The organism is Microcoleus sp. N9_A1, assembly GCF_036701795.1.
GTDB lineage: Bacteria > Cyanobacteriota > Cyanobacteriia > Cyanobacteriales > Microcoleaceae > Microcoleus.
Window position 1 is genome coordinate 1 of record NZ_JAUBRI010000042.1, and the last position, 57,671, is coordinate 57,671.

Here is a 57,671-nt window from a genome sequence, read left to right on the forward strand (position 1 = left end):
GGTCCTCAGAACCTGGCTGTTTTACGACGGTTCGCCCTCAATGCCCTCAATCGAGAATCCACAGGTAAAAAACGCAGTTTAGTCCAGAAAACGAGACTGGCTGCGATGAGCGATGATTATATGGTGAAGGTATTAGTTGCAGCGCTCCCTGAACTCTCTAAAAGTAGCAGCCCTACAATCTAGATGGCAACTGCGTTTGAGGTGCGCTTACCCTGGGGAAATAGTAACAGTTTTAACCTGGCCATCTAGTGTTCGATGAATTATGCAATGCACTTCACCGATTATCGGCAATTTGATCGAGTTGTCACCTACTTTGATATTCTGAGGATAACTAATAGATTGTTTTCCATGCTTCGACTTGAAGCTAGGAAAACCGCCACGTTTATCAAAGAAATTTTTATAAGCAGTAGACAGGTTCAATGCGACTATTTGAAGTGATTGAGAATAAGCATTTGTCAACCAAGGATATTCCTTTTTGAGATTTGGGGGTAATCCTTGAATCGCACTTCTACTCAGCCCTTTGCCAGTATCTTTGTAGGTTTGCTGACACAGATTCAAACTATAATTCCAAAACCAACGACAACAGCCGAAAGCACCCGCAAAGTAGGTTTGCTGTTGGGCCGTAGGATAGATTCTGAATTTGTAATTGCTCACCCCCCCCTACGGACAAAAATAAAATCTCTGAAACCCTTTGTAGGCAAGTATTCCAAAGTTTGAACACAATTATTTCATTTTTCCGTTTTGATCGCTGAAACCCTCATTCTCTCGTTGATTTTATTGAAGAAGAAGCTTTTTGCTTAAAATTCACAATCTGAAACTGTCTCGCTTGAGGCAGTTTCAGGGGAGGGGGGTAGTTGAGCAATTACCTGAATTTATAGGCTTGATACATTATTGGCGATCGACATCTCTGATAATATGGTACCAAGGATAGGCCGGAAAATGCCAGGAATTTGCTCGTCTCCTCATGCCTATCCCATCTCCCTCGATAATCAAGATGTCGAGTTTCGTGGGATAGGCGATCGTCGCTTCGCTCGTCTTTCATCCCACCACCAAGCGGAGTACCGCTATGGTGGGGGAATTCCCGCCTGTCTAGTTAAATGGCGAGAGCATCTCAAGTCTGGTAAATTAACCGTCATTTTTGTAGAGGCGCGTTCACGCCCGATCGGCAATATCAGCCAGATATCGGCGCAAAACAGCCCCGACACCTGCATATTATGGTTGATCGACCGGACTAGATAGCAGGAAGGTCATCATCCAGGTTCCAACCCGTAAAGCAGCAAGGCAAGCAACCTACCGCGCGATGATCGTGTTCGGCAAGTGCGGAGGCTGGAAAAACAGCGGCTTTTGATCAAACTCATACAGAACTGTGGCCCCAAAGTGTGTCTGCGGAGGTTAGGCTAGTGAAGAGATGAAAAGAATAGTTACGATCGAGACTTGATTAGTCTACCTTGTAATTTATTACTCAGTTGTCAAGCCCAACAGTTTTGCATTCTCGCGATGAGCGAGACTCTTGGCACTTCCAACAAGTGGGGAACTCGACCGTCAAAGAACTTGGGTTTGATCGCACAAGCCCTTAGTAATACGTAAACACCTTACGGATAAATCGCCGGAACAATCTTGCAAGAAAACCCATATCTAGTATGCAAAACCAATTCACGGTTCACTTCTGGGGCGTTAGAGGTAGCATAGCGTCTCCCGGGGCAGAAACAGTACGTTACGGGGGCAACACGCCCTGTATAGAAATGCGAGTGGGTGACAGTCGCCTAATTTTCGATGGCGGTACTGGATTGCGGGTTTTGGGACAAACTCTCCTGTCCCAGATGCCCGTAAAAGCTCATATGTTTTTTACTCACTCTCACTGGGATCACATTCAAGGATTCCCATTTTTTGTCCCAGCTTTTATTCCTGGGAACTGTTTTCACATCTATGGGGCTATTGCTCCTAATAAGGCTACTATCCAGCAGCGCCTCCACGACCAGATGTTGCACCCCAATTTTCCGGTGCCCCTGCAAATTATGGGGGCAGACCTGAAATTTAACGATATAGAAGTGGGAAAACCGCTGGAACTCGGAGAGATTAAGGTGGAAACTGCTTTGTTGAACCATCCCGGAGAAGCTATAGGCTACCGCGTCAACTGGCGGGGGTATTCGGCTGCTTACGTGACTGATACCGAACATTTTCCTGATCGTTTAGACGAAAATGTGCTGTATTTGGCTCAGGATGCTGAGGTGCTGATCTACGACGCTACTTATACCGATGAGGAGTATTATGCCGAGAAGAGCAGCAAGGTCGGCTGGGGACATTCGACTTGGCAGGAAGCGGTGAAGGTGGCAAAGGCTGCTAATGTCAAAAAGTTGGTGATTTTTCACCACGACCCGCTGCACAATGATGAGTTTTTAGACAGGGTGGGAGAACAAGTGGCTCAAAGGTTCCCGAATAGTTTGATGGCGCGGGAAGGTTTGTCGTTACAATTGCTGCCTCCTGATAACGATTTGTCTGAAGCGTCGGTGCAAGCGCCTCAAGTGCCTGTCTGATGGTTCTGAAATCTTGAGCTCGGAAATCTCAAATTTAAGTTAGGGCTGACCTCAAAGATGGGTACAAGCCCCCGACTGCTGTCGTGGAAAACCAAAAAGTTTAGACTAAAGTTCAATCTCCAAGATTGTATCTGTGGAGTCAATCTAAAATCTAAAATCTAAAATCGACTGGCGATCGCAATCTGGCTAAGTATGTCAAAATTTTAAGCGTGTGGGTAACTTCTTCTTGTACCGCTGCTCTGACTCCAACTTCTGTTGCCTTGGGAAACTTTGATGGTTTGCACCTAGGGCATCGACAAGTCGTGCAGCCAATTTTAAATCGATCGCCTGGGTCAAGTTCTGCGACGGTTTTTGCGTCGGGGCAAAACTTGCGATCAAACGCTGGCACAGATCAAAATTTGCCAAGGGAACATTCGGCGACCTGCGAAAATGACTCAGCAGCACCGCCCAATCTAGCCGACAGCAGGCATAATTTCGATGGTTTAATAGACCCTAGGACAGAGGGCAACAGCCTCTCTGGTCGTGATTCTGATGGGGTCGATCGGCTTTACAGCACTGTGGTGACATTTGATCCGCACCCGCAAGAATTCTTTACGGGTCAACCGAAAAAACTGCTAACACCTCTGGCAGAAAAGGTAGAATTGCTCGCAGCAATGGGCGTCGAGCAACTTGTGCTGCTGCCGTTCGATCAAGAATTGGCGGCTTTGACTGCTTGTGAGTTTGTCGAGGAAATTTTGGTGCGACAACTAAAAGCGAGTCGAATTAGTGTGGGGGTTGATTTTAGGTTTGGACGAGGACGCGTTGGGACGGCTGTGGATTTGCAGTCGATCGCCTCGGGTTACGGTATTGATGTTGCGCTGATACCCCTGCACAATTGCGCTGAGGGCGATCGGATCAGCAGTTCCGCCATCCGCGAAGGTCTGGCATCCGGCGACCTCAGAAAAGCGAATAAGTTACTAGGGAGACCCTACAGTTTAGTCGGGACTGTAGTTGGCGGACAGCGACTGGGAAGGACGATCGGATTTCCGACTGCTAATATCGAACTACCACCGGAAAAATTTTTGCCCTGTTTTGGCGTGTACGCGGTGCGAGTCTCGGTCAAGGATGGAGGCGGAATCATCAAAGATGAAAGTTCTTCCTATAAGTGGGAAAATCCCAAATCTCTAATTCCCGATCGATCATCAAATGTATCATTCATAAATGGGGTGATGAATGTTGGCCGCCGCCCAACGGTAGACGGCCTGCAACTCACTGTAGAAGTTCACCTGTTAGATTGGTCTGGAGATTTGTACGGTCAAACCTTGAGCGCAAGTTTGATAGAATTTTTGCGACCCGAACAAAAATTCGCTTCTTTGGATGCTCTAAAAACTCAAATTCAGGCAGATTGTGATGTTGCTAGAAAGGTGTTAGCTGCTAATGGTTAAAAAATCGCAGTCGAGCGGTTTATTGTGTACATTACTATTTTGCTTGGGCGATTAAAATCGCTACAACACAAACTTTCGTGCCTCTCTAAGAGGCCGGGAATAAAAGAACGAGCAATCAACAATTAGCAATTAGCAATTAAGTAAATCAACCTGATTTAAGTTAAAATGCGGAACGCTAAAAAGCTGGCTGTGTATTTGTTCTTCCTTCTTCCTTCTTCCTTCTTCCTTCTTCCTTCTTCCTTCTACTTAAAAATCAGGGATATGAGAGAACATATTGAGCGGCTCAAACAAAATCTAGGCAAAACTATTGTCGGCAAAGCGGATGCTATTCGCTTGGTGCTAGTAGCCGTGCTTTCCGGCGGTCACGCGCTGCTGGAAGATGTGCCTGGTGTGGGAAAAACGCTGCTGGCGAAGTCTTTGGCGCGATCGATCGATGGGAAGTTTCAGCGGATTCAGTGTACTCCCGATTTGTTACCAACCGATATCACGGGTACTAATATTTGGAATCCTAGCAGCGGCAAGTTTGAATTTTTGCCCGGCCCAGTTTTTGCTAATGTTTTGCTGGCGGATGAAATCAATCGGGCGACACCGCGAACTCAATCAGCTTTGCTGGAAGTGATGGAAGAAAAGCAGGTGACGGTAGATGGAGTTTCTCGGAATGTTCCAGCGCCGTTTTTTGTAATTGCGACTCAAAACCCGATCGAATATCAAGGTACTTTTCCGCTACCGGAAGCGCAGATGGATCGGTTTACCTTGTCTTTGACTTTGGGCTATCCGGCTGCGCTGGAAGAGTTGCAAATGTTGGAACGGCTTTCTGATACTTTTACAGTTGAGGATTTGCAGCCTTGTATTTCTTTGGAAGAGGTGCAGGAATTGCGCCGTTTGTGCGCTGGTGTGAAAGTGGAAGGTTCTTTGAAGCAGTATATTGTTGATTTGGTGCGATCGACTCGCGAGGATGAAGAGATTACTCTGGGCGTGAGTCCCCGTGGTGCGGTAGCTTTGCACCGGGCATCTCAGGCTTTGGCGTTTATTTCGGGGCGGGATTATGTTACCCCAGATGATGTGAAGGAATTAGCACCGCACGTACTTTCTCATCGGTTGATTCCGGCGGGGGGAAGGAGGGCGAAGACGATTGTTGATAAGTTGTTGAGATCTGTTCCTATTCCTTAAAAAGCTTGGAATCGGCGGTTGAAACCGCGTCTACACAAACAAAGTCCGCCTCCGCGGACTAAAGAGAAGACGGCGGTTTTAACCGCCTTTGTCTTCAACCCGCGGAGGCGGGTTTTGTCTTTATCGACGCGGTTTCAACCGCCCGGTCTTCTTATCTTATAATGATTGTTCAATAGATCCTTGAAACAGCGCTACTAATTTTTTTGCTTCTAAATCCACATTGTGTTGTTTCGCTACCCGTTCTGCTCCTGTTTTCCCCATTTCTTCTAGCTTTTCTAAAGGTGCTTCCAATGCCGCGCGCATCGCCACAGCTAATGCTTCTACGGAACCGGGAGGAACTAACCAACCGCAAACACCGGGTTCTACGAGTTCCGGGATACCAGCAACATAAGTGCTAATTACAGGTCGATTGAGAGCGAGGGCTTCCATAATTACGACGGGTAAACCTTCGGCAAAACTCGGCAATACCATTGCGCGGGAAGCTAAAATTTCTTGCTGAACTCGATCGCCACTAGCCCAGCCGGTAATTTCTATATAATTTTGCAGGCCGAGTTGTGCAATCTGCTGTTCAATTTCAGCCCGTAGCGGCCCGTCTCCGACAAATACCAATTTAAACTGCAAACCTTGAACTGCTAGCTTGCTGGCCGCTTCTAGCAGTAGCAAATGACCTTTTTGTTCGCTGAGCCTGCCGACACAAACTAGGCGGGGTGCTGCGGGTATGGGGATGTGGGGGTGAACTAAAAATGCTGCATCGACTCCGCAGTGTATGACGTGGATTTTTGACCAATAAGTGCGATCGCACCACCGAAAAAGCTGACTTTTACCGAAGGAACTAACTGCTGCTACAAAGGTCGATCGTTTAATTTTTTCATCTAAGGAAAGAAGTGTCGCTTTATCAAATTCTTCAGGGCCGTGAACGGTGAAACTGTAAGTCGGCCCGCCAAGGACGCGACACAACATTGCAACAGTTGTGGAATTTGTGCCGAAGTGAGCGTGAACGTGAGTTGTACCGGATTCTGCAAACCAATTTAACAGAATGCAAGCTTCTGCTAAATAAGCTAGATGCAGTATAATTCCGCGTTCAGAGTGCCACCCTATTTTAAATGTTAACTGCAAAGCTTCGAGGAATGCGATCGGTTTTGTGAGAGCAACACGCAGCAAAGCTAACACTAAGCCTTTGACTCCAACTCCTAAGATTACTTTAGTCAATTCTTGCTCTAGCTTGTCTGCGCCGTCAACGAGTTCCGATTCGCAAGAGCGGATCGAAAAACGCGCGACTTTGAGGCCGCAGCTTTCAACGGCGGCCACTTCTCTGCGGACGAAGCTGTGGCTGACTTTGGGATATTGGTTAACTAAATAAGCAATTATCATGAACAGGCTGGAAATGCTATGGTAAAACTTAAGATAATTTTAGCCTCGAATTGATAAAAGTCAAGTTATTTTTAGGTGTTAGATACTCGACTGCTTTAAGAAATCGGGTATCTGGGGATTCTTAGACTAATATCACGAGCCGATAAAACTTCTTAGTATACCCATTAGCTTCGCTACATTATTCAGGAAATATTCATTGGGATCGATTTCAACTACAGAATCAAATAATTTCATAAATTTCCAGTTTGTGCCAGTCGTCACAGCACCATAAACCATTTCATTATTGTTTTGACGTTGATTAATTATTTGTGCTGCTACCATCTCGGCAATACACTGACCTAATCCCGATTGGATGTTATCATTTTTAGCTTCCACGATTAAGATTACGGGTGACTTAATCATCAATTGAGACGGAGACTTACTAATTATAAAATCACAATATCCCATCAGTCCTTGTTGACTATCCACATTGAATTCTCTACCAGAAAACAGACTTATTTTAGATCCAAGTTGCTGTTTTAGTTCAATCAATATTGGTGCAATAATCATTTCCGATCGCGCTTTTTCTGTCGCAATTTCTAAGGCCAAGGGAGTATTGTATTCAAGACACTGTTTTAAGAAACTACTAATAGGAACTTCTGGTACTTCGGCGAAACTATCCAGCTTTTCAATAATACTTAGCCCAAAAACTTGTTCGACCATTTCTAGGGTGAACTGACTATAAGACATTTTATTTATTCCGAATCTTTTGAAATTTATTGAGTTTATTTTAGCATAGGGAAATGACGATCGCGCAGTAGCGTAGCCAAGTCACGTTCTGAATTATCAAGTGTGATCGTATCCTCAAATTTATCCTCAATCGGTTTTTGATTTAGGAGCGGGGACGCCATCACATAAATGTCTGTCTGCATCTGATACTTTCTGATTATTTTCTAAATAGCCACGAACCCATGCACAGCCTCTTTTTTGTAAGTCTTCAATATCCAAATTCCATAAAATAACCGTTCCATCACTTACTGCTAATGCTAATTCTTTTCCGTCAGGACTAAAACTTAGGCTAGTAATAGCTTCTGTCAAATTAAGTGTTTCAACCAAAGTACCATTGTGACTCCAAAGTTTGACTGTCCCATCTTCACTGGCTGAAGCAATCATCTGACCATCTGGACTAAAGCTGACATCAGTAACTTTTTTACTGTGTCCACCAGTTAAGTTAGCAATTAAACTGCCATTATTTTTATAAATTCTCAAAATTCCATCTTCACCAGAGGTGACAATTTCTTTGCCGTCAGGTCTAAAACTGGCTTTATTTCCAAGAAGTTTAGTCAACAATTTACCATTGATTTCCCAGAGCTTTAAAGAAGGGCCTTCGTTATACATTCGAGACCTAGGTGTTACATATGAAGCAATTACTTGACCATCAGGGCTAAAACTTACACTATGAAAAGCACCATCAACATCTTGAATAGTACGTATAAGCTTTCCTTGATAGTCCCAAAGTTCCATACCAAACCAACCAGTCGAAGCTATTATTTGACCTTTAGGGCTAAATTTTATTGTATTATAAGAACTTGTAGAATCTTCAGCATAGGAATTGATTGGCGTACCATTTCGCTTCCAAAGCCTGAAAAATTTACCAAAATTGTCAACAGAAGCAATTATTTGATTGTCAGGACTAAAACTGACACTGTTGACTTTATCACTATGACCAATCAGAGTCTTGAACATTCTACCGTCTCGACTCCAGAGTTTAACGGTTCTGTCTTCACTAGCTGTAGCAATCATTTGTCCATCAGGGCTAAATTCTACGTCTGTCACTGAACTACTATGCCCCTTTAAGCGGGAAATATCAATAGGAGATATCTGCCATACTCTGACAGTACCATCGTCACTGGCAGTAACAAGTTTTTGCCCATCTGGAGTAAAATTTACTTTATTTATTGCACCGCTATGTCCCGTAATTGTAGTTAATAATTTGCCACTTATTTTCCAGATTTTAATAGTATTATCTTTGCTTGCCGTAGCAATTAATTTACCATCTGCACTAAAAGCAACACTTGTTACACCGTCTTTATGTCCTGAAAAATTAGTCACTAATGTACCATTCTTTTTCCATAATCTTACTATACCGTCGTCACCAGCAGAGACAAATGTTTGACTATCTGGGCTAAAAGCTACGCTAAAAACTGTTTTTCTATCGACTGGTGGTTTATTACTATGATTAATTTTTTTAAACAATTTACCATCACGGCTCCAAAGCCTAATTTCACCATCCATATCGGCTGAAGCAATCATCTGATTGTCTGAGCTAAAACTTATATTCATAATATTAGGGTCGCCAGAATCATTGGTATGTTTAAGAACAGCAATTAGTTTACCTTCTAGTGTTTGAAGTCTAATTTCGTCATCGCCACCTCCAGAAGCAATCATCTGACCATCAGGACTAAAGCTGACAGAACCGATCCCGAACTCTGCTAGCGATAGCGGCATCTCATCTTCTTGATATTTCAGAGTTCTCACGATTTTGCCACTACGATCCATCAGTAGAATATTTTGGTGATCGGCAAAAGCAATTAATTGACTATCAGGACTAAAATTAATACTAGAAATTTGACTCCAAATGCTTTTAGTTTCATTCTCAGCAAGATTTCTTGACCATGTACTTATTAATTTCCCATTTTTGTCCCAAATTTTCACAGTACCATCTTTACTAGCCGAAGCAATTAATTGACCATCGGGACTAATGCTTACGTCTTTAACCTCACCAGTATCACTTTCAAAGCGGTTTAGTTCTACAATTCCATAAACTGACTTTTGTAAGGCTGTTATGGCTTCAATTTTAGTATCAGTTTTTGCACCCATACTTCCAAATGGCTCTTTAAGGCGTTTAGCCGCTCTCAAGCTGGCTACCAAACTATCAGCACCAATAAGAGATTTTGAAGATGCACTATCTGCTCTTATCTGAGCATCTGCATTTTCAATCAAAGCCCAACCAGCGAATCCAGCCAGTCCCAAAAATACGGCAGAAACTGTAACAAATAAATTACGATGGTTCTTTTTTCTATTTTTAATACTTTTCTGAACAAATTCCTGACTAGATCCAGACAGCGGTACTAGATCAGAATAACGCTTAATATAATCCTCTGCCGCTGCCAATCTTGTTCCTTGCAAGAGATAAGCTGATTCTCGCTGCTTACCTTTATCTCGCCATTCCTTAGCTGCATCTTCAATTGGCTGTTTAATTATCAACGCTTTTCGATTCTCCTTCAGCCAACCACCTAACAACCCCCAATTCCGAATCAGTGTTTCATGGACGATATTCACCACAGCCACCCTTTTCCGATCTAACTCTTGCTCACTGGTGACAACTAATTTCGCATCAGCCAAACGCTGCAACACTTTATTTACCAATTCTTCAGACTGCTGAGAATTAACTAAATCTTTTAGCCAAACTTGCTGACGAGTATTCGGAGTCTTTTCATCTTCACTCAATCGAGTCAATTCTAGAAAAATCCGCCTAGCCACTTTCTGTTCTTCTGAGGAAAGGGAATCATAAACTGTATCAGCATGGTTTCCCAGTGCCTTTTGTACCCCACCCAGACGGCTATAATCGGAAACTGTCAAAACATTAAACCTACTGTTTTCCCACAATTGAGTCAGCGTGTACTGTAACAAAGCTAAATTACCAGGGGAATCTGATACATCAGCAATCATCTTATTGACTAAATGTCCATCAATTTCCAACTCCACTAACTCAGCAGGTTTGAGGATCACTTCTTGCAACTCTGGGCGGTTCATCCGTTGAACTCTTACCAAATTCTTGTCAATTTTGTCAGCTAATCCAGCATACTCCTGCTCGGCACACTTGTATTGAAAATCATCCCGCATTACCAACACCAAGCAGAGTTTATTTCCTAAATGTTCTACTGCACTCATTAAGTATTCAAAAAACTTTTGTCTCTTTTCTTTATTCGGAGGAGCAAACACTTCTTCAAATTGATCTACTACTAGCACTACTCGTTCACTAGGAAGACGCTCGATAAAATCCACTAAATCATCGGCTGTTTTAACGCTTATCCCCAGCACTTGCTGTAGATTTACGAGCGGATCAGTCCCAGGAGTAAATGGTGGATAAAATGTCCATCTGTCGCTACCTGGTATATTCTTACCCAGATAGAGCTGATACAGTAACCCAGCCCTCACAACAGAAGATTTACCACTTCCAGATTGACCGATTACTGCCAGAAAATTACTAGAGCGAACCTTCTTCAAAAGTTGCTCTGTTAGTTCTGTACGCCCATAAAAATATTTGTGGTCTTGAGCTTCTTGATGTTTTATCGGATTGAAATCAAAATATTCTAACCCCTTGTAGGGACAAATTTTACCCCGAACTCCCCCTTTATATGTGAGGATTATTTGACTACTCATATTCCTGACAACGAAATGCTGGGATACGTTATTTGGTATTGCTTCCAGCCTTGGCTTTAATGTGTAATTAGTAACTCTACCATCATCTTTGTTTGTGGGGTCAAGTGCTTGCAACAAAGCAGGAGTAAGCACTCCTCCGTAAGCCACCTGAAATTCGCGACAAGCAGCAATAAAACAACGATCAAAATCTCGCTGTTGCTCAAATTCTGCTAAATTCTGCTCTATAAGATTGAATAACTCTCCGCTATGACAGCAATCCAACCACACAATCTGCTGCCGCACCGGACTATCTTTTAATATTTGATGTAAGCGTTTCAGTGAAAACAAACCATCTTCACTGTCATGATCAAAAAGAGCATCGCTAGTGACTAAAAATCCTTCAGGTTGTCCATTTTTTTCGCTTCGCCAACCATGACCTGCAAAAAACAACAGCGCCGTTTCTGGAATTATGCCACTTTTTGGCAGAAAAAGCTGGGTAATTGCATCCTCCAACTCTTTTAAATTCAAGTTTTTCTCTGAATTTACTTCCCGGACACCTTCCTTGCAGGGAAGCCGATGCACCTCAAAGCCGCCGAATGTCTCTAAAAGTTGGGCAATCTTCTCCGCATCCTCTGCTGCTGTTAGCTTCCGTTCTTCTGGGTCGAAGAGATATTCATTGATGCCAATTACCAGGGCTTGTCGCTTCGTCATGTTCACCCACTCATGCAGTAGTGTCTTTTCTGACTATACACAAGCAAATTAGTTTCTGCCGGATTTAATGTTTTTTTTGGTGAAGACTACATTACAGCGATTTTGACTTGCTGTATATACTGGTAATATCCACAAAATATTTTTATGACTCCATCCATTGACACCACTTTACTAGCGTTGCTGCTAGCTCTGAGCAACTTAGATGAACCCCTGAGTCAGACTGAACAAGCCGCCCTAAATAAGGCAGGTAAACAGTTAGATGCTAATCCTAAAGCCTGGAATATCATCGAAAAAGGCTTAATGAAGGTGGTTGGGGCGAATGATTCCTTACATCAGCAATATCAAGTGGCGATCGCTTTGCTAGAAGCCGTAGATGGTAAGATACCCGCTGGACTACTACCGACGGAAGCTGAACTAGAACAGGTATTAACGGTTGGGAATAAACTGGAAAAACGTCCTTATAAACCCAAGCCAGTTGAAAATTCCCAAACCAACGAAATTCTCAACATGAGTAGCGAAGTTCTGAAAACTCTTAACCCAGTAGAAACCACTAAAAAATTGCCTTTGGATAAACTCAAAGATTTTGTTAAAAAAAGTTTCAATAAATGATAAATCTCATCTATCCTAACCTATTTCTGTTTCTTTACGACCTGCGGGAAGGATTGGGCGAAGATGCCCAATCCTTAACAGCAAATCAGAAAGATTTTGCGGCTAAGTTACCGACAAATATTCGCTTGTCCCTATTTGGCCATGATTCTGTTTTTGAATCCGAATACCTGGAACTGCTGACAAATAGATTTGAGGGTTTTACTGACAGCGACAAACCATTTGAAGGCTATTATTACCCTGTCCGTTTGAACGATACCTATGGGTTACTTTTGGGTTGTTCTTTTAAGGAAGATAGGACTCCTCACCCAGTCAGTTGTCTTGCCCAATTTCAAGCTAAAATCAAGGAAAAGCTAAATAATCAGCACCCAAATATCGGGCAAACCTGGCTGATTGTGACTGAGATGGACAACCAAAACATTAGTCCAGAAGAAGTTGCTAAAAAATGCTGTCTATCCTTAAATATCGGCTTGCAATGGGAACGAGATTTCCAAGGTAAAGGGTCTTTTCTGGGAGGGAGTATATTTGAGCTTTCGCGGTACGAACTGCGGATAGAGGAGTCAACACAGGACGCTAAACCACGCACTATTCAACAACTACAAGAGAATATCCATCTCATCATTGCCGTAATGCCTAGCAGTGATGCTGCCAAAACAGTTTGGGAAGATTTTAACACTGAACTGCTGCGCTTATTTTGCTATCGGCATAAAGTTTTTTGGGCTTACGCTCAAAGTCGCTATCTGAAACAACAGCTAAAAAAAGATTTCAGAGTTATTAACCAACTCGTAGGAAATATCTACAGTCAGAATCTCAAACAACTCTGCAAAACCGTTGTTGATGCCCACAATATATTACCTAAGTATACCACAGAGTTAAATTATCTAGATGCTCAAATTCGCACTATTGAAATTAATGCCATCAACTATAGTAGACGGATCGGTACTATTGGCGATCGCCTAAATCAAATCCAAACCCAAAATGCACAAAACCCGATCGCTCAAATCCTCCCCATTCTATCCTGGTTCCAATCTGCCACAGCCACCTCAAACCCTACCTGCACTAATCCCACACCTCTGTTATCTCAAATCGCGAACTTGCAACACCCCTGCGATCTAAAATTCCTGGAAAAATTTAGCGAGGAGGTAGAGGAAAAATACAAGTTACAAGTGCAAAAAGACTATGCAAATCTCAGTCCAGGCTTACAATTACTGCAAGACTTAATCAACTCAAGTCGGGCAATTACAGAGATAGAACAAGCTCAGCGCGATCGCACTTTCCAAAACACTGTTGGGATTATTGGTGCTGGACTAGCAGTGGGTTCCATCGTCGCCTCAATCGAAATACCGACTGAGCCAAATGACAACTTCTTAAATCCCCCGCTCGATTTGGCGCTTTCTACTCTACATATTCCATGCGCTTGGTTGCCTTTTGCCATTAAGATTACCTTTAGCTTGAGTGCCGCACTCGCCGCTGGGTTATTTACTGCTATACTAATTTGGTTAGGACAGCTTAGGCGGAAAAACTAACAACAAATCAAACAGCTACCAATTGATTTAGCTGCGATTCACAGTGTTGAAAGATGTAATTAACAGCACCAAAAAGCTTGTCTAGTTCATAAATAGTGTAAGGAGTAATGTTTCTGGTAAAAACATTTCCTTCTAGCTTGCCAAATTGCCAGGTATTGCCATTAGAAACAATACCCAAAATAGTAACTTGAAGTTCATCGTTAAGTCGCTGGGCGGCAATCATTTCTGCTATACACTGCGCCCAGCCTTCTTCAAATTTATCTTGCTTGGCTTCAACTAAAAGCAAATACGGTTTGTCAAACACAACTTTACCCAGAGGAGAACGTTTTGCCAAGATATACTCATGAAAACCTGACAACTTAGTGTCATAGTTTAGAGCTTCATGACTCCACAAAACAAATTTACTGCGATAGCACTTCCAAACTTCTTTTAGCACGGGATAAATCAAATTTTCGCAAACGGCAAATTCTGAGTTATCGACTACTCCTTCCATCATCATGATTTGCAAGTCTTCGCGGAAGTAGTCAGGGACACTGAAAGCTATTTCAATCACAAAATTAGCTTCAGTATAGATTGTCTGAAATTCTTTGATAACTGCACCGATCGTTTTATAATTGCTAAAAGCCATATTTACCTCACTGTGTTTGAGTTAAGTAAGTGGGTACTAACAAATATAACATGGGGAGAGCGCTGGTTTTGCAGCAGTAACTCGCTATTTGGGTAAATTTTGCAACATTTATCCTTTACGTAGCTCTACACCTACCCAAAGTGACAGCAATAAGGTAAAGTAAACGGCACAAGAGTTTGGAACTCTCGAACTGCCACAACTCGGCAAACCCGCCCTTGACTTGCAAAACTCGCCAATACAGGCGACATTAACACCTAACAACTGACCAAAATGCAAACCTACTACTACGTTTTAGCCAGCCAACGCTTTTTGCTAGAAGAAGAAGCCCTTGATGAAGTGTTTAAAGAAAGAACTCGCAACTACCACGAACAAGAAAAACAAATAGATTTTTGGTTGGTCAAACAGCCTGCTTTTCTAGAAGCACCGACAATGAAAGAAGTCAAAGCAAAATGCCCTCAACCAGCCGCCGCTATTGTTTCCACCGATCCTGTTTTCATCACCTGGTTAAAACTGCGATTAGAATATGTACTGACAGGTGAATTTCAAGCACCGTCAGCAACTATTCCAGATGCCCTCGCGTCCCTACAGACAGCATGAACAAACTAGCAGGAATTTCCAGGGCGAAGCCAGGAAAATCAAGGGGGAAATTGTACAAATATTTTGTCTCTATTCCCCTATTTTCTGCTACCTCAATCGCCATTTTGACCTTGACAATTTTATCGAGTTCTGTTAAAGCTCAGTCGAGCTGCGAACCGCCAAATTCCGATGAATATCTACTGTTAATTGTCACAAAAACACCAGAACAGCAAGAAAGAGCAAAACGGTCTTTCCCCGGAAATACTGACAATATAGTTTGTCGGTATATCAACGATACGGTGACGCGAGTTGGTGGCTTTCGCGACTCGCAAATCGCTAGCGATTGGGTTAAATATATCGAAGATGTTGTCGGATTGCAAGCTTACGTAGTTCGATCGCCCGCAGCGGCACTTCCCCAAAATCTGCCAGTCTACAACCCTCAGCCAGCACCCGGTTCAGAACCAATCGCCAATCCTCCAACTGGCAATCTTGCGTTCAATCCCCAAGCCCTCGGCCCCGGTTACGCCGTGTTAGTAGATTACTTCAATCAACCGGAATTAGCCGCCCAAGTCAAGCAAGCATTGGGTACGCAAGTCGGCTTAGCTTCCTACGGCCAGCGTCCCTTTTTATTCGTTGCTTATACAACGGATCAAAACGCTGCTACGGCGGCGGTAAAAGCATTGAGCGATCGAGGTTTTTGGCCGATGTTGGTAGACAGTCGCCGTGTCACTGTAATTACTCCTGCTGTTAGGTAAAAGTAAATAATACGGCGGTTAAAACCGTATTTATTTAAACGATGTTCGAGATAAGACGGCGAATGGAATTCGCGCCTACACAAACGATGTCCGCCTCCGCGGACTGAAGAATATCGCGTAATTTTAACGGTCAATTTTTCAACCCGCGGAGGCGGGTTTTGTTTGCATAGACGCGAATTCCATTCGCCCGGTTTTCCTAATTAACAATTTATGGTTTTTGGGGCGGCTGTGGGCTGCTTCCTAGCTGACTTTCGGCCCGCTTTTTTGCTTCCATTGCCGCTCCGTAATCCGGCTTGTAGCGGATTGCTTTGTCATAGGAGGCGATCGCATCTCCGAATCTTTTCACCGCTACCAGGGCGTTACCGCGGCTGTACCACGCCTCCGAGTAATCTGGCTTGACATAGACGGCTTCGTTGTAAGAGGCGATCGCATCTTCGTACCGCTGCAAATTGTACTGAGCATTGCCTCTATTGTACCAGGCTTGAAATTTTTTCGGATTCAAATCTAAGGCTTTGCTGTAACACTCAATTGCTTGTTCGTACCGACGCAATTCGTGGTACGACCAGCCTAAATTATACCATGCTTGATCGGAATCAGGTTTTAATTTAACCGCTTTTTCGTAAGCTTCTACCGCTTCTTCATGTCTCCGCATTTTCAGCAAAGCGATGCCTTTACTGTACCATGCTTGATAATAATTTGGCTGAAACCGCACGGCTTTTTCGTAGGCCTCCAAAGCTTCTTGATTTTTGTTTAATTCTAGAAAAACATTGCCTAAATTGTACCAAGCATCAGAATTGTCGAATTTGATTTCAACTGCTTTTTGATATGATTCAACGGCGCGATCGTACTGTTTTAAATTTTGGTAAGCTTGTCCCCGATTGTACCAAGCCTGGTACAAATTAGGCTGAAATTGTACCGCTTTTTCGTAGGAGGCGATCGCCTCTTCGTACCGCTGCGAGTCTAACAGAGCATCGCCTCTACCTTCCCACGCTGCGGCGTAGTCGGGCTGGATTTTTAAAGCGTTGTCAAAAGATGCGATCGCCTCTTTTGACTGTTGCAACTTATCCAAAGCATAACCACGTCCCGTCCAAGCCTCCAAATATTCCGGCTTTAATTCTATTGCTTTATCATAGGCTGATTGTGACTCCTTATATTTTTTCAATTCATATAAAGTTTTAGCTTTTTCCTGCCAAACTTCCGCGTAGTCAGGCCGGAGAGTTATTGCTCGATCATAGGCAGCTAGAGCTTCTTCAAATTTGCTTAAATTGTAAAGAGTAATGCCTCGGTTGTGCAGGTCAGTTGCATTCGCTGAATTAAAAGTATTTACACCATAAATTGATGCTATAATAGTTATGCCAATCAAACTGGCGATCGCCAATATTTTAAAATACAATTTTCTTCGCGGTTTAGGCGGCTTATTCACAGCACGAACCGGAGGCAATACCGGAATAGTACCGCTGAAAGAATTTTGCAACTCTTTAATAGCTTGCAGCGTTTCGCCCGCACTCGAATAACGCTGCCGAAAATCGTACTTTACCATCCGATCTAAAATCTTCGCAAATTCAGGACTGACGGATGCTTTATCCTGCCAAATAATTTCCTCTGTATCGGAATTTTTCGGCATTTGGTGGGGATTTATGCCCGTGAGAAACTGAATTGCGATCGCACCTGTGGCATAGATATCGCTGCTGAGTTTCGGATTGCCATGAGATTGTTCGCTGGGCATATAACCGGGAGTACCGATGCTGACGCTCAAACTATTCTTGGGCTGAGGATTAGTAATTTGAGTAGTAATTTCCTTGACTGCACCGAAGTCAATTAACACTAACTTATTATCTCGATTTCGGCGCAGGATATTGCGGGGATTGACATCACGGTGAATTACATTTTGCTGGTGTACAAAATCTAAAATTTCCAGAAGTTCTTGCAATATACAAATAACTTGATCTTCCTTCATCCCTCCGGCATTTCCCGGAGAAGCGGGCGTAATTTCTTGACTTAAATCGTGGCCTTCGATAAATTCTTGAACGAGATAAAACTCTTGATTTTCTTCAAAGTAAGCAAAAAGTTGGGGAATGCGATCGTGATTTCCCAACTTGTACAAAACCTGTGCTTCCGTATCGAACAAACGTCTTGCTATTTGTAGAGTTTCGGGATCGGTTGCTTGAGGTTTAAGCTGCTTGACGACGCAAAGGTGATTACCTGGTAGTTGCTTATCTTCAGCTAAATAAGTTTGAGCAAATCCGCCGCCTCCCAAGTGACGGATAATGCTGTAGCGCGTGCCGAGTGTTATTCCAAGCATGAAATTTACCTGATATTTCCGAGTTTTTCTCCCCTTTCGGAATAAAACAAGGGTTGGGGGAGAGGTTTTGCATTTGATTCAGTTTAACTAATTTGCGATCGGCTTTACAGCAGAAACTCTGTCAAAATACCAGTAGATGCTGCCGACAAGTGGTAAAGTCGTCGGCGAATCATCTTTGCTTTGAAAGTTCAGATGCGTAGGGTGCTTATGGGCGCACTTTACTTTTATTTAACATGGTTTAGGCGCATGGGCTAGAAACCCGGTTTCTACGAGTTTTGCCAAATAACGATAAATATACGAAGAAACCGGGTTTCTGATGTGAGCGCGAGTAAGTCCTATTTTACTTTAAACAGCCTTCAAAATCTCATCATCAACTGAAAAATCTATCTCTGCTTTGTCCCTTCCCGAAACTACATAATCATTCTGAAATGAATCTTTCAATCCCGACACTAAGTCAAACTCCGGTTGCCAGTTAAGCTCGGTAACAGCTTTATTAACTGAGGCAAAAAAGTGCTGCAATCGCATCGGGAAAGCTTTCTTTTTACCGAAGTCAAATTGTTTCGGATCGTAGTGTACAATTTTGATAGCATCGGGCGATTTGCCGATCGCCTGGATGCAGGCGCGGGCTAAACCGTCAAAGGTGACAAATCGATCGCCCGAAACGTTATAAATTTGCCCGATCGCCCTGGAGTTGCCCAAAACCGCCGCCATTGCCACCGCCAAATCCTGACAATGCCCTAACTGCGTGAAGTGCATCCCGTTACCAGGAATCGGAATCGGGCGATCGCGCGCAATGCGATCGAAAAACCAAGCCTCCAAATCGTTATAATTTTGAGGGCCATAAATGTAAGTCGGGCGAATCGAAGTCCAAGGCAAACCGGACTCGGCCAAATAATTTTCCGTGTCGCACTTACCCAAATGTCGGCTTTTGGGATCGGTAGCGTCCCCTTCAATATGAGGCATTTGATCGGATTTCAAATAAACCCCCGCAGAGCTCATGTAAACAAAGTGCTGCACCCGCCCTTTAAATATCTCAGCTAAGGGCTTTGTATCGCTCAGTTCCCGACCATTGTTGTCAAAAACCGCATCAAACTCAACCGCCGATAATTTTTCTTGCAATTGTTCGACATTTGTGCGATCGCCCAAAATCTGTTTCACCCCCGCAACCGGCACAGGCTTATTGCCCCGGTTAAACAACACCACCTCATGCCCTTGTGCTGCTAAAATCTTAGTAAGATAAACCCCAATAAACCGAGTACCGCCCATCATTAAAATTCGCATTATTTTCGATGCTCCTTATAGTTAGTGTAAATATCTTACAATAAAGCGAGTATCTTGCTTTACTAAGTAGGTCATTGCCAAAAAACAATAGTATCTTGTAGGGGCGGGTTTAGCTAAAAATCTATGATACCAGCCAGTTGATCAAGGCAAAACCCGCCCTCCCCATCTAATGTTTATTTGTACCCACCTACTTAACAGTTGAGGACTCATTAAATAGGTAAGGAAAAAAAAACACAGTATCTACAAATTGGGTTAATTATCATAGTTTCTTTGTACTTGTATCAGCGTTTACCTGCGGTTTAAACAATGAAAAATCTTGAAAAGTTAAGCGAAATTGCGCGGGCGGCGGCTTGGGGCGCAGCAGATATCCTACAATCCTATTATCGGCAGGATTCCAATACTCCAAACTTAGACATTCAAGAGAAAAAAGACGGCCCAGTTACTGCGGCAGATGTCGCTGTCAATTCTTACATTCTCGACGAATTGCAGTCGGCTTTAGGGAATGCAGAATTTGGCTATCTCAGTGAAGAAACTTACAAATCTTATTTAGAAAAAAACGGTCAAATTCCCTTACCTGAAAGTTGGGTTTGGATTATTGATCCTTTGGATGGAACGCGAGATTTTATTGATAGGACAGGTGAATTTGCTGTTCACATTGCTTTAGCCTTCGAGGGAAGACCGGTATTGGCAGTTGTAGCTTGGCCCCAACAGCAAAAGATTTATTACGCAATCCGCGATGCGGGTGCTTTTGGGGAAAGTCGGGACGGTTCTGCGGTCAAATTGCAGGTTTCGGCGCGAAATATAGTGGCAGATTTATCTATAGTAACCAGTCGCAGTCACCGAGGCGATCGCCTAAATCAACTATTGCACAAATTTCCCTGCCAAAATCAACTGGCTGTCGGTAGCATCGGCTGCAAAATAGCCACAATTGTCGAACAAAAGGCTGATGTTTATATTGCGCTTTCGGGAAAGTCTGCGCCGAAGGATTGGGATTTGGCGGCGCCGGAATTGATTTTGACGGAGGCGGGCGGCCGATTTACTCGTTTTGACGGTTCTGCTTTGCAATATAACCGGGGAGATGTCAGTCAGTGGGGGGGATTGTTGGCGAGTAACGGTTGCTGTCACGCGGCTTTGTGCGGGGAGGCTGAGAGGATTTTGGCAGGGATAGATGGGAGTTTGAAGTAAGTGCGATCGCCCTTAAATAATTTGGTCGGTTCAGGACGCATCAAAAGCCAAGAAACCGGGTTTTTTCCTGTTTCTGCGGGCTGTAACGCGTCTTCTGGGCAAAAACCCGGTTTCTGACCACCCGTGCGTCAGTCCCGCGCTAAAAGCATACATAAACCCGATCGCACATATGTATCAAAAATCCCGCTCTTAATATCTCAGTCTCATTACACTTGCGATTGAATTGTTTTTGTGTTATTGCATCCACCTCGCGCTAGCTCTTCCGCAATATTACTTAATAAATATCCCCATCTTTATCAAAACTTTAATTAAATAAGTGTTTTTACGGAAAACTTTATATAAAGTATCTTAAAAAACAGTTATGGTTGCTATAACCTTCAGAAAGAGTTTCGGATGCAAGTCGCGAAACAGGGAAATCATTGTCTTTTTTTAACCCCCAGTAGGTGTATTATGCTAAATTTAAATAATCAAGTTTCAGGAAGTGCGATCGCCTTTATCGACACTCAAGTTGAAAATTATCAAAGTTTAGTCGCGGGGGTAACACCGGGTACGGAAGTAGTGGTTTTGGATGGGAACCGGGATGCGATCAACCAAATTACTCAAATTTTAGCTCTTCGTACCAATATTGACAGCATTCACATAGTTTCTCACGGTGCTCCCGGCAGCTTGCAACTCGGCGACGGTAGCTTGAGTTTAGATGATATAGAGTGCGATCGGGATTCTCTACAGCAGTGGTTTTCGCCACGAACCGACTCGATCGGCAAAAATGGACCTAATATCCTCTTGTACGGGTGCTCAGTAGCAGCAGGCGAGACAGGTAAAGCATTTGTCAAACGCTTGAGTGAGTTAACCGGGGCATCGGTTGCAGCTTCCAAAAACCTCACGGGAAGTGTAGCCAAAGGCGGCGACTGGGAACTGGAAGTCAGAACCGGGAAAATAGAAACGCCGCTGGTATTTGCACCAGAAGTATTAGCAGGTTACGAATATGTTTTGAATACTTTTGGTGCGGAGACTAATTTTGGCGCGGGGAATCAACCGCAATTCGTCGGCGTAGGAGACTTCAACGGCGACACCAAGCCTGACTTAGCCGTGGCGAATCGTGCCGATAACAACGTTTCTATCCTACTAGGGACAGGTACAGGCAGCTTTAGTGGTCCCACTAATTTTCCTGTGGGACAAACTGCTGCCTTTGCTGTCACGGTAGCAGACTTTAATGGAGACACCAAGCTTGACCTAGCCGTTGCCAACTGGCTGAGTAATAACGTCTCAATTTTGTTAGGAACAGGGACAGGCAGTTTTGGTACAGCTACCAACTTGGACGTCGGGTCGAGTCCTTGGTCAGTTACGTCCGGCGACTTCAATGGAGATGGCAACATTGACCTAGCCACAGCCAACAGTGACTCAAACGATGTCTCTATTCTGTTAGGGGGAGGTACAGGTATCTTTCCTAGTAGGGCGGACTGGATGATCGACGGGACACGACCCCAGTCTATAGCTGTAGGCGACTTTAACAAAGACGGAAAACTTGACCTAGTTACGGCGAACTTTACCTCAAACAATGTTTCGATCCTATTTGGGACAGGCACGGGGAACTTTGGCATTGCCAGTAGTTTTAGTGTGGGGACAAACCCCTATTCTGTTGCTGTGCAAGATTTTAATGGGGATGGCAACCCTGACATAGCCACGGCCAACGAAGGTTCTAATGATGTATCCGTGCTCTTGGGGAATGGCACAGGTGGCTTTGGGGCTAACACTAACTTTCCTGTGGGGACAGGGCCTCGTTCCGTGACAGTAGGTGACTTTAACGCAGACGGCAAAATTGACTTAGCTACAGCGAACGGTGTTAGCAGCTCGACCCCTGTTGCTAATAACCTCTCGGTTCTGTTGGGGACAGGCACTGGTACTTTTAGCCCTGCCGCCAACTATAGCTTGGGGTCAAATCCCTGGACTGTCACTGCGGCAGACTTGAATGCGGATGGGAATCTTGACCTAGCCACGTCGAACTATTGGACTAACAACGTTTCGATTCTGCTAAATACACCCAATACAGTTAATTTTGGTAGTGCCACTTACAGCGGTACAGAAGGAACAACAGACACAGTAGTTAATATTCCCGTCACCCTCAGCGGCGGCACTCCCTTGGGCGATGTAGTTGTACCAATTGCGATCGACCTCAGCAGCACAGCCACCGAAAATTCAGACTACGCCTTTTCCCCTACCTCGATTACATTCCCCGCAGGCGCAACAGGTGACACACTCACCCAGAATGTTGCAGTTACTATCAAACCTGACAATCTCCCTGAGAACGCCGAAACCGCAATCCTCAACTTGGGCACAATCACCGGTGGCGTTGCCGGTACAGCAAAACAAACAACACTAACTATTGCTGCTAACGGTACTGTTTCTTATGCTGTAGCCACCGATACTGCCAGCATTCCTGAAGGTAATAGCGGCACAACTCCTCTGACTTTTACCGTGACTCGCAGCGGCGGCACGGGTGTAGCAAGTAGCGTAAATTATACAATTGGAGGAACTGCTACAAACGTCAGCGACTACAACAACATCGCTGGCACTTCTGGGGCAACGGGTATTAGTGGCACAATCAATTTTGCGGTAGCGGAAACATCTAAAACTATCACTTTAAATGTGTTAGGCGACGGATTAGTAGAACCCGACGAAACTGTTGCGGTTACGCTGTCGAATCCTGTTGCACCGGGGCCGACACCTACCTTTACTGCTGCAACTGCGACAACTACCATCACAAATGACGATACTGCCGGTTTCAGCATTGCACCTACGAACATCACTGCTACAGAAGGCGGTGCAACTGGCAGTTACAACGTCAAGCTAACTTCGCAACCGACGGCACCCGTTAATATTAGCTTTAATACTGGCAATGCAATTAGCCCGATCGCCACACCGATTACTTTTGACAGCACTAACTGGAATGTCGATCAAACTGTCACTGTTAGTGCGATCGACGACAATTTAGCACAAGGAACCCACAGCGGCACGATCGCTCACACAGTTACCAGTACCGATGCGAGTTATAACGCCAAAGCGATGCCCGATGTGACGGCATCGATTACTGATAACGATAGTCCGGGTGTGTCGATCGTGCAATCGGCAGGCAGTACAAATATTGCTGAAGGCGGTGCAACGGCTACCTACGGCGTGGTTTTGACTACCGCACCTGCTGCCAACGTTACGATTAATTTTGACGCGGGTACTCAAATTAGTGCGATCGCACCTCTGACTTTCACCCCCATTAATTGGAATGTTGCTCAAAATGTGACTGTTAGTGCGATCGAGGACAGCATAGCCGAAGGAACCCACAGCGGCACGATTACTCACACTTCTGTCAGTACCGATACTTTGTATAATGGGCTGACGATTTCTCCTGTGACTGCCACGATTGCTGACAACGATACCGCAGGCGTGACTATTTCAGCGACGAGTACAACTGCTACCGAAGGCGGTGCTAATGGCACGTACAGGGTTAAGTTAAAATCCCAGCCGATCGCACCTGTGACGGTTAGTTTCACTACAGGGGAGCCAATAAATGCGATCGCCCCAATTACTTTTGACAGCACTAACTGGAATGTGGATCAGACTGTCACTGTTAGTGCGATCGACGATAGCATAGCCCAAGGAAGCCGCAGCGGCACGATAGCTCACACTTCTGCCAGCGCCGATACCAAGTATAATGCGCTGACGATTTCTCCTGTGACTGCCACGATTGCTGACAACGATACCGCAGGTGTGAGTATTTCACCAACGAGTACAACTGCTACCGAAGGCGGTGCTACTGGGACGTACAGCCTCACACTAACTTCTGTGCCCACGGCACCTGTGACGGTTAGTTTTGCGAATGGCAGTGAAATTAATGCGATCGCTGATGTTACCTTCGACTCTACTAACTGGAATGTCGCGAAAGTAGTGACTGTAACGGCTACAAACGATGCGGTTGTTGAAGGAAATCATACAGGCAGTATTTCTCATACGGCTGCGAGTGCTGATAGTAAGTATAGTGCGATCGGGATTCCGGGCGTGACAGTGGCGATCGCTGATAACGATGTACCGCCGACGCCAGTAGTTGTCGAGCCGCCTGTCGATCCGGTAGTAGTTGTCGAGCCGCCTGTGCTGCCGCCTGTGCTGCCGCCTGTGCTGCCGCCTGTGCTGCCGCCTGTGCTGCCGCCTGTGCTGCCACCTGTGCTGCCGCCTGTGCTGCCACCTGTGCTGCCGCCTGTGCTGCCACCTGTCGAGCCGCCTGTGCTGCCACCTGTCGAGCCACCTGTCGAGCCACCTGTCGAGCCGCCTGTGCTGCCGCCTGTGCTGCCGCCAGTAGTTGTCGAGCCGCCAGTAGTTGTCGAGCCGCCTGTGCTGCCGCCAGTAGTTGTCGAGCCACCAGTAGTCGTCGAGCCACCAGTCATCGTCAATCCGCAACCGCCAGTCACTACAGGAACAGGCAACCCAAACATATTCCCGATCGGATTACCGAAATCTAACGATCTACCTCAATCTGGCGGAACTGTCGATCTAGTGGCGGGTGGCCCAGGCATCACCGTCTCCCCCACCAACGGATTAATCACCACTAAAACAGGTGGCAAAGCCAAATTTACCCTCGCACTTAATAGCCCGCCCACGGCTCCTGTTACGATCGGTTTGAATGTTTCTCCTCAAAATCCAACAGAAGGTAGTCTCTCCACTCCAGGAGTTACCTTTACACCTAACAACTGGAATATTCCCCAGGAGGTAACGGTAAAAGGAGAGGATGGTACTATCTCTGCTGCTAACCGACCTTACACGATCGTTACCGCCCCTGCGATCAGCACTGACAGCAAATACTCAGGTCTAGATGCCTCTGATGTCAGTCTCACCAATATGCTCGTTTATGCCGACTATCCCTACAATCAATATCCTCAGATTGTCGTTGGGCCAACAAGCGAGTTGACTACAACAGAAGCAGGCGACACTGCTAATTTCAGTGTTGTGTTGACTCAGCAACCTATGGCTGATGTTTTCATCCCAGTCAGCAGTGACAACACGGAAGAAGGAACTGTTTCAGTATCGACGCTGAAGTTCACTCCTGATAATTGGGATATAGCTCAGACTGTCACAATCAAGGGTATTAACGATAATCAATCCGATGGCGATCGTCCCTACAACATTATCCTCGACCCGGCTATAAGCAACGACTTTGCTGACAGTGGTGGCTTTTTTCCAAATTTTGTGTACTCAGGTCTCGATCCTCAAGATGTCAGCGTGACTAATCTCGAACGCAGTTACACTTTCAACAAAATCAAGACGGAAATCTCGAATGATTTCAACGGCGGAGCGATTAGCGCTTGGGGAGACTACAGCGGTGATGGGAAACTGGATTTTATCGCGTCGGGCGCTCCTCAGCTACTTAGCACACTCGGTAGCAGTTTTAGCTTCAAGAGCACTTGGCTGTACCGGAACACAGGCAGTACATTTACTGCTGAAAGTGGCAACACAGGTTTGGAGTTAGCTCCTACGGCATCTTGGGGAGACTACAACAACGACGGCAAGCTCAATTTTGCCTTACAAACAAACCAATTGCAAAGTCAGGCTCAAACGAACGACATACCAAACTATCTGAAAATCTACGACAACACTGGTAGCAACGAGAATGTATTCAACTCGGAACAGAGAAGTTCCGTTGATAGCTCCCAATCGTGGGCAGACTACAACAACGACGGCAAACTCGATCTCCTGAATGCCACCACACAAAGTATCACGAATGAAAATGCAGACGGTACGTATAGCACCCTGGAAAACGCAAGCTTACTGTACCGCAATACTGGGAAGAGCGATATTGTTTTTACGCCAGATATTACTGCCCAACTCCCGGGTGTTCTCAACGGTTCAGCAGCATGGGGAGACCACAACAAGGACGGCAAACTCGACATCCTGCTAACGGGCGATAGTCTTTCCGGCAAAATAACCAAGGTGTTTGGCAATACTGGCAGTGGGTTTAGCGAAGCTTTCGCTTTGCCCGGTGTTTCTAATGGTTCGGCTGCTTGGGGAGACTATGACAATGATGGCGATTTGGATATCTTGCTCGCGGGTAATTCAGATTCTGGCAACATCACTAAAGTTTACCGGAACACAGGCAGTGGCTTTAACGAAGACAATACAGCCGTCTTGCCCGGTGGCAGTTTTGCAGCTTGGGGAGACTACGACAACGACGGCAAATTGGATATTTTGCTCAACAGCGAATTGGAGGACAAGTTCTACAGCAAAGTTTACCGGAACACAGGCAGCGGCTTTAGCGAAGATATCAGTGCTGGACTGACTGGCGCCGGTTTTGGAGCTTGGGGAGACTACGACAGTGACGGCAAATTGGATATTTTGCTGGGCAACCAAGTGTACCGCAGCAATACTGCGATCGCGAACACTCCTCCCACTGCACCCACAGGGCTGTCGGCTGAGCCTTCTGGCCGAAATGTCACTTTCAACTGGAACAAAGCAACTGATGCTCAAACTCCTGCCGATGGTTTAAGCTACAACCTGCGAGTTGGCACGACACCAGGGGGCAGTGACATTCTCGCCCCGATGTCTCTCAATGACGGAACTCGGCAAGTTGTAGGGCTAGGTAATGCCAATCAAAACACCCAGTGGCAGCTCAAAGATTTGTCTCCAGATCAGACATATTACTGGAGCGTACAGGCAATTGATGCTGCTTGGGCAGGTTCAGAGTTTGCCACAGAAGGCAGTTTTACAGTCGCCAACAACCCGCCTGTCCTCAACTACGGCCCCGATACAACCCCGTGGCATTACCAGTACATCCAGTCGAGCAACTCATCAACCTTCGAGTACACCTTCCCAGAAAACACGTTCACTGACCCCGATCCGGGCGACCAACTGACCTACACAGCAACTCTGATGGACGGCAGTCCCCTGCCAAGTTGGCTCACTTTCAACCCAGATACCCGCACACTCAGCGGCACAAGTCCTAAACTGCAGCAGTTAACAATCAAGTTAACAGCAACAGACAGGGCGGGTCTTAGTGTCAGCGACAATGACCTTACACGTCCATTTCAGGGTATGTTGCTGACATTTAGTTGCACCGGCGTAGTTATTGACGGCTACATAAACGGTGCAACTCTCTTCCTAGACGCCAACAAAAATGGCGTCCTTGACACCAACGAACCATCCACCACCACTGACAGCAATGGTGAATTCAATCTCAACATCCCCTTCGAGACATTCGACACCAACAAAAACGGAGAAATCGACCCATCAGAAGGCAATCTAGTAGCCACAGGAGGCACTGACACCGCCACCGGCTTACCCCTAGAAACACCAGTCACCGCACCGCCCGATTCTAGTGTAGTCACCCTCCTAACCACCTTAGTCGCCGACTTAACCGACAAAGGAATTGAACCAGAAGAAGCGCAATCTTTAGTCAAAGCCGCCCTTGGACTCCCCACTGAAGTTGACCTAACTAGCTTAGATCCGATCGCAGCCACCAACCAAAATTTACCAGGCGGAGTCCAAGTCTTATCCGCAATGGTGAAAGTCCAAAACTTCATCACCCAAACCAGCGCTTTGATTGACGGCGCTTCCAGTGCACTCAATACCGATATTGTCAAAGCTGTTGTCAGTTCAATTACCGAGCGAATTCAATCCAGTACAATCTTAAACCTCAGCAACGCAGCAGCCTTAGAACCAATCATTCAGCAAGCTGCCGCAAAAATTCAGCAAATTGACCCCAGTTTCAACAGTCAACAAATCACCCAAATTACATCGCAAGCAGCGACAGTAATGGCAACAGCCAATCAACGCATTGATGCCGCTGTCTCTAACCCAACAGCAACATCAATTCCTGAATCACTTGCCCGCCTCCAACAAGTAGCTTTAGGCCCAACAACTCAAGACTTCAAAGAAGTTGGTACAGGAAATAAACCAATTTCCCTGGTAGTTACTGAGAATACCGGTGCTGCTTTAGATAGCAGAATTCAAGCAGTAGTTTTACCAGTTGGCCTTGCGACTCCTGTTGTCAGTGGCGATGCTGATTTGGGCAGCAATTCCCCGAATGCAATTCTCGGTACAAATGGCGACGATATCCTGATTGGCGACAGCGCGGATAATGTATTGATGGGCATGAGGGGCAATGATTCCCTCGATGGAACTCTGGGAAATGACACTGTTTTCGGTGGCAAAGGTAGCGATACTTTGGTCGGAAGTAGCGGTGATGATGCCTTGTTTGGCAATCGCGGTGCTGACATTTTGAATGGCGATGATGGCAACGATATGCTTTACGGAGGTAAGGGAGATGATTTGCTGACGGGCGGTTTGGGAATGGATAGTTTGATAGGAGGAATGGGAGTAGATAAATTCCTACTCTCTACCAATTCCGGTACTGATACGATCGCAGATTTTGAACTCGGTCAAGACTTGTTAGTATTGGGTAGCGGGCTGGATTTCTCGCAGTTGGCGATTAGTCAAGATAGCGCGGCTACTTTAATTCGGTTTGCACAAACTGGGGAAATTTTAGCTTCTCTCAGTGGAGTTTCTGCTAGCAGTATTAGCGCTGCCAATTTCGGATTGATTTAAGATTGAGTTGGATTCAATCACTTGTTTTAATAGTCTGGCAGATCCCCCCTAACCCCCCTTAAAAAAGGGGGGGACAATAGGGTTCTTCAAGTCCCCCTTCTTAAGGGGGATTTAGGGGGATCGAGACTTAAACACCAATCAGAAATACAGAGTCCTCTCTTCAATCCGCGTCGGCGGATTTGGTCTGACAAGACGCGGTTTCAACCGCCGAGTATCTAACATTTTCACATCAGCATCGCTGATATCGCATTCCCGGCAACTGCGAAACTAATCCCAACAATTCCAGTTGCAAAAGAATACCAGAAACCGTTCCCGCTTGCAATCCCGCTGCTTCCACAATTGTATCAAGAGAATTCGGCCCAGAACCCAGAGCACTTAACACCTTAGCCAATTCCGGCTCCAACGGCGGCCCTTGCTTTTCAACCGTCGGATTTGGGGGAAACAGCGACAACTGCTGCGCGCTATCCAATTTTGGCATAGCTCCGAGCATTTCCAACAACCTGTCTTCGCTTAACAGTCGATCACTATTCGGGAGAATCGGATGAGCACCTTTACTCAGCAACTCCAAACATCCAAAAGAACGCTCATCATCCAATCTGCCCGTCAAAACATACACATCCCGACAAAAATCATTAGCTTGATAAGCAGTAATTAAAGCACCCGATTTGTGCGGAGCTTCTATCACGATTGTAGCGCGACTTAAGCCAGCAATTATCCGATTTCGGCGCGGAAAATTAGTTTTATTCGGTTGAGTACCCGCCGGATATTCGCTAATTACCAATCCCTGCTGCAAAATGCGATCGCACAACCTCTCATTTTGTTTGGGATATACAATATCTACTCCCGTCCCCACTACGGCGAAAGTCCTTCCTCCCGCCTCCAAACAGCCTATATGAGCCTCTGTATCAATGCCCGCCGCCAATCCCGAAACCACAGTAAAACCGCTTTTAGCCAAAGCCGTACTAATTTTGCGAGTCCACCTTCTGCCGTATTCCGAAGGGCTGCGAGTACCAACCATTGCCACCGTCGGCGTAATTCCTTGATTCTCTTTTACATCAACTAAACCACGATAATACAACACTGGTGGCGGATTGTGAATTTCCAATAATAAGCGGGGATAATCTGGATCTGCAGGCGTCCAAAAACAGGGATTTTTTATAAGATGTTTTTCGATAAATTCTTCGGGATTGAGTTTAGTGCGTTCTTGCAAAATGGTTTCAATTATCTGCTTGCCAAACCCTTCGATTCGCATTAAATCTACTGGTTTTGCCGTCCAAGCTTCTGCCAAACTATTGAAATTTTGGTGCAATCTTTGCAACAAAATCGGCCCGATACCGTTAATTTGTGACCATGCTAACCAGTAAGCGCGTTCTTCTAACAACGAGTTGCCCTCAACTTATCTGAGAATGATTTTATCATTGTGGGTTGGGATATAGATTTTTTTTAACGAACCGCGAAGGCGCAAAGAATGCGAAGGGAAGAAGAGAAAGAGTTGAAAAGAATGGCTAAGCTTTCCAATCGACAAAACGGGCATAAATATAAGCAATAATTTCTCCGATTACTGTCCGAAAACCTTCGCTCGATTTCCACCATTCTTGAGGATTGTAATCTTGTGGTTCCGCCGCTATAATCCCGACTTTAATCTCAGGATTCAGCACTTCTTTAAATACAATCCAACTTCTGCGGGCGTGAGGGCCAAAGGAATAAAGATTAATTGAGTTAACTTTTAAACCTGAAGTAGAAAACCAATCTCGAAGTGCGATCGCAGAAGCAGCAGTGCGGTGTTTCACCACACTCGCTGCTGGTACTGCTACTACTTGGTTTTTATCAAATCCTAGCGCAATAAAAGTCGCGGCAGTTAGTGCGGCATAATTTTTATATTCAGCGAGATAGAAGCCTTTACTTAAAGGAACTCCTGTGGTAATTAATTGGCGGTATTCGCCTTTTTTGAATTCGGCGATCGCACTTTCGATCGCATAATCCGGCAACCAGCCTTCGACAACCAATATATCTGCTTTAATCGGCGCATTTACCGCCAAAAACGGATGGATATTTGTGATAATTAAGAGCATTGCAATTATTAATCCCATCATAGCAATTACCCAGACTTCCCTGGTAACTGCCCACATTTCTCGGCGGCGAATTAGACGAATTCTCATTTTAAATCGATCTAGATTTTTTCGGGTATGGAGGCAGATTCGGCGAGACTGGGGAAGAGGGAAATAGTGGAAAACTGAGAGAATTTCCCAATGCCCAATGCCCCATTCCCAATGCCTCATTCCCAAATTATTGGTGTTTCAGATACTCAAAAACGCTTTTATCCCCGATATCCTGCGGCATCGGTTGAAAAAACTTACGCACAGCAAAGATGATAAACAAAACGGCCCAAATAGCCAGCAAAAACTGTTCATTTTCCGCTGACAAAAAGCCAAAAATATGTCCTAAAATTAAGAGAGGAACTCCCGGAGTCAAAAACTTAGTTTCGAGGCGATTAAAGCAGAATGCTTCCTTAAAAAAAATGCCATTTAAGGCGGCAAAAGTAAAGCCAATTCCCCACAACGTGGCGGGATGTTCGTACACTGCTAAAGCTAAAGGTTGGCTGCTTTGTAGGGCGACAAACAATGCTGCTGCGCCGCCGATCGCCCAAAACGCCTGTAGTGTTCGGTGCAGCGCAATCATGTAAATGTGAATAGTTGCCAAGCTGACGCCTAAAGCTATCCAGAAACAAGCAAAAACAGGCGTTACAGCTTGGATTGCCATCGGGTTGTCGCCCTGTTGCAGCACCAGAGTAGTGCCGATCGCAAAACACAGCGCCGCCACGCCCAATCCAGCGCGGTAAATCAACACTCCCGTGCGATCGTTTTGAGTAACCGTAAACTCGCCGAATTGTCCTTGATAGACTGGCGATTCATCAGGCGATTTCAGTAGTTGCATAATAGCTTCCTCCTATCAGACACGAATGTACTTCTGCCAAGATATACTTTATTGATAAACCGATCCAGCGAGACCGAGCGATGCCTAAATTTAACAAGCCTAAACTTAACCAGCCTAAAGTTAACAAGTCTAAAGTTAACAAATCTCAATTGGACGATCGCCCCGATCCAAGCAAATCCCTTCCTTCACAATCCGAACTTCCTCCAGTTCAGCTTGATGAAACCATTGTAGCAGGCAGAAGACCGAAACCGCTAAACGACTTTCAGAGCCTGCTGGAGGAATTATCAGAATTGAGATCGGGGTTCGATCCAGAAATGTTAGCGGAGCTCGACAAAAATCTCCCATTTAAGACCAAGCAATTTGAAACTAAAATGAGCAAAGTTTTGGGCTCGAAAAATATTGATTGCACCCTAAAAAACTCAATCAAATATCTAGAGTACATCAAGCAAAACATTCAACTTCCGTGCCACGTTACCGGCATAGAAGAGTTTGAATGGGAAGAAGAATATACAATGGGTTCTGGCAGTAAAAAAGAATATGCACGACTCAAAAAAACTCAACCTTCTTATACTGATAACTTCACAATTAATCGGTTACAGGATTTTGAGATTCAGGAAGAAGGCATATTTGTGGAAGTGCAGCGCGTCGGCGATCGCCAAAAGTTTATGTTGCCTTTATTCGAGTTAGAATCAGTTGATGTGATCTCCCGAAACAATCAGTTATTAGATGATTATGCCGTGTGGTTTCTCTATTATTAAGGAAGAGTGGAAAAGTGGAAAAGTGGGGGAGGGGAAGAGGGGGAGAAGGGGAGAAGGGGAGAGTGGGGGATAGGAAAAATCTGCCTTCTGCCTTCTGCCTTCTACCTTCTGCCTTCTGCCTTCTACCTTCTGCCTTCTGCCTTCTACCTTCTACCTTCTTAATTAAATTGAAGCCGCAAAGTGCGATCGCGAAACCAAAGCCAAAGCTTCAACCAAACTGCGAACAGCCGCGATCATCGCCACTTCGCTATTAAGTTGGCTGACAGCAGAACCGACGCCAACACCCGCAGCACCCGCTCCAATAGCGAGGGGTGCGGTGACGCTGGAGATACCAGAAGCGCAGAGTACGGGGACGGATACGGCGCGGGAAATTTCAAAGGCTGCTGCCAAAGTAGGCGCTGCTTTTTCAATTAATCCCAATGTGCCGGCGTGAATTGGTTGGGCGCTGGTGCCACCTTCGGTTTGGATGATATTAGCCCCAACTTTGACTAATTCAATTGCTAACTGCACTTGTTTGTCGAGTGTCAGAATGTGGGGAACTGTGACAGAAAGAGTGATGTTCGGAAATAGCGATCGAGTTTCGCGAGTCAACTCCAAAACTTCCTCAGCTTCAAAGCGGCGGCCTAGTGCGTAGAAAGCATCAAAGTTGCCAATTTCAATCAAATCAGCCCCAGCTTCTACCGCAGCCACAAACTTTTGCGGTTCCACAGCCGATACACAAATTGGCAGATTTGTCAACAGTTTTGCCATCAATACCAAATCTCGATCGGCAGCAATATCGACAAAGGAAGCACCGCCGAGATCCGCTGCTTTGACGACAGCCGCAACGTTGGCGGCATCAAAGTTATTTAAACCGCTGATAATTTTCAGGGCGCGACCTTGCTCAAATGCGCGCTGCAATTTAGAATTTACACTCATCGTTAGTTTTCCAACTCAGAAAATTTCTTAGACTCATTTTGACACGGATTAGAACAATTTTTGATTTTTAATTCTTAATTTTTAATTACACCGTTCAAAAAGAATGCAAATGTAGGTCAAGTCCCAACTCATAGGGAAAAAAGCGCGATTCTGGAATAATATTGTGCATATTACAATTCTCTAAGCTCAAGGGCAAAAGTTATGAACGCATTTGATAGCTTAAAGATCGAGGGGTTTCGCCGTTTTTTTTCGGCAGAAGTGGAAATGCGACCCCTGACTGTGATGATTGGTGCTAACGGTGTTGGCAAAAGTTCTTTTTTAGAAATATTCTCACTTTTAGCAGCATCAGCCAACGGTCAGTTACAGTCCAAAATTTCAGAGTTGGGCGGTTTAACTCAGATGGTAACATTAGACCGGGCTGATAGCGTGTCAATCTCTTTATCAATGCCTATAGAGAATCAGGAACCGCTTAACTATTCTCTGAAACTTGCAACCAAAGGTCAATTCTATGAAATTGGTTCAGAAACTCTAATCCAACAGCGCAATCGCCATGCTTCTCAACCTTTTAAGTATATTGAATCTCGCGGTTTAGATGTCAGATATTTCAGTCCAGACGATGAAAAGCTACTACGTCCAAACTGGCAGTACAATCGTTTGGAAAGCTCACTCGCTCAGGTTCCTAAGATGTATCAGGAACCAGAAACATTGAGGCAGCACTTAGCTTCATGTAGCTTTTATAAGGCGGGCGAGTTGAATCTTTCCCCTCAAAGTCCGATCCGTTTACCTCAATCTATGCGGCCTGCAACTTTGCCCGGTGTCAAGGGAGAAGATTTAGTTTCATGCCTCTATTACCTGCGAGAAACAGATCCAAATCGATTTGAAATTATCCAAGATACACTAGCTGCGGCTTTTCCTGATTTTGAAAGGTTGAGTTTTCCGCCAGTAGCAGCCGGAACTTTAGCAATGACTTGGAAGGATAGAAATTTTTCTCATCCTTTTTATATGCACCAACTATCCGAAGGGACGCTCAGGTTTCTCTGGTTAATCACCCTACTGCAAAGCCGAGATTTGACTGCTGTCACGCTGATTGATGAGCCGGAAGTTAGTTTACATCCAGAGTTGTTACAACTGTTAGCGAATGCCATGAGAGAAGCTTCTAAAAGAACTCAACTAATTGTCGCAACTCATTCCGATAGACTTATCCGATTTTTAAAGCCTCACGAGGTGCTAGTTTGTGATGCTGAAGATGGTCTTACAACTCTAACTTGGGCTGACTCTATAGACTTAGAACACTGGTTAGAAGATTATAGCTTGGATCAGCTTTGGGCAATGAACATTTTTGGAGGCAGACCGTGAAAATTGCTATTTTGGTTGAAGGAGCAACGGAAATGGCATTTAAGGCTAAGTTGCAAGAATTTCTTAAGTCACGCCTGGGACAGCAGATGCCAAAATTAAAGCTTATATCTTGTGAAGGTCGCATTCACAAAGAAGCAAAACTCAGGCGCGTTGTGGAAAATTTATTGACTGGTAGAGATGCCTATGATGCTGTAATTGCATTAACAGATGTTTATACGGGTACTAAAGATTTTAAAGATGCAGCGGATGCTAAGGATAAAATGAAACAATGGGTGGGGGACAATCCTAAATTTTATCCCCATGCAGCTTCCCATGACTTTGAAGCTTGGCTGTTACCTTTTTGGTCAAAAATTCAGCAAATATCAGGAGGTAATAGAGCGGTTCCTAGCGGTCTTCCTGAACTGGTCAATCACAATAATCCACCTTCTTATCGGATTAAAGAAATATTTGAACAGGGGAAACGTCGGAGCTACGATAAAGCGCGGGATGCCAAAAGAATATTAGACGGACAAAATCTCATGGATGCTGCGGTAGTCTGTCCTGAATTAAAGGCTTTTTTGAATACTATTTTATCTCTTTGTGGGGGCGAATTGATTCCTTGATCGGTTCCAAAACGATACAAGCGCGCGAGTCTTGTCCTGGAAAAATCAAAATTTTTAATCAAGCTATGGCGGGGTTTCATATCGTTTCCAGTTACATCGGAATAATAAAATCGAGTCAACAGTCAACAGTCAACAATCATGTATGAGTGTATGAGTGCAACCGGAATTGATATCACATCTGGCTTACTATAGTTATCAAAAAAGTGAGGATAGCCCTATGCCCTATGCCCTATGCCCTATGCCCTATGCCCTATCCCGGATAGTACCTCATACCAGAGCACAGAAAGGCTATATATGTATATACTGTGCTGTGCGGGACGATCGCACTTCTCAACAACGCTTTTAAATTTCCGCAGAGATGCTCCACCATCAAGCGTGAAAGCTTTCACTCTCCGTGAGAGCCTCTTACTCGCTAAAAAGATATATAAAACCCTTGGGATGTTTCCACTCGTAAAAAATACTTTTTACCAAATTGGAACGCTCTCAATCAACGGGCAGAAAAATTCAAAAGTAATTCCAAAGACAGATAACAAATTATGTCTGTCGGTAGATAATAAAATATACCAGATGGTGTAATTGCGCGCTGATATTATAGAGAATGCCCGATCGCCCGCTCAGACAGAAAGACATCAAGACAACTAGATAGATGGAACCTTGGCAAACCCCACCAACTAATTTAACCGACATTTCGATCGCAAAGCTTCTGTCGCGCCGCACCCCTCGATCGCCCGATTTGCACGCAGAAAATCGGGCGCTGCAAACCCTTGCCCGAAAACTGGCAACCTCCCCCCGCACCATGCTCCAAACACTCGTGGCGATCGCGCGAGATTTGTGCAGCGCAGGCAGCGTCGGAGTCTGCTTACTATCAGAAAATGCAGATTCAGAACAAACTTTCTATTGGGAAGCCTTGGCTGGTGCTTGGGAAGTCGCAGAACAAACAAATACACCCCAGACATTGCGTTTTTCAGGAGCAGGTCTAGACTTGCAAACTCCCCAGCTTTACCTGCATCCAGAACGATATTTCCCCGACTTGCCGCAGCTAGGAATGCCGATCGCCGAAGCCTTAGTGCTGCCGCTGTACGCCGTAAATCAACCGCTGGGAGCAATCTGGATTGTCTCTCACGATAGCGGCCAGTTCGATGCTGAAGACTTGCGGATCGGGCTGATGCTAGCAGACTTTGCCGTTGCCGCCCTAAAAGTCGATCGCGCGAATCGAACCACAGAAGCCCTGCGAAAAAGCGAAGAACGCTGGCAGCTAGCCTTGCAGGGCAACAACGACGGCATTTGGGATCACAACCTGCAAACAAATTGCTATGTAGTGAGCGATCGCTGTTTAGAGATTTTGGAACGTGGGCCCGAAGAAGTCAAGGACTTCAGCCAATATTTGAGCTACATTCATCCCGATGATGTGGAGAGAATGCAAAGCAATTGGCAGCAGCACTTGCATCGAGAAACCTCACATTACTGCGGAGAGTACCGCATTCGCTGTTCCGACGGGCGCTACAAATGGATTTTAGCCAGAGGGCGAGCAATTTGGGACGAGTCAGGCAATCCCTTGCGGGCCGTGGGTTCCCTCACAGATATCAGCGATCGCAAACAAACTGAAATTGCCTTGAAACAAAGCGAAGAACGTTTGAGCGTCGCCATCGAAGGCTCAGGCATGGCAACCTGGGATTTAGACGTGCGAACAAATCGAATAATTTGGTCGGCGACCCATTTCAGCATTTTGGGCTGCGAACCAGTACCGGACGGCGAAACAACCTTCGCTGTGTGGCAAAACTGCGTGCATCCAGACGACTTAAAGCAAGTCCTGCAGGCAATAGAAACAGCTCGGCAAACGCGATCGCTCTACTCCCCCGAATACCGCATCATCCGGGCCGACACCAAAGAAATCCGCTGGTTGAGAGCGTTCGGGCGCTATCTCTACGACGCCGCAGGGGAAGCAGTGCGGTTTATCGGAGTATTATTTGATGCTACCGATCGCAAACAAGCCGAACTCGATTTGCAAGAAAGCCACAACCGCTTTCAACTAGCGACAAGGGCGATCGACGGCATGGTGTTTGAGTGGGATCTGGCAGCAAACTCAGTTTACCGTTCCGAGGGATTGTTCTCGATCGTCGGTGTCTGCCCAGAGGATGCACCGGCAGAACCAGAGTGGTGGAGAGAACGCATCCATCCCGTCGATTTGGCGCGCCTCCAAGCCGGGCGGGAATCAATCTTAAGTGCTGAGCGCTACGAAATCGAGTACCGAGTCCGGCACGAAGACGGGCGCTGGATCGATGTTTGGGAGCGAGGCTGTTTAATCCCCAATCAACAAGGTGAAGTGACCAAAATAGTCGGCTTCACCAGTGACATTACCAAGCGCAAACAAACAGAAGCAGCACTGCGCGATCGCGAAACCCACCTGCAATTGATTCTCGACAGCGCCAAAGACTACGCCATCTTCACCCTCGACACCGACGGACACTTTACCACTTGGAACGCAGGCGCCGAGAGAATGCTGGGCCATGCCGAAGCTGAAATCGTCGGCGAGCACGGACGAATCATCTTCACCCCAGAAGACTCTGCAGCCAGAAGGCCGGAATTAGAAATGCACTTGGCGCTGACTGAAGGAAAGGGAGAAAACGAGCGCTGGCACATCCGCAAAGACGGCAGCCGCTTTTGGGGCAGCGGGCTGGTGATGCCCCTGCGCGACGCAGCAGGCGACGTGCAAGGTTTCCTGAAAATCATGCAGGACAAAACCGAGCGCCGGCAAATAGAACAAGCACTGCGGCAAAGCGAAAATCGCTACCGCACCCTCGCCGATGGCGTCCCGCAATTAATGTGGATCAACACCGCCGACGGCAGGTTAGATTTTTGCAACCAGCACTGGCTAAGCTACACGGGCCTGATTCCAGAATTGCCTCTGACTGTGCCGGTGCTGGAATTATTTCATCCAGAGGATCTGCCAACAGTTGTCGGCACGCGCAGCAAGGCTATTGCAGCAGGAGAAGCCTACGAATTCGAGTGTCGGGTACGCAGGTTTGACAACACCTACCGCTGGCATTTGGCGCGACTTGTGCCCATCAAAGACGGGGAGGGACAGGTGCTGCAATGGGCCGGGATTGGCATTGATATTGACGATCGCAAACAAGCCGAAGAAAGCTTAGCAGAAAGCGACCGCCGGTTCCGCTTCCTGGCTGAGTCGCTGCCCCACCTGATTTGGAATTTAGACACCGCCGGAGAACTTCGCTTTGCCAATCAAAAATGGTCGGAATATCTGGGAATGTCTTACGAGGAAGCCGCTCAAAACAATTGGGAGTTCGTAGTGCCGCCGTCGGATTTTGCAGAAGCTTTTGCCCGCTGGCAAGAGTGTCAAATTACCGGACAAGTTTATCAAGTTGAGTTCCGCCTGCGGCGGGCTTCCGACCAAATGGAACGCTGGCATTTGTCCCGCGCCGTGCCAATTCGCGACGCACGGGGCGAGATTGTCGAGTGGATCGGCACGAATACCGACATTCACGATCGCAAAAAAGACCAACTCAACGAGCAGTTTCTCTCGGGCCTCCAACTCCGCTTGCCACAAAGCTCCAATCCCGCAGAAATGTTGTGGGAAGCTATGAGCAGTCTGGGAGAATATCTACAGGTCGATCGCTGCATCTGGTACGAAGTTGATACTGCAGCGGGAGTGGCAATTGTCGATCGAGACTGGCACCAGCCTGGTTTGGCCAGTCTCGCCGGCACCTATCAAATCTCAGACTTTAAGACGGCAGAATTGACAGATATCTGTATAGCAAATCAACCACTTGTCATCTCAGATATCGCTAATTACCCGGATACAGCCTCTTTTGCCGATAAATACGATGGTCTTGGCATTCGCGCTTTAATCGATGTTCCCTGCCTTCAGGGAGGGCGCTGGGTGGCTGTTTTGGCGGTGACATCACAGGCAGTGCGGAACTGGCAGATTGATGAAGTTTCGCTGATGCAAGAAGTGGTGGCTCGCCTCTGGACTGTGATCCAGCACGCGCGAGCTCTGCAGGATCTGCACGAAAGCGAGGATCGGTTCCGCGCTCTAGCTGACAACATCGCCCAGTTGACCTGGATGACAGATGACACAGGCTGGATTTTCTGGTACAACCAGCGCTGGTTTGACTACACGGGCACCACCCTAGAGGAAATGCAAGGCTGGGGCTGGCAGCAGGTGCACCACCCGGAACACGTCGATCGGGTTGTCGCAAAATTTAGGCGCTGCATTGAAACAGGCGAACCTTGGGAAGATACTTTCCCCTTGCGCGGCAAAGACGGATCGTACTGCTGGTTTCTCTCCCGCGCCGTGCCGGTGCGCGACGAGAAAGGCAATTTGCTGCGCTGGTTTGGCACCAACACCGACATTACCGATCGCCTGAATGCAGAAGCGGAACGGGAACGCCTGCTAGCCCTCGAAAAGGCTGCCAGGGAGGAAGCAGAACGCGCTAACCGCGTCAAAGACGAATTTTTGGCTGTTTTGTCCCACGAATTGCGGACTCCCTTAAACCCGATTCTGGGCTGGGCAAAGCTGTTGCAATCGAACGTGCTGACACCGCAAAAGCAGCGCTACGCCCTAGAAACGATCGAGCGCAACGCCAAACTGCAAACCCAGCTAATCGAAGATTTGCTCGACGTGTCGGGGATTCTGCAAGGCAAAGTCAACTTGAATATTGTACCTGTGGATTTAGCTGGGGCGATCGCCGCCGCCATTGAAACGGTGCGTTTGTCGGCCCAAGTCAAATCGATTCAAATCAACGCTCAATTTGCACCGAATCTCGGCCGGGTGTTGGGCGATGCTGGCCGACTTCAGCAGGTAGTCTGGAATTTGCTGTCAAATGCCGTCAAGTTCACCCCACCCGGAGGCAAAATCGAAGTCAAGCTCGATCGGGTTGACACGGACGCTCAAATTACTGTAACTGATACGGGCAAAGGCATAGAACCTGATTTTCTGCCCTACGTTTTCGACTATTTCCGGCAAGCTGACAGCACGTACACGCGCAAGTTTGGCGGATTGGGTTTAGGATTGGCGATCGTCCGCCATCTCGTCGAACTCCACGGTGGCACAGTGAAATCCGACAGTGCAGGCGAAGGAAAAGGCGCGACATTTACAGTCAGAATACCCCTGATGCCCGTGCAACCTCAAACAATTCCCGCACCGACACCGCCGGAGAAATCCTTCAATTTCAACGGTATCCGGGTGTTAGCGGTGGATGATGATGCTGATGCGCGAGATTTGGTAGTTTTTTTGTTGGAGGATTGCGGCGCAACCGTGACAGCAGTTTCTAACGCCGCCGATGCCTTGGCGGCTTTAACTGTGTCTGTGCCGGATCTGCTGTTGAGCGATATTGGGATGCCCGACACCGACGGTTATATGTTGCTGCGGCAGGTTCGGGCTCTACCTGCAGATCGAGGGGGACTTGTGCCGGCGATCGCCCTCACGGCTTATGCTGGAGAAATTGACTATCAGCAGGCCCTGGCTGCGGGGTTCCAGCGGCACATTTGTAAGCCTTTAGACCCCGACAAGTTGGTGCAGGCGATTTGGGAGGTACTCGATCGTTCTGGCTAAAATATTTTTTAAGGTTTTTTTGTGTCTAAAAAGTCTTTATTTAATGAACCGCGAAGACGCAAAGAACGCGAAGGAAAAAGGCAAGAAGAAAGGAAGAAGTTAATAATTTCAAGTCCGGTTAGATCTGAGATATTACACCCTTTTCAATCAGCGTTTTATTGACAGGCTAGGAGCAACGGCCTACCAGAAAATTCACTTTTTGTGGAACAGGTCGGAAAGCTTATTCAGGAAAATGGTACAATATCTCAGGTGTAAGCAATTTTATTGTCGTTCGATCGCACATCATCTCAAACAAAAAAACCTCACAGATGGAGGTTTTTGGATGATTATTCGCGATCAGACAGGTTAAAACATCCTGTCCCTGCATAATGCCCACAGCACTAAGACTCAATTCTTAGCGGTAGTCAGTACGCACCGCAGGCTCTCGATCACTGGTTGTAGTTGTATAGCGGACATTTTCTTCGCGTTTACGGGGAATCAAGCCCAACAAACCAGACAAGCCTAGCAATCCCAACCATCCCCAATCAAAATCGCGATCGGTCTCAGCATTGTAGACATCGGAGCGAGGAGTGGTGGTGGTTGTAGTGTTGTTAGTACCGGGAGTAGTACCGCCAGTTGTATCTGTCTGAGCTGAAGCAGGGAGATGAGCTGGTGCTATGGCTAAACCAGCAGCTATAATACCTGCACCGATTGCTTTGGATAAATCAGAACGTTTCATAATTCAAATGCTCTCTGTTGGCAAAAATCTTTAACTATCAAAACTATATCGATTGGCTTTTAAAGTTATATCCACCTCTAGCAGTAAAGATTGTTATGTTCCACGTATAACTAGAGATTGATATCCAATTTTTAGCAGCAAAACAAAATTAAAGATTGCTCGCGGAGGCACTCCGGCACTAGAAATCGCGGGTCTGACACCTCACTCGGTTGTCAGGCACGAGGCACTCTCTACAACTGACCGAAAAACGAGACGCAAGCCCCAGGCTTTAGACACGGGGAAAAGTCGGCAGCGGTTTCAACCGCCTTGCCTTTCCTCATTCAAGTGAGTCATATTCTTAACATATCTATTTATATCAATGATCATTTTGCTGCTACAATAATTCTATGAAACAACGATATAAGTACCGCATATATCCAACTTCTCCGCAAGTTCATAGTCTTGCTAAGTTGTTTGGTTGCTGTCGTGTTGTATGGAACGATTCACTAGCATTGTGTAATTCGGCAGAGAAGTTACCGAGTAACGGAGACTTGCAAAAGACTTTCATTACTCAAGCTAAAAATTCGGAAGAACGGGGATGGCTAGCGGAAGTTTCAAACATCCCTCTTCAGCAATCAATTGCAGATTTAGGAGTAGCTTGGAAGAACTACTTTGATTCATTCAAAGAAAAGCGAAAAGGTCGGAGAGTTAGCAGTCCCAAGTTTAAAAAGCGTAAAAGTAGGCAGTCGGCACGATTCAGAATAGGAGGCTTTTCAATTAAGTATGAGAAAATCTATCTTGCCCAAATTGGGAAGATTAAAGTTGTTTGGTCAAGAGAGTTGCCGTCTTTACCGAGTTCGGTCACGGTAATCAAAGATGCCGCAAATCGATACTTTGTCAGCTTCGTAGTTGAAATTAGCCCAGTAAAGTTGCCTGACAACGGGCAATCGGTTGGCATCGCTCTCGGTATCACCGACTTCGCCACCCTGAGTAGAGGTGAAAAAGTGAAAGCTCCCAAGCCACTCAAGAAGCATCTGAGAAAACTTCACAAGGCACAGCGTAAGCTGGCTAGAAAGAAAAAAGGCAGCAGGCGGAGAGAATTAGCACGTCGGAATGTGGCGAGAATTCACGCCAGAATCTCCGATATTCGTAAGGATTTTCTACACCAATTGAGTACCAGAATTATTCGTGAAAACCAAACGATAGTTCTGGAAGACCTCAAGGTTTCCGGGATGATGAAAAATCGTAAGTTATCCCGTGCTATTTCTGATTTAGGCTGGCGAAGTTTTCGGAGGATGTTAGAAGCTAAGTTAGAAATGTACGGCAGAGATTTTAGAGTTATCAGTCGCTGGGAACCGACCAGTCAACGTTGTTCTTGTTGTGGACAAATTGGCGGTAAAAAAGAACTCTCAGTCCGTGAATGGACTTGCTTGTTTTGCGATGCCGTTCACGACCGAGATGAGAATGCAGCGATTAATATAAAAGTCGCGGGCGGATTGCCTGAGACTCTAAACGGACGTGGAGGACGGAGTAAGACCACATCCAATGCGGAATCGAACAGTGAAGCGTCAACCCACCAGTTCCCTAGACAGCTTTCGTTGTTTGGGTAGATTGGAATCCCCCTGATTCATCAGCGGGGAGGATGTCAAAAAAAAGGTAAACTCAGATATTGCACAGATAACAGTTGGAACTCGATCGACGGAGATCAAAACTTTTGGGTATAGAGCTACGCAGCTACGTATTTCTAGACAACTTGCAGCCGCAGCACGCAGCATACATCGGCACCATCGCCGCCGGATTCTTGCCGCTGCCGGGGGATGCGTCGCTGTGGATAGAAATCTCGCCAGGTATCGAAATTAACCGAATTACCGATGTCGCCCTCAAATCTGCCTCCGTGCGCCCAGGAGTGCAGATAGTTGAACGCTTGTACGGACTTCTGGAAGTACACTCAAGTCAGCAGGGGGAAACTCGGGCCGCAGGCAAAGCAATTCTAGAATTCATCGGAGTCCGCAGAGAAGAAGGTATCAAACCGCGAGTGATTTCCAGTCAAATTATTCGCAACATTGACCCCCACCAAACACAATTAATCAACCGCACCCGCCGCGGACAGTTGCTGTTGGCGGGACAAACGCTTTACGTCTTAGAAGTAGAACCGGCGGCCTATGCAGCGCTGGCGGCTAATGAAGCAGAAAAAGGTGCATCAATTAACATCTTAGAGGTTCAGGCTGTAGGCAGTTTCGGACGGCTTTACCTCGGTGGCGCAGAACGAGATATTATAGCAGGTTCCCAGGCAGCAATTGCGGCGGTGGAAAACGTAACGGGTCGAGAACATCCAGCAATTTTGGGTCGCAAGGAATAGCCGTTAAAGGAGATGCAATTATGGCAAACACACAGCATTTAGCGCTGTTAAAAAAAGGTGCAGTTACTTGGATTGAATGGAGAAGTCTCAACCCAAATATAGAACCGGATCTCAGCGAAGCTAACCTCGCACAAGCAAATCTCAGAGGTGCTTATCTTTGGCGGTCGAACCTTTTTAAAGCAGACTTGTTTAAGGCTAAATTAATTTCGGCAAACCTCGCCGAATCTAATTTTAGTTTAGCAAATCTTGCCGGAGCGCAACTGCTGGAAACTAATTTAATTAAAGCTAATTTAACTGGAACTAACCTCCGAGCGGCTGACCTCAGAGGATCTGATTTGAGCGGTGCTAATTTAATTGGGGCTGACCTCAGCGCTGCTAATCTCCAACAAACCGATTTCGGTGATGCGAATTTAATCGGTGCGGTGATGTTTCGAGCTAATGCGATGGGGGCGAACCTCAATTTTGCTAATCTCAGTCAAGCAAATCTCACTCAAGCTGAATTGATTGAAGCACATTGCTATGCAGCTAATTTCTCTAAAGCTAACCTCGGGGAAGCTCACTTCACTGCAGCATATCTTTTCCGGGCAAATCTCTGTTTTGCACAGTTGAGCGCGGCAGATTTCCGGTGGGCAAACCTGGGCAAAGCTGATTTGAGAGGGGCGAATTTGACCGGGGCAAATCTCAGGGGAGCGAACTTGGCGGGAGCTAATCTGGGCGAAGCTATTTTGAAAGGAACAATCATGCCTGACGGCAGCATTGTTTCATAAATATTGGATAATATTTATTCCTGTAAAATAACCGTGATAGTTAAAAAAAGCCAGTTGCGCGTTTATAGAAAGGATAGCCAAAACATGAAAATTTGGGGCGGGTTCAGACTTTCTATCTAATGCAAATCTGAGATGAGAGTGAACCCGCCTCGGCTCAAAACTCGCAACTGTCGATCGATTAATTTTTGCCAGCGGGCGATACTTGATAAAGTCCTCTAACGGGCCCTGAATCAGTCGGTGAACCTTCCTGCTGTGTTGGAAGTGTAAACTGATCTTGGAGTCCGGCGGGAGTGGCGAAACAGCCACTTGCTTGAGGTGCTAGCTGGCAAGCTGCAGGCAGTGCCATGACTGAGGCATCGAAGGGATTAACTGCATCTGGGACGCGGAGAATCGGGTCGCTGGAAACTTGCCGCTGCATTACTCGTCGGTAGAAGCCGTTGACGCGACTGGCATCCCTCTCAATTTCTTTTTCGGGAAAGGCAACGACGCCGCTGGGGGAACCGATGCCTAAATAGTCGCCCAAGTAACCTTGCAAGCTAACGTTGTGGTAAAAGTCTCCTGAAGCTTCAAAGAATTGTCGGTTGAAGTCGTCGGCAATCGGGTGAAATCGCTCTGTTTGTGCTTGAGCTGGTTTGACGGATGCCAGTGTGGCAGAGGCGACAGCGAGAATCAACGCGCCGCTCAGCCTTTTTAACTTTTGACTCATAATATTTAAGCCTCTAGATTAATTACGGTTCCAATATAAACTGATTATCGGCGGATTATTTGTGTTTTTTACACGGTGTAAGTTATGGATGCTGGTGATTTAAAGGTGTTGCGCGATCGACTTCTAGATTTGTTGTGCGATTTTGCCTATCGCGAAGGCGATTTTGTGCTGTCTTCGGGGCAGAAAAGTTCTTATTACATTAACTGCAAACCTGTGACGCTGCACGCTGAAGGTGCTTTGGCAACGGGACGTTTGTTGTTGTCGATGTTGTCGTCGGATGTGCAAGCTGTGGGCGGTTTGACTTTGGGTGCTGACCCGATTGTAACTGCTGTGAGTGTGGTTTCGGCTTTGGGCGATCGACCTGTACCAGCTTTAATTGTCAGAAAGGAGACGAAGGGACACGGGACAATGGCGTACATTGAGGGGCCACTGTTGCCAGAGGGGACGAATGTGGCTGTTTTGGAGGATGTGGTGACGACGGGTAAGTCGGCGATGCAGGCGGTGGAAAGGTTGCGGGCGGCTGGTTATAAAGTCGATCGTATTTTGTCGCTGATTGACAGAGAGCAAGGTGGAAGGGAATTATATCGCGAGGCGGGATTGGATTTTCAAGCCGTTTTTACCATTAAGGATCTTAAGGAATGGATTAAGCTGAGGCGCATCTAAATTTGACAATCAAATTCGGCGTTGCTTAATCAGGGTATGCAAAAAATCAGTTGAAAATCCCCAAGCTTTGTCGATACAGGTTTCTATGACTGGCATATTTAGCCTTTCATACCGTAAATCAGCAACGCCGATTTTCAGTGCTGCTGACTCTTGTTCTTCCCTCATCTGACTACCAGATTTCTGGACTCTCAACTATTCTTGACCTGAATCCTTACGTTTTGTCCTCTACCAAACAAAAAGTCAGCGCCTGGTGAATTGGGAAGGGTGGGCGGAAACACTCCGCCCACCCTAGCAACTAGCTTTGCGCTACAGGTTCCTTAGCCAAAAACTTCTCTAATTCCGTCAAAGCTATCGGCATCAACCTTAGAGTGGTGTTTTATTGGCTTGGACTATCAACTATAGCAATCCTAAATCATTTGTGATTTTCTTACTCCCTCCCCTTGATAAGGGGAGGGTTGGGGTGGGGTAAAAAGTTTAAGCTGTTCAACATTTAAACTGCATTATTTGTGGTCTATACCCCATACTGTAAGGGGTTCAAGCAAGAAATTTAAATGACTAACAGCTTAGGACTCTTGCAAGGATTGCTATATGCTCGCTCTAATTCTATCAAAATCAGCTCAGGTACTTGGAGCACAATGGAAAATAAAGTTTTCGGTGCTAAACAAGCGCAAGCTTTCAGGTTCAGAATCTCTACCAATCGGCTGATTTTAGCAGAGGGAAATTATAACCTGAGTGAGATATTAACTAGAGAAGACTGTTTTAAGATGTTAGATGACGCGCAAGGAGAAGCAGTAATGATTTTACCTGCATCTATTAAAAGGAAATGGAAACTACTGGCAACAGCCTTTATTTGTCCTCTGACACTAATTGGTGTTGGCATTCAGCAACAACCGCTTCAAGCACAACAAAATCCATCTAAGACTAATGTTGCTGCTTTGCCAGATGGTATTTACCTCTACGGAGATTCGCCACAGCCCAACCAAGTTCTTCAAAACTATATTGTGTTTCAACGCCAGAACGATCGGGTGGTTGGTGCAATCTACGCGCCGCGATCGGACTTTGCGTGCTTCACTGGTAAAATTCAGGGAAATACACTTTCCGGGAAGGCAATCTCAGCCGGAAAAATTCAAACAGTTGAAATCAATACTCAGTTAACAAATCTCCATTCTATTCGCAAAATTAGCTCAAACGATCGGCGCATTCTTTCAAAGTGCCAACAGACAGCGGGATCTAACATATCCAGGTAAATCTTTTACCTAGCTCAAATGGTGCATTAGGCTGGCGGTGCGTTACACGGCGTTAACGCACCCTACAAAGTGAAAATTTCTCGTTACCAGGCTCTACCAGGTAATGAATATCTAGGTAAGTATTAATGTAGTTGAAGCTGTTGGTCTAGAAGTAATCCAGAAGTTTTTATCCTCTGCAAAGCAAGGGCATTTGAAAAATGCAGTTTAATCAGCATCTAGCAGCAAATTTATTGTTCTGCGGTTGAGGAAGTACGATCGCCCGCACCGAATATCCAATCCACACTGACTGTAAAATCAGGAAAGGCGATCGGTGCAACCTCTTGACCAGGGTACAAGTTTAGTATTAAACTATAACCGTTTGCTGTGGGCTGGCGGTAAACTTCCAAGCTGTTTTCCACTAAATTAACCAGCCAAACCTCTTGAATGAGCGATCGGGCATAAATAGGAATTTTGACATCTCTGTCATTATCCACTGTACTGTCAGCTACCTCTACCAAAAGTAACACTTCTGAGGGAACAGGATGTGCTGTCTCGTAATCATCATCGCGAAATTGGAGCAATACCACATCAGGTTGCGGTTCAGTACGTTCGCTTAACTGAACAGGGTTTTGGACATCAACAATAACTCTATCTTCTGGTAAGCGGTGAAAAAGTCGGTTAAGTCGTCTCACAGCAGTTGCGTGACGAGTTCCAATCGCAGCCATTTGAATAATTTCTCCTTCAATGAGTTCGACGCGATCGGCTTCCGAAAGAATCCCTGTTTCACCCATCAAGTGATATTCTTTCACCGTAAATAGCCGTCTTTGAAGTTGAAGGGACATCGCAATTCTCCGTTTCGGAAACTCCTTTTAATATAACCTTAAGTAAGGCGGGCCATCAGCACCATACTTTTGGGCGAGCAGGATGCCCGCCCCACAAGAAACGAAACAGCTTTAGGATTAAGTAAGGTGCGCCATCAGCAGCCTACGAATTAATCCAATTAGCTTTGGGCTACAGGTTCCTTAGCCAAAAACTTCTCTAATTCCGTCAAAGCATCGGCATCAACCTTAGTCTGCATCGGACAGAACTTAGGCCCGCACATTGAACAGAATTCAGCAGTTTTGTAGATATCCGCCGGCAAAGTTTCGTCGTGATATTCCTTTGCCCGTTCTGGATCTAATGACAGCTCAAATTGACGGTTCCAATCGAAATTGTAACGCGCTTTCGAGAGTTCATCATCGCGATCGCGCGCTCCCGGACGGCCCCGTGCAATATCAGCAGCGTGAGCCGCGATTTTGTAAGCAATCAGCCCGTTTCGGACATCCTCAGCATTCGGCAATCCTAAGTGTTCCTTCGGCGTCACGTAACACAGCATTGCAGTACCGTACCAACCAGCCATCGCCGCCCCAATTGCTGAGGTAATGTGGTCGTATCCAGGCGCAATATCTGTCACTAACGGCCCCAAAACATAGAAGGGTGCTTCGGAACATTCCTCCATTTGTTTCTTGACATTAAACTCAATTTGATCCATCGGCACGTGGCCCGGGCCTTCCACCATTACCTGCACGTCATGTTCCCAAGCTTTGCGAGTTAATTGTCCCAAAGTTTTGAGTTCAGCTAATTGAGCTTCATCGGACGCATCGTGAGTGCAACCGGGGCGCAGAGAATCTCCCAAACTAAACGAAACATCGTATTTTTTGAAGATTTCAATGATGTCGTTAAAGTGAGTGTAGAGGGGATTTTGTTTGTGGTGATGCAGCATCCACCGCGCTAAAATGCCACCGCCACGAGAGACAATTCCAGTTAGCCGATTTTTCACCAACGGCAAATGCTCGATCAGAATTCCGGCGTGAATAGTTTGATAATCAACACCTTGTTGAGCGTGTTTGTCAATGATGTGAAGAAAGTCATTTGGGGTCAGACTTTCCATATTACCATGAACGCTTTCTAAAGCTTGGTAAATTGGTACAGTACCGATCGGCACCGGTGAAGCTTTGATAATCGTAGTGCGAATTTCATCCAAATTCCCGCCGCCGGTGGACAAGTCCATCACGGTATCAGCGCCGTATTTCACTGCTAGTTTAAGCTTGTCAACTTCTTCTTCCATATTGGAAGAGTTGGGAGATGCACCGATATTAGCATTGACTTTGCATTTAGAGGCAATGCCGATCGCCATTGGCTCCAAATTCGTGTGATTGATGTTAGCGGGAATAATCATCCGTCCCCGTGCTACTTCGGCGCGGATCAGTTCTGCTGGGAGATTTTCTCGCTTAGCAACAAAGTCCATTTCCTCAGTGATGACACCTTGACGGGCGTAGTGCATTTGAGATACATTACTGTGTCCCTGACGCTTAGCGATCCATTCGGTACGCATATTTAATTTCCTTGATAAACAGCTTCCCTCCGCTGGTATTACCCAGACTCAGGTTCTAAGGGTGTTTTCTCAGCCCGGATATTCGGGCACCCCTAGCTAAGCTGTTGATTGTATCACTGATTTCTGTGCGCGGTGGCAGCAACTAAGGAAATCTTAATATTGAGAGATAGATGAGGGGAGCGATCGCTATATAATATCTAATAACTAAGGCAGAAGCGAGGCTACAAGATGAGTACATTTGAGTCAAACAGCGAAACCTCTCCCCTAAAACATCTAGCGGATGAGGAACAGGAAAACGATATTCAGGATAGCGGGGAAGATGATAGCGCGGAAGATGAGGAGGACATTATTCCCTCCAGATTCTCCCTAGCAGTTGATCGAAGAGATTTTGATGTAGAGGGTCTAGTTAGACGCCTGGAAAGCGAAGACGTATTTATTCCAGACTTCCAGCGTGCTTATGTCTGGAAACCAAAACAAGCATCGCGTTTTATAGAATCACTCTTGCTTGGTCTTCCAGTTCCCGGCATCTTTCTAGCAAGAGAGCGAGATACAAAAAAACTGCTGGTGATTGATGGTCAGCAAAGATTACGTAGCCTTTTATATTTCTACAAAGGCAAGTTTCCTAACAGTCGGCAGTCGTTTGCTCTGAAAGGGGTTCATACAGAATTTGAGAGAGAGACATATAAATCACTGAAAGACCCATACAGACGCCAATTAGATGACTCGCTTGTATCCGCTACAATTGTCGAGCCACTTTCTCAAGGCGAGGACAGTAGTATTTATTATATCTTTGAAAGGCTAAATACCGGAGGTACTATCCTTAAACCGCAGGAAATTCGTGCTTGCATCTATCACGGCGAACTCAATAATTTGCTAAGGCAACTCAATCAAAACCCAGCGTGGCGTGACATATTTGGTCTCCCAGATAAAAACGGGAAAGATCGAGAACTTATTTTGCGATTCCTGGCTTTTTACTTCGAGGGCAACGATTATAAGCCTTCTCTAAAAGAATTTCTAAATCAATACATGAGGCAAAATAGACACCTTGCCCGCCAATCGGAAGAACAAATAATAAACGCATTTATCCCAACGATTGAAGCGATTCATAAAGGTCTTGGTAACAAAGCTTTTAAACCTCAAAAACTATTGATACCTACTTACTTTGAAGCTGTAATGGTGGTTATTGCCCGCAGGTTAGAACAAGGCAAAATCAATAATCTCGAACAACTGGGAGAACGCTATAAATTACTTATAGAAGATGATAGTTTCATTGGAGTAGCTCAAAAAATACGCAATCTTACTAGCGCAGATAATGTTAGGGATAGGTTAGAATTTGCGTCCTATTATTTAGAAGATTTGGAATAGTAAGTGTTGCATAAAAGTAGCGTTAATTATGATTATAGATTCCTGTGTTTCAGCTCTAATTTCTCGCTATAAATAATCCACAAATTCTCTATAAGTGCAAGACAGCATTTGATTGCCCACCTAATAGAACTTGCGCTAATTTGAGCTGTTAAATATATTGTAAGGTAAGATAGCAGTATGTTTACGAGTGGCGCGATCGCCCTAACCCAAGATAAAATCAACGCTAACTTCAAACTCTGGAAAAGCCAGCGGCGCAACTTGTTGACCGCGCCAAAACTTGAGCATTAAACTATAACCGTTCTGGCTTGGTAGGCGGTAAACTTCCAAACAATTTTTAACTAAATCTACCAGCCAAACTTCCTGAATTAGCGATCGAGCATAAATGGATACTTTCACATCTCTGTCATAATCAACCGTACTATCTGAAACCTCCACTAGCAGCAAAACTTCAGACGGTATTGGATGGGCTGTGGCGTAGTAATCAGCGCGAGGTTGCAGCAATACAACATCCGGTTGAGGTTCAGTGCGCTCAGTCAACTGGATAGGGTCTTGGACACCCAGAGTGGCCCGATCTTCTGGAATGAGGCTGAAGCGCCTGGTGAGACGCTTAACAGAACTTGCGTGACGAGTACCAATTGCAGCCATTTTAACAATCTCTCCTTCTATCAATTCCACCCGATCGCCCTCGGAGAGAATACCAACCTCAGTCATCAAATGATATTCTTTTACTGTAAATAACCGTTTTTGAAGCTGAACAGACATATAACTATTCTCCTTGTGTGCAGCTTATCTCAATTTACCATAAAAAAACGCCCCAAACGGAGCGGCAAAAAGAGGAAAAATTTAGATAACAAACCGTAGATAAAAAGCCTTTAAATGCGCGCTATCAACTCGGTTTAAATACTCGTCAATAACTGTAGGGATGGTTCATCGCCAACTATTAATACAGTGAAATTGGATTGTTGTTGCAAAAGTTGCTCTCGATATATAGCAATCCTAAATGATTTGCGTAATTATTGTAGGGGCAATCCCCCCGTGGTTGCCCCGATAGATAGGGGGTAGGCACGGGGGCACTACCCCTACAAATTTATCTGAATGATTTAGGATTGCTATACAGGCGACATATTCTCATTCCTTACCAACTTAAAAGTAGGGTTCGCCTCCAGATTTCCTGACAATTATGAATTTTGAATAACCGGATTTGGACTGAATTTAAGTCTCTTTTTCCCCGGAGTCAATTTTGTCTGTATCGTGCTTTAATTCTGATATAATTGCTCCTCGATCGCGCCAAGCTTCGGCATTTTCGGGCTTGATGGCAATAGCTCGATCGTAAGCTGCCATTGCTTCCTCATACCGCTTTAATTCAGACAAAGCTGTGCCCAAGTGGTGCCAAACATCGTAGGAGTCGGGCTTAATAGCAATCGCTTTCTCATAAGCTGTGATCGCTTCTTCATTACGCTGCAATTTGGCCAAAGATTCGCCTTTACCAAACCAAGCTTCGTAACACTCCGAATTAAGGGTAATTGCTGATTCGTAAGAGGCAATTGCTGCTTCGTGCTGCGACAGTTTGTCGAAAGCTGCGCCTCGGTTGTGCCACACTTCAAAATCCTGCGGTTTAAGGGCGATTGCTTTGTCGTAGGATTCGATCGATTCTTGATATCGCTGCAATTTTCCGAGCACAGCAGCTCTATTGTACCAAACTTCGTATTTCTCGGGCCGGATGCCGATCGCCTGATCGTAAGAATCAATAGCATCACTGTAGCGGAGCAGTCTCCACAGCATATTGCCTCGATTGTACCAAGTTTCATATCTCTTGGGATTGAGTTCAAGAGCGCGATCGTAAGAATCGACTGCTGCTGCGTGCTGCTGTACTTTGGCCAGCATCGCACCTCGGTTGTGCCAAATTTCGCTGTCGGTTGCTTTGATAGCGAGGGCGCGATCGTAACTGGCAATCGCTTCTTCGTAATGCTGCAATTTAGCCAACAAAGCCGCTATACTGTGCCAACAAGCGTATTTTCGGGATTCGCTCGAACTTGCTCGCTCGTAACAGACGATCGCCTCTTCGTACTTCTGCAATTTTGCCAGCAAACTCGCTTTATTATACCATGCTTCGTAGTTATCCGGTTTAATTAATATTGCTTGGTCGTAACAGGCGAGTGCTTCTTCCAGGCGCTGCAATTTTACTAACACATTTCCGCGCCAATACCAAGCCTCATTCAAAAATTTATTCGCTAAAACAGCTTTTTCCAAGCAAACTAATGCTTCATCATAATTGCCTTGAAAATAAAGCCCTTCGGCTTGCTTGATATAATCGTCAGCAATCAAATTTTCGTCGCTAGCGGGTGCAGTTTGCGAATCTTGGGAATTGTTTAAGGCCGATTGAGGTGCGATTTTGAGAGCTTCTTTGGCAACAACTGCGGGAACTTGGGAAATTTCTTTAACAATTTGAGATTTTTTCTCGTCAACTTCTCTCAGCAAAACTTGCAGGTGCAGGATAAATTGAGATTTGAGAGTCTCAATTTGCTCGACAGAAGATTTGGAAAGTTCAGTTTCTCTAGTTAAAAAATCAAGGGATTGTTTAGCTGCACCCATTTGCGCTTCTAATTCATCCCTCAACTTTTGAGTCAGTTGGCTAGAATTTCTGAGCTCGGATTCCAATACACCAATACCCTGCAATCGTTTATTGGCATCAGCAACCAACTGTTTGATGATCAGCCGTCGCATCATCCAAAAAAAGGCAATTGTCACCGGTGGAAATACGGTACCAAGAATCAGCAAAATATTGAGCAGAGTTATGGTACTATTAAAACCATATCCAGATTCAGCACTGCCACTAGATGGGGAGATAAAAGCGAAAACCTCGCGAACTTGAGGATTACTTTCAACCCCGGTTTCGATTAATTTAGCCAGCCAGGTTTCTTGTAAAGATTTTGTTAGTTCATCGCCGGATGCAGCAGGACTATTCGCCTTGGTTTTTGCAGTAGCAGATACATCGGGTTGAGCGGCCGCTACCAGCAAACCTGTCGGCGATTTGACAGCAATTCGCGGGGAAAATTGTTCGTAGGCGATCGTCTCAGGCTCGCTAATTGACTCAGCCCGACGCGATTCAGTATTATTTGGGGAAAATTGTTCGTAGGCGATCGTCTCAGGCTCGCTAATTGACTCAGCCCGACGCGATTCAGTATTATTTGGGGAAAATTGTTCGTAGGCGATCGTCTCAGGCTCGCTAATTGACTCAGCCCGACGCGATTCAGTATTATTTACCGCATCAACAAAGTTGCTAGCCTGCGGTGTCTCAGGAGAAATAGGATGTGCAGCAGGATTGGCGCTAGTATTAGCAGTTAAATTGTGGGATGCGAGGGCAGCCAGAGTCAAGAGAGCTACATTTGAGACGCGCATAAACGTCAACTCATTTAGGAGAAATTGGTGCTTGGTTGTCAGCGATCGGGCGATCGACCTCATACTCTCAGCATTTAGAATAGCTGACATGAGGAATGCTGACTTACTATCTCCAAAATACGCGCTGAGTCTGACTTTTCAGGAAAACTGCCAGTAATTCTGGCTGTTTCAGTTGACAGTTGACAGTTGACAGTTGACAGTTGACAGTTGACCTGGGATAGTTGACCTGGGATAGCTACCTCTACCTGGAAGGAAGAGGATTTGAGTAATGAATAGTTTTCTTTTAATTTCTCCCGCTTATGGGTTCCGGCTTTAAACCAATTCTTTCTGGTAACTTTGATGAAAGAATATATTCTCGCGCCTCATGCGGTTGGATAACTCTCGGAATCATCATTAGGCTGGTAGGGGTGGCTGCACCAATCTGCACAATTAGCCAACTATCCCGGTGAACCGGCCCCAACCGACCCGATTTTTCACTCTAAACCCCAGCTAAAACCGCTTCCGGCTGCTGATGTTGGGCCGGCACTTCCTCTAAATCAGCTCCAAAAATTTCACAGCTATTATTCGGACTTTCAATCAGCTTAATCTTGTGCAACTCTGCGCCCAATTCCCGAACGGGCGATCGCAACAATTGCCCAATCCGCACCGCAATATTCTCCGCCGTCGGCACAACCTTCTCAAAATAAGCAATATCCTTATTTAAAAAAGTGTGATCGAAAGGTTCAACAACATAATCATCAATAGCTTTTTGCAAAGCTCCCAAATCAGCAATCATCCCAGTCCGCGCATCAATTTCCCCTTTAACAGTCACCTCTAAATGATAGTTGTGACCGTGACCGTTAGGACGAGCACATTTACCGTAAATTTCCGAGTTTTCTTCAAAGCTCAAATCGGGACGAGCCAACCGATGGGCGGCGCTAAAATGAGTAGACAGAGTTAAATAAGCTTCCATGCCATTTCCTAAATATTCAGCCCAAAGTTCAGGGTGTTCAAACAATTGAATTTTGCTCACAGGCAAATGAGGGGCTAGCCGCAGCCAAATTTGCCGTGCTATGTTTTCGGTAGTTGGCAGAGTCTGCTCAAATTCCGGCCATGCTTCGTTAAGGTAGGAAAAATCGAGATCCTTGGTAACTTCCCGCTTGATGACGTGCTTGACATCAGACAGGTTGAGTACCATGCCGTACTCGTCGAGTTCTCCTATCATGGAAACGTAAAGGACGTAATTGTGTCCGTGTCCCGGTGCGCGGGCTGTTGGGCCAAAGCGCTCAAAGTTCTCGGCTGCGCTCAACTCCGGTAGCCAATAACGATGACTCGCCGAAAACTGTGCCCGACGATTGATGATGCACTGCATAAAAGTCAATTAGGGTAAGCTTGTTAAGTTCTGTAAAGGACTTACTTCTTAAGGATAAACCAATTTTTGCTGGAATTTTTCGATTACTTGAGGGTGCTGTAAATGAATTTCTACCAATTTTCCCGATATTGGCCACAAGTCCCTGTTCTATCGCACCCCAGGGCCCATTTTACGCCACAACACAGATTTCCGGCAGAAAATACCGCTACAAAACAGTTTTTCGCCATCAGTTACTAACCCATCAGTTACGAGTCTTTGAGAGAGTGGGTGAAGCTGAGCTATTCCGTTCGCGAAGCGTTCCCGTTCCCCGCAGGGGTTCCCGAAGGGTAGGGTAGGGAATCGACTTTTTTGCCACACAGGATACTCCAGAGTTCGAGTTTTTCGCCTAAGCTCTGCAATAGTTAGCCGTTGGCAGTTCAGTTGCGATCAAAACCAATCACCAATTACCCATTACCCAATATTAATGAATTCGATTACTACACGAGCCGATCGCTTTTTTGAACATTTGTGGGGTGCGATGACAACCCCGCTATTTTATATCGGGGACACTCATTTGTCGATTAGTGCGATCGTCAAACTGATAATCTTAGCTATATTTGCCTTGGTTATAGCTAAGATTATCAGTGAAGGAATTAAGCGCAGCCTGCTAGTTCGGATGGGATTGGATCGCGGCAGTCGAGAAGCAATTTCTACGATCATTAGCTATATTTTAGCCACTATTGGTTGTATATTCGTCCTGCAGGGTTCCGGCATCAACCTCACTTCTCTCACCGTCTTAGCTGGCGTAGTCGGCATTGGTTTCGGCTTCGGCTTGCAAAATCTCGCCAGCAACTTTATCAGCGGTCTCACCCTGCTATTTGAGCACCAAATTAGAGTGGGAGACTTTATTGAAATAGACAAGTTATTAGGAACAGTAGAAACAATTTCAATCCGCTCTACAATTATTAAAACAATTGACGGTCTATTTGTAATTATACCAAATATTAAGTTTGTAGAAACTAATATTATTAACTGGAGTTACAGAGACCCCAGATGTCGCCTCCACATCCCCATCGGCGTTGCTTACGGATCTGACCCAGTAATAGTTACGGAAGCGCTGTTAATTGCGGCGCGGATGGAATCGAATGTCTTGTCCCATCCTTCTCCTAAAGTATGGTTTCACGGTTTTGGAGATAACGCTTTAAATTTTGAACTTTTAGTTTGGATTGACCAGCCACAGGAAAGCGATGCTATTAAAAGCGCGGTAAATTTTTTAATAGATTACGAATTGCGCCACCGAAATATCGAAATTCCCTTTCCCCAGCGGGATTTGTGGCTGCGAAACCCGCAAGAGTTAACTCAACTTTTTCACAATAACAAAGACGATAATTCCAACGGGAAAGTTTTTCTGCAGAATGCCAAACATTCAGCAGAGTTAAAATCTAATTCTACCGTTTCTGAACCAAAAAATCCAGCGCCTAAATCGCCTAATAATTGGACGCTGCGAGATTTATTGAGGCGAGTAACTTATTTCGATCAGTGTACGGATTTAGAACTACGGCAGTTAATTGAATACGGCTACCGACAAC

General features: G+C 45.6%; 40 protein-coding genes and 1 riboswitch (1 of these 41 running past the window's edge). Of the genes, 22 read left to right on the top strand and 18 right to left on the bottom strand.

What is annotated here, in order from left to right; genetic code table 11:
- Nucleotides 1-183: hypothetical protein (locus QUA58_RS19190; protein ID WP_445301889.1), on the top strand; the 183-nt coding region annotated here is incomplete at its 5' end.
- Between the two features lie 24 nt (nt 184-207).
- On the opposite strand, the gene QUA58_RS19195 is transcribed toward QUA58_RS19190, so the two are convergent.
- The gene (locus QUA58_RS19195) at nt 208-654 is read right to left on the bottom strand and encodes a helix-turn-helix domain-containing protein (RefSeq protein WP_333395336.1); all 447 of its coding nucleotides are present in this window, start codon (nt 652-654) and stop codon (nt 208-210) included.
- A 285-nt stretch (nt 655-939) separates the two neighbouring features.
- Between QUA58_RS19195 and QUA58_RS19200 the strand changes: the two genes are divergently transcribed.
- The 4 genes from QUA58_RS19200 to QUA58_RS19215 all read left to right on the top strand — a co-directional run bounded on the left by QUA58_RS19200 (nt 940) and on the right by QUA58_RS19215 (nt 5,128).
- Entirely contained in the window at nt 940-1,239 is a 300-nt protein-coding gene (locus QUA58_RS19200; protein WP_333395337.1) for a hypothetical protein, read from the top strand.
- 392 nt (nt 1,240-1,631) lie between these two features.
- Entirely contained in the window at nt 1,632-2,534 is a 903-nt protein-coding gene (locus tag QUA58_RS19205; RefSeq protein WP_333253845.1) for an MBL fold metallo-hydrolase, read from the top strand.
- 209 nt (nt 2,535-2,743) lie between these two features.
- Complete coding sequence (locus QUA58_RS19210) at nt 2,744-3,958, top strand: bifunctional riboflavin kinase/FAD synthetase (RefSeq protein ID WP_333395339.1); 1,215 nt, start codon at nt 2,744-2,746, stop codon at nt 3,956-3,958.
- 261 nt (nt 3,959-4,219) lie between these two features.
- A complete protein-coding gene (locus tag QUA58_RS19215; RefSeq protein WP_265239123.1) occupies nt 4,220-5,128 on the top strand; it encodes an AAA family ATPase in 909 nt (302 codons plus the stop codon).
- A 156-nt stretch (nt 5,129-5,284) separates the two neighbouring features.
- On the opposite strand, the gene QUA58_RS19220 is transcribed toward QUA58_RS19215, so the two are convergent.
- The 3 genes from QUA58_RS19220 to QUA58_RS19230 form a co-directional block, all read right to left on the bottom strand.
- Nucleotides 5,285-6,499 carry a glycosyltransferase gene (locus QUA58_RS19220; protein ID WP_333395341.1) on the bottom strand — a complete coding sequence of 405 codons (1,215 nt, stop codon included), beginning with the start codon at nt 6,497-6,499 and terminating at the stop codon, nt 5,285-5,287.
- 132 nt (nt 6,500-6,631) lie between these two features.
- Nucleotides 6,632-7,228: a hypothetical protein gene (locus QUA58_RS19225; RefSeq protein WP_333395343.1), complete on the bottom strand. Its 597-nt coding sequence runs from the start codon at nt 7,226-7,228 to the stop codon at nt 6,632-6,634.
- Between the two features lie 126 nt (nt 7,229-7,354).
- The gene (locus QUA58_RS19230) at nt 7,355-11,614 is read right to left on the bottom strand and encodes an nSTAND1 domain-containing NTPase (protein WP_333395344.1); all 4,260 of its coding nucleotides are present in this window, start codon (nt 11,612-11,614) and stop codon (nt 7,355-7,357) included.
- Nucleotides 11,615-11,758: 144 nt separating this feature from the next.
- On the opposite strand from QUA58_RS19230, the gene QUA58_RS19235 reads away from it, so the two are divergent.
- A complete protein-coding gene (locus QUA58_RS19235) occupies nt 11,759-12,223 on the top strand; it encodes a hypothetical protein (RefSeq protein ID WP_333395346.1) in 465 nt (154 codons plus the stop codon).
- Nucleotides 12,220-13,746 carry a hypothetical protein gene (locus QUA58_RS19240; protein ID WP_333395348.1) on the top strand — a complete coding sequence of 509 codons (1,527 nt, stop codon included), beginning with the start codon at nt 12,220-12,222 and terminating at the stop codon, nt 13,744-13,746. Before QUA58_RS19235 ends, QUA58_RS19240 begins: the two co-directional genes overlap by 4 nt.
- 7 nt (nt 13,747-13,753) lie before the next feature.
- Here the strand turns inward: QUA58_RS19240 and QUA58_RS19245 are convergent, their stop codons facing one another.
- The gene (locus tag QUA58_RS19245) at nt 13,754-14,374 is read right to left on the bottom strand and encodes a hypothetical protein (RefSeq protein ID WP_333395349.1); all 621 of its coding nucleotides are present in this window, start codon (nt 14,372-14,374) and stop codon (nt 13,754-13,756) included.
- 270 nt (nt 14,375-14,644) lie between these two features.
- Here QUA58_RS19245 and QUA58_RS19250 point away from each other — a divergent pair, with 270 nt between their 5' ends.
- Nucleotides 14,645-14,971 (top strand): MgPME-cyclase complex family protein, encoded by a 327-nt coding sequence (locus QUA58_RS19250; protein ID WP_333253819.1) that lies wholly within the window; start codon nt 14,645-14,647, stop codon nt 14,969-14,971.
- Nucleotides 14,968-15,705 (top strand): hypothetical protein, encoded by a 738-nt coding sequence (locus QUA58_RS19255; RefSeq protein WP_333395351.1) that lies wholly within the window; start codon nt 14,968-14,970, stop codon nt 15,703-15,705. The genes QUA58_RS19250 and QUA58_RS19255 overlap by 4 nt, the downstream gene beginning before the upstream one ends.
- 208 nt (nt 15,706-15,913) lie before the next feature.
- Here QUA58_RS19255 and QUA58_RS19260 read toward each other — a convergent pair whose 3' ends face one another.
- On the bottom strand, nt 15,914-18,007 hold the full coding sequence (locus QUA58_RS19260; RefSeq protein WP_333395353.1) for a tetratricopeptide repeat protein: 2,094 nt from the start codon (nt 18,005-18,007) through the stop codon (nt 15,914-15,916).
- A gap of 345 nt (nt 18,008-18,352) precedes the next feature.
- The gene (locus QUA58_RS19265; RefSeq protein WP_333253813.1) at nt 18,353-19,288 is read right to left on the bottom strand and encodes an NAD-dependent epimerase/dehydratase family protein; all 936 of its coding nucleotides are present in this window, start codon (nt 19,286-19,288) and stop codon (nt 18,353-18,355) included.
- 306 nt (nt 19,289-19,594) lie between these two features.
- Between QUA58_RS19265 and QUA58_RS19270 the strand changes: the two genes are divergently transcribed.
- Both QUA58_RS19270 and QUA58_RS19275 read left to right on the top strand, forming a co-directional pair.
- Nucleotides 19,595-20,473, top strand: a complete 879-nt coding sequence (locus QUA58_RS19270) for an inositol monophosphatase family protein (protein ID WP_333395354.1) — start codon at nt 19,595-19,597, stop codon at nt 20,471-20,473.
- Nucleotides 20,474-20,923: 450 nt separating this feature from the next.
- On the top strand, nt 20,924-29,056 hold the full coding sequence (locus tag QUA58_RS19275; protein ID WP_333395355.1) for an FG-GAP-like repeat-containing protein: 8,133 nt from the start codon (nt 20,924-20,926) through the stop codon (nt 29,054-29,056).
- A gap of 229 nt (nt 29,057-29,285) precedes the next feature.
- Here the strand turns inward: QUA58_RS19275 and dprA are convergent, their stop codons facing one another.
- From dprA to QUA58_RS19290, 3 genes are all read right to left on the bottom strand, one after another.
- Nucleotides 29,286-30,437, bottom strand: coding sequence for a DNA-processing protein DprA (dprA, locus tag QUA58_RS19280; protein ID WP_333253802.1), 1,152 nt, complete (start codon nt 30,435-30,437; stop codon nt 29,286-29,288).
- A 124-nt stretch (nt 30,438-30,561) separates the two neighbouring features.
- Nucleotides 30,562-31,215, bottom strand: coding sequence for a YdcF family protein (locus QUA58_RS19285; RefSeq protein ID WP_333395356.1), 654 nt, complete (start codon nt 31,213-31,215; stop codon nt 30,562-30,564).
- 127 nt (nt 31,216-31,342) lie between these two features.
- Complete coding sequence (locus QUA58_RS19290; RefSeq protein ID WP_333253798.1) at nt 31,343-31,990, bottom strand: DUF2301 domain-containing membrane protein; 648 nt, start codon at nt 31,988-31,990, stop codon at nt 31,343-31,345.
- Nucleotides 31,991-32,070: 80 nt separating this feature from the next.
- Between QUA58_RS19290 and QUA58_RS19295 the strand changes: the two genes are divergently transcribed.
- The gene (locus QUA58_RS19295) at nt 32,071-32,748 is read left to right on the top strand and encodes a calcium-binding protein (protein WP_333253796.1); all 678 of its coding nucleotides are present in this window, start codon (nt 32,071-32,073) and stop codon (nt 32,746-32,748) included.
- A gap of 162 nt (nt 32,749-32,910) precedes the next feature.
- Here QUA58_RS19295 and QUA58_RS19300 read toward each other — a convergent pair whose 3' ends face one another.
- A complete protein-coding gene (locus QUA58_RS19300) occupies nt 32,911-33,666 on the bottom strand; it encodes a DUF561 domain-containing protein (protein ID WP_333253794.1) in 756 nt (251 codons plus the stop codon).
- 201 nt (nt 33,667-33,867) lie between these two features.
- Between QUA58_RS19300 and QUA58_RS19305 the strand changes: the two genes are divergently transcribed.
- From QUA58_RS19305 to QUA58_RS19315, 3 genes are all read left to right on the top strand, one after another.
- Nucleotides 33,868-35,022, top strand: a complete 1,155-nt coding sequence (locus QUA58_RS19305; protein ID WP_333253792.1) for an AAA family ATPase — start codon at nt 33,868-33,870, stop codon at nt 35,020-35,022.
- Entirely contained in the window at nt 35,019-35,624 is a 606-nt protein-coding gene (locus QUA58_RS19310) for a DUF4276 family protein (protein ID WP_333395358.1), read from the top strand. The genes QUA58_RS19305 and QUA58_RS19310 overlap by 4 nt, the downstream gene beginning before the upstream one ends.
- Nucleotides 35,625-36,270: 646 nt before the next feature.
- The gene (locus tag QUA58_RS19315) at nt 36,271-41,196 is read left to right on the top strand and encodes a PAS domain-containing protein (protein WP_333395360.1); all 4,926 of its coding nucleotides are present in this window, start codon (nt 36,271-36,273) and stop codon (nt 41,194-41,196) included.
- Nucleotides 41,197-41,590: 394 nt separating this feature from the next.
- Here QUA58_RS19315 and QUA58_RS19320 read toward each other — a convergent pair whose 3' ends face one another.
- Nucleotides 41,591-41,914 (bottom strand): WGxxGxxG family protein, encoded by a 324-nt coding sequence (locus QUA58_RS19320; RefSeq protein WP_333253787.1) that lies wholly within the window; start codon nt 41,912-41,914, stop codon nt 41,591-41,593.
- Between the two features lie 386 nt (nt 41,915-42,300).
- On the opposite strand from QUA58_RS19320, the gene QUA58_RS19325 reads away from it, so the two are divergent.
- The 3 genes from QUA58_RS19325 to QUA58_RS19335 all read left to right on the top strand — a co-directional run bounded on the left by QUA58_RS19325 (nt 42,301) and on the right by QUA58_RS19335 (nt 45,019).
- The gene (locus tag QUA58_RS19325; RefSeq protein WP_333395363.1) at nt 42,301-43,503 is read left to right on the top strand and encodes an RNA-guided endonuclease TnpB family protein; all 1,203 of its coding nucleotides are present in this window, start codon (nt 42,301-42,303) and stop codon (nt 43,501-43,503) included.
- A gap of 104 nt (nt 43,504-43,607) precedes the next feature.
- Nucleotides 43,608-44,252, top strand: a complete 645-nt coding sequence (locus QUA58_RS19330) for a hypothetical protein (protein ID WP_333253783.1) — start codon at nt 43,608-43,610, stop codon at nt 44,250-44,252.
- 20 nt (nt 44,253-44,272) lie between these two features.
- Nucleotides 44,273-45,019 carry a pentapeptide repeat-containing protein gene (locus tag QUA58_RS19335; RefSeq protein WP_333253781.1) on the top strand — a complete coding sequence of 249 codons (747 nt, stop codon included), beginning with the start codon at nt 44,273-44,275 and terminating at the stop codon, nt 45,017-45,019.
- Nucleotides 45,020-45,197: 178 nt separating this feature from the next.
- Here the strand turns inward: QUA58_RS19335 and QUA58_RS19340 are convergent, their stop codons facing one another.
- On the bottom strand, nt 45,198-45,725 hold the full coding sequence (locus QUA58_RS19340) for a hypothetical protein (RefSeq protein WP_333253778.1): 528 nt from the start codon (nt 45,723-45,725) through the stop codon (nt 45,198-45,200).
- Between the two features lie 84 nt (nt 45,726-45,809).
- Between QUA58_RS19340 and pyrE the strand changes: the two genes are divergently transcribed.
- Both pyrE and QUA58_RS19350 read left to right on the top strand, forming a co-directional pair.
- The gene (gene pyrE / locus QUA58_RS19345; RefSeq protein WP_333395364.1) at nt 45,810-46,388 is read left to right on the top strand and encodes an orotate phosphoribosyltransferase; all 579 of its coding nucleotides are present in this window, start codon (nt 45,810-45,812) and stop codon (nt 46,386-46,388) included.
- A 551-nt stretch (nt 46,389-46,939) separates the two neighbouring features.
- On the top strand, nt 46,940-47,635 hold the full coding sequence (locus tag QUA58_RS19350) for a hypothetical protein (protein ID WP_333395366.1): 696 nt from the start codon (nt 46,940-46,942) through the stop codon (nt 47,633-47,635).
- A gap of 227 nt (nt 47,636-47,862) precedes the next feature.
- Here QUA58_RS19350 and QUA58_RS19355 read toward each other — a convergent pair whose 3' ends face one another.
- Both QUA58_RS19355 and thiC read right to left on the bottom strand, forming a co-directional pair.
- A complete protein-coding gene (locus QUA58_RS19355; protein WP_333395367.1) occupies nt 47,863-48,456 on the bottom strand; it encodes a Uma2 family endonuclease in 594 nt (197 codons plus the stop codon).
- Between the two features lie 158 nt (nt 48,457-48,614).
- On the bottom strand, nt 48,615-49,988 hold the full coding sequence (gene thiC / locus QUA58_RS19360; protein ID WP_333395369.1) for a phosphomethylpyrimidine synthase ThiC: 1,374 nt from the start codon (nt 49,986-49,988) through the stop codon (nt 48,615-48,617).
- 7 nt (nt 49,989-49,995) lie between these two features.
- Nucleotides 49,996-50,092: riboswitch (TPP riboswitch) on the bottom strand.
- Nucleotides 50,093-50,216: 124 nt separating this feature from the next.
- Between thiC and QUA58_RS19365 the strand changes: the two genes are divergently transcribed.
- On the top strand, nt 50,217-51,353 hold the full coding sequence (locus QUA58_RS19365) for a DUF262 domain-containing protein (RefSeq protein ID WP_333395371.1): 1,137 nt from the start codon (nt 50,217-50,219) through the stop codon (nt 51,351-51,353).
- A gap of 201 nt (nt 51,354-51,554) precedes the next feature.
- Here QUA58_RS19365 and QUA58_RS19370 read toward each other — a convergent pair whose 3' ends face one another.
- From QUA58_RS19370 to QUA58_RS19380, 3 genes are all read right to left on the bottom strand, one after another.
- Complete coding sequence (locus QUA58_RS19370; protein ID WP_333395373.1) at nt 51,555-52,115, bottom strand: Uma2 family endonuclease; 561 nt, start codon at nt 52,113-52,115, stop codon at nt 51,555-51,557.
- 450 nt (nt 52,116-52,565) lie between these two features.
- Nucleotides 52,566-54,842: a tetratricopeptide repeat protein gene (locus QUA58_RS19375; protein WP_333395374.1), complete on the bottom strand. Its 2,277-nt coding sequence runs from the start codon at nt 54,840-54,842 to the stop codon at nt 52,566-52,568.
- A 388-nt stretch (nt 54,843-55,230) separates the two neighbouring features.
- Nucleotides 55,231-56,103 (bottom strand): 6-carboxytetrahydropterin synthase, encoded by an 873-nt coding sequence (locus QUA58_RS19380; RefSeq protein ID WP_333395376.1) that lies wholly within the window; start codon nt 56,101-56,103, stop codon nt 55,231-55,233.
- 463 nt (nt 56,104-56,566) lie between these two features.
- On the opposite strand from QUA58_RS19380, the gene QUA58_RS19385 reads away from it, so the two are divergent.
- A protein-coding gene (locus tag QUA58_RS19385) for a cyclic nucleotide-binding domain-containing protein (protein ID WP_333253756.1) crosses the window boundary here: on the top strand, nt 56,567-57,671 show its 5' portion. 395 nt of this gene lie beyond the right edge of the window; only the first 1,105 of its 1,500 coding nucleotides appear in the window; its start codon is at nt 56,567-56,569; its stop codon lies off the right edge, out of view.

Bases quoted from the DNA above. Each gene is read 5' to 3' on its own strand.
- QUA58_RS19275 (WP_333395355.1), top strand. From the start codon at position 20,924: ATGCTAAATTTAAATAATCAAGTTTCAGGAAGTGCGATCGCCTTTATC.
- pyrE (WP_333395364.1), top strand. From the start codon at position 45,810: ATGGATGCTGGTGATTTAAAGGTGTTGCGCGATCGACTTCTAGATTTG.
- QUA58_RS19290 (WP_333253798.1), bottom strand. From the start codon at position 31,990: ATGCAACTACTGAAATCGCCTGATGAATCGCCAGTCTATCAAGGACAA.
- QUA58_RS19365 (WP_333395371.1), top strand. From the start codon at position 50,217: ATGAGTACATTTGAGTCAAACAGCGAAACCTCTCCCCTAAAACATCTA.
- QUA58_RS19230 (WP_333395344.1), bottom strand. From the start codon at position 11,614: ATGACGAAGCGACAAGCCCTGGTAATTGGCATCAATGAATATCTCTTC.
- QUA58_RS19370 (WP_333395373.1), bottom strand. From the start codon at position 52,115: ATGTCTGTTCAGCTTCAAAAACGGTTATTTACAGTAAAAGAATATCAT.
- QUA58_RS19315 (WP_333395360.1), top strand. From the start codon at position 36,271: ATGGAACCTTGGCAAACCCCACCAACTAATTTAACCGACATTTCGATC.
- QUA58_RS19375 (WP_333395374.1), bottom strand. From the start codon at position 54,842: ATGTCAGCTATTCTAAATGCTGAGAGTATGAGGTCGATCGCCCGATCG.
- QUA58_RS19355 (WP_333395367.1), bottom strand. From the start codon at position 48,456: ATGTCCCTTCAACTTCAAAGACGGCTATTTACGGTGAAAGAATATCAC.
- QUA58_RS19200 (WP_333395337.1), top strand. From the start codon at position 940: ATGCCAGGAATTTGCTCGTCTCCTCATGCCTATCCCATCTCCCTCGAT.
- QUA58_RS19255 (WP_333395351.1), top strand. From the start codon at position 14,968: ATGAACAAACTAGCAGGAATTTCCAGGGCGAAGCCAGGAAAATCAAGG.
- QUA58_RS19260 (WP_333395353.1), bottom strand. From the start codon at position 18,007: ATGCTTGGAATAACACTCGGCACGCGCTACAGCATTATCCGTCACTTG.
- QUA58_RS19225 (WP_333395343.1), bottom strand. From the start codon at position 7,228: ATGTCTTATAGTCAGTTCACCCTAGAAATGGTCGAACAAGTTTTTGGG.
- QUA58_RS19245 (WP_333395349.1), bottom strand. From the start codon at position 14,374: ATGGCTTTTAGCAATTATAAAACGATCGGTGCAGTTATCAAAGAATTT.
- QUA58_RS19215 (WP_265239123.1), top strand. From the start codon at position 4,220: ATGAGAGAACATATTGAGCGGCTCAAACAAAATCTAGGCAAAACTATT.
- QUA58_RS19335 (WP_333253781.1), top strand. From the start codon at position 44,273: ATGGCAAACACACAGCATTTAGCGCTGTTAAAAAAAGGTGCAGTTACT.
- QUA58_RS19300 (WP_333253794.1), bottom strand. From the start codon at position 33,666: ATGAGTGTAAATTCTAAATTGCAGCGCGCATTTGAGCAAGGTCGCGCC.
- QUA58_RS19305 (WP_333253792.1), top strand. From the start codon at position 33,868: ATGAACGCATTTGATAGCTTAAAGATCGAGGGGTTTCGCCGTTTTTTT.
- QUA58_RS19220 (WP_333395341.1), bottom strand. From the start codon at position 6,499: ATGATAATTGCTTATTTAGTTAACCAATATCCCAAAGTCAGCCACAGC.
- QUA58_RS19325 (WP_333395363.1), top strand. From the start codon at position 42,301: ATGAAACAACGATATAAGTACCGCATATATCCAACTTCTCCGCAAGTT.
- QUA58_RS19240 (WP_333395348.1), top strand. From the start codon at position 12,220: ATGATAAATCTCATCTATCCTAACCTATTTCTGTTTCTTTACGACCTG.
- QUA58_RS19250 (WP_333253819.1), top strand. From the start codon at position 14,645: ATGCAAACCTACTACTACGTTTTAGCCAGCCAACGCTTTTTGCTAGAA.
- QUA58_RS19350 (WP_333395366.1), top strand. From the start codon at position 46,940: ATGACTAACAGCTTAGGACTCTTGCAAGGATTGCTATATGCTCGCTCT.
- QUA58_RS19380 (WP_333395376.1), bottom strand. From the start codon at position 56,103: ATGCAGTGCATCATCAATCGTCGGGCACAGTTTTCGGCGAGTCATCGT.
- QUA58_RS19265 (WP_333253813.1), bottom strand. From the start codon at position 19,288: ATGCGAATTTTAATGATGGGCGGTACTCGGTTTATTGGGGTTTATCTT.
- QUA58_RS19285 (WP_333395356.1), bottom strand. From the start codon at position 31,215: ATGAGAATTCGTCTAATTCGCCGCCGAGAAATGTGGGCAGTTACCAGG.
- QUA58_RS19235 (WP_333395346.1), top strand. From the start codon at position 11,759: ATGACTCCATCCATTGACACCACTTTACTAGCGTTGCTGCTAGCTCTG.
- thiC (WP_333395369.1), bottom strand. From the start codon at position 49,988: ATGCGTACCGAATGGATCGCTAAGCGTCAGGGACACAGTAATGTATCT.
- QUA58_RS19320 (WP_333253787.1), bottom strand. From the start codon at position 41,914: ATGAAACGTTCTGATTTATCCAAAGCAATCGGTGCAGGTATTATAGCT.
- QUA58_RS19270 (WP_333395354.1), top strand. From the start codon at position 19,595: ATGAAAAATCTTGAAAAGTTAAGCGAAATTGCGCGGGCGGCGGCTTGG.
- QUA58_RS19340 (WP_333253778.1), bottom strand. From the start codon at position 45,725: ATGAGTCAAAAGTTAAAAAGGCTGAGCGGCGCGTTGATTCTCGCTGTC.
- QUA58_RS19295 (WP_333253796.1), top strand. From the start codon at position 32,071: ATGCCTAAATTTAACAAGCCTAAACTTAACCAGCCTAAAGTTAACAAG.